The following is a 50877-nucleotide window of genomic DNA, read 5'->3' as shown; positions in this document are numbered from 1 at the left end:
TCCTGCGCAAGGCCGCCGAACGCACCGTCGAAGCCACATGGCGGCGTATCGGACAACTCCTCGACCACTTCACCCCCGCCGAGTGCGCTAACTACCTCACCAACTCCGGATACGCTTCAGTGTGAACGGATCACGCTCTAGCTCGCGCAGAACCTCGCGCACGCGTTCGGGCCGCTCCATCGGCAGGAAGTGGGTCGTCCCGGGCACGGTCTCGTAGCGCGCGCCGACGGCGTCGAGGTCGGCGAGGTTGTCGTCGATCCGCGCGGTCGACGCGAACTCGGCCCGCAGCATCCGGATCGGGCAGCGCACCGCGCGGAAGGCGGCCCAGGCGTCGTAGTTGTGGATGCGGAAGTTCGAGGCTTCCCAGGCGGGCGTGCAGGTCAGGGTCACCTGCCCGTCGGTGGTAGGCGCGAAGCCGGCCTCGACATAGTCGGCCAGTTGCTCGGGCCGCCACGTCCTGAACCCGCCGCGGCCGGTGTAGGCGGCGAGCGCCGCCGCCTTGTCCGGAAATACCGCGCGGCGACGGTCGGCGCCCTCGGCCAGCGGGTTGTCGCCGACCATGTCCTGCGCGGCGCGGGCCGCGTCGAAGATGACAGGGTCGAACAGCGCCAGCGCCTTCACCTTCTCCGGCGCCGCGGCGGCCGCCAGCAGGCTGGTCGTTCCCCCCATCGAGTGCCCGGCCAGCACGACGGGCGCCTCCGCCGCCTCGTCCAGCAGCGCCAGCAGGTCGTCGCGGAACTCCAGCCAGCCCTGCCGATCCTCGATCACCGCCGGAAGCGTCGAGGCGCCGTGACCACGCAGGTCCAGCGCCAGGATCCGGCGCTCCTGCGCCAGGGGCGCGAGGATCGTGCGGTAGGTGCGGCCGTTGAAGCCGTTCGCGTGCGAGAAGATCACGTCGACGGGGCGGTCCTGCGGCCCGAAGTCGAGCGCCGCCATCTCGCCGCCGCGCCCCGGAAGGCTCACCCGCCGCGGCCGCGGCTCGTACTCGACCATCGCATCCATGGCCCGCTCTTAGCCCGGTGACGCGAAGGCAGGAAAGCCGCTCAGGCGGCCGCCGTCCGTCGCGGGGCGTCGCCGGCCCGGCGGATCGCGAGCGCGGCGAAGGCGGCGAGCACGGCCAGCACGCCCGCGATGACGAAGCTCTCCAGGTAGCGGCCCTGCAGCTCGCGCAGCACCCCGGCCCCGAACGCCGCGCTCGCCGCGCCGATCTGGTGCCCGAACGCCACCCATCCGAAGAGGATCGGCCCGTCGCGCTCGCCAAAGGTCTCGGTCGACAGCCGGACGGTCGGCGGCACCGTCGCCAGCCAGTCCAGGCCGTAGAAGACCGCGAAGACCCCCAGGCTGACGGCGTTGAAGTCCAGGAACGGCAGCGCCATCAGCGAGAGGCCGCGCAGGCCGTAGTAGACGAACAGCAGCTTCCTCGGATCGTAGCGGTCGGTGAGCCAGCCCGAGGCCGTCGTCCCGATCATGTCGAAGACGCCCATGGCGGCCAGCAGCATGCCGGCCTGGACCAGAGCCATGCCCCTGTCGCCGCAGAGCGAGATCAGGTGCGTGCCGACGAGGCCGTTGGTGGTGAACCCGCAGACGAAGAAAGTGGCGAACAGCAGCCAGAAGGCCGGCGTGCGCATGCCGCGCGCCAGGACGCCCAGCGCCAGCGCCACGGCATCCCGCGCCCGACCGCGCGGGGGCGCCGGCTCGACCTCCGAGGCGCCGTAGGGCGGCTGGCCGATATCGGCCGGGCGTTCGGGCATCAGGAACAGGACCAGCGGGACCATCGCCGCCGTCACGAGCGCCACGGCCGTCGCGACCGCGCGCCAGCCGCTGCCTTCCGCCAGGGCCGCCATGCCGGGCAGGAAGATCAGCGAGCCGGTGGCCGTCGAGGCGCTGAGCAGGCCCATGACGAGCCCGCGGCGGGCCTGGAACCAGCGGTTCACGACGGTCGCGCCCATCGAGAGCGCCACCGCGCCCGAGCCCAGGCCCGAGAGCACGCCCCAGGTCAGCAGGTAGTGCCAGGGCGCGGTCATGAGGAGGCTGAGGCCCGTCGAGGCGCTCATCAGCACGAGGCCGGTCAGCAGGGTGCGCTTCAAGCCCAGCGTCTGCATCAGCGCCGCCGCGAAGGGGCCCACGAGACCGTAGAGGAAGATGCCGATCGCCGCGCCGGCCGAGAGCCGCCCACGGTCCCAGCCGAAGGCGTCGTGCAACGGCTGCAGCAGCACGCCCGGCGCCGAGCGCAGGCCGGCGGCCGACAGCAGGGCCAGGAAGGTGACCGCCGCCACCACCCAGGCGTAGTTCTGGCCGAACGGGCGTCTTCGGACTATCATGTAACCGATCGGTACGGGAAACTCGGAGCCCGGTCAGGTACGTACCGGTCTGTTACCTTGTCAAGGGCCGCCGCCATGCCGAAATCCGCCACCCGCGACGCGCCTGCCACCGCCGCCGCGCCGAAAGCCGCCGAGCGCATCCTTTCGACAGCGAGCGAGCTCTTCTACCGCGAAGGCGCCCGGGCGGTCGGCGTGGACGAGATCGTCGCCCGCGCCGGCGCGACCAAGCCCAGCCTCTATCGCGCCTTCGAGAGCAAGGATCACCTGATCGCCGCCTACCTGGAAGGCCAGAGCGCCTACGCCTGGTCGTATTTCGAGCAGGCCGCCGCGGCGCATCCGGACGATCCGAAGGCGCAGATCCTGGCATACATCGACGCCCTGTCGGGCCGCGCATCGAAGGCCGGCTATCGCGGCTGCGGCCTCACCAACGCGGCGGTCGAGTATCCCGACGCCGGCCACCCCGGCCACAAGGTCTCGGTGAAGCACAAGCAGAAGGTCCGCGACCACCTGCGCGACCTGACCCGGGGGATGGGCGCGAGGAAGCCCAAGAAGCTCGCCGACGCCCTGCTGCTCCTCATCGAGGGCGTCTTCGTCACCAGCCAGCTCTTCGGCCCCGAGGGACCGGCCGCCGCCGCCCGGGGCGCTGCGGCGGCGCTGATCGACGCCCATATGAAGGGTCATGAGTAGGAAGATCCCGCTGGCCACGATCGGCTACGAGAGCGCCCCGCAGGCCAGGGTCATCGACGAACTGAAGGCGGCTGGCGTCGAGGTGCTGATCGACGTGCGCGCCGTCGCCGCCTCGCGCCGCGCCGGCTTCTCCAAAGGCCTGCTGTCGTCGAGCCTCGAGGACGCGGGCATCGACTACGTCCACCTGCGCGACCTCGGCACGCCGAAGGAAGGCCGCATGGCCGCCCGGCGCGGCAAGACGGCCGAGATGCGCGAGATCTTCGAGGCCCACATGGCAGAGCCCGCCGCCCAGTTGCAGCTCGCCCAGGCCATCGAGATCGCCAAGGGCCGCAAGGCGGCGCTGCTCTGCTACGAGGCCGACCACCGAGGATGCCACCGCTCGATCGTGTGCGAACACATGATGGCGGCGGCCGACTTTGCGGTCGAGAACCTCTACCCGACGACGCTGTAGGAAGGCCGGACCACGAAACAGCCTCGGGGACCGCCCGCCGTTCGTGCGGTTCGGGTCGAACCCGGCGGCGGATCAGATTTCCAGCTCGGCGCCGGAGATGTCGCAGCCGGCGAGACGGGCTCCGTCCATCTCGGCCTCCAGGAACCGCGCACGCGGCGCGGAGGCGCCGCGCAGGTCGGCGCCGCGCAGCGAGGCGCGGGAGAAGTCGGTGCGCACGAAGCGGTTGTCGCCGATCGCCAGCGGTCCCATCTTCGCGCCGCGCAGGTCGGCCCGCGCGAGCTGGGCGTTCGTGAAGCGCGCGCCGCGCAGGTCGGCCTCGCGCAGGTTCGCGCCCCGGAAGTCGCAGCCCGACAGGTCGGCGCCCTGGAGCTGCGCGCCCTCCAGGTCCATGCCGAAGAAGATCGAGTTGGGCGCCGAGAGCCCCGACAGCCGCCGGCGCTTCAGCGACTTCAGCGGGCGGAAGTCGACCTCCGAGAGCTTCATCACCACGCCCTGACCGCCGTTGGTGTCGCAGAAGGCCTCGTGCTCGGCCACTACCTCGGTCAGCGACTTGTCGTCGATGTAGAAGATCGGCGGCGGCGCGCGCAGCACGCCCGCCAGGTCGCAGTCGTCGAGCCGCGCCTGGTTGAGGTTCGCCCCGTTCAGCACCGCGCGCTTCATCGAGGCGCCCGTGAGGTCGGCGCCGCCCAGGTCGGCGCCCGACAGGTCGGCGCCGTCCAGCACCGCGCGCATGAGCTTCGCGCCCACCAGCACCGCGCCCGCCAGGTTCGCGTCGGTGAAGTCGCTGGTCATGGCGACCGCGCCGCTCATCTGCGCGCCGGCCAGGTTGGCGCCCGACAGCACGGCGAAGTTCAGCTCGCCCGGCCGGTGCTCGTGGCGAAGGATCCGGAAGCCGTCCAGCTTGTCCTGCAGGGCGATGCGGCCCTCGCGCAGGTCGCAGCCGGCGAGTTCGGCGCCCGCCAGGTTCGCGCCGCGCATGCACGCGCCGCGCAGGTCGGCCCGCTTCAGGTTGACGTGGCGCATGTCGGCTTCGCGCAGGTCGGCGCCGAAGAGGATCGCGCGGGAGAGGTTGGAGCGCGCCAGGGTCGCGCCGGCGAGCTTCGCGCCCGTCAGGTCCGCGTCGCGCAGGTCGACGCCTTCCAGGCTGCAGTTGGCGAGGTCGGCATAGTGCAGCGCCAGGCGCCGTCCGCCCGACCGTCCCGCCAGGTAGCGCTGGTGGGCCTCGAGCGCCTCGCGGAGGGCGTGGACGTCGAGCGTCGTGTGATGCTGTTGGGGTACGGACGACATGAAGGCCTTCGCGTTCACCATGGCGCGGCCGGCTTTAAGGATGGGTTTCGCGACGTCCTTTATGAAACCTTGAGCACAACTCCCGATCGCTCAGAGCCAGCCGCGTTTCTTGAACCACACGACCGGCAGGACCCCCGCGACGAACATCAGCAGCAGGGCGAAGGGATAGCCCGCCATCCAACGCAGCTCGGGCATGTGGATGAAGTTCATGCCGTAGATCGAGGCGATCAGCGTGGGCGGCATGAAGGCCACCGCGACCACCGAGAAGAACTTGATGATGCCGTTCTGCTCGATGTTGATCAGGCCCAGCGCCGCATCCAGCAGGAAGGCGATGTGGCTCGACTGGTAGCCGGCGTGCTCGGTGAGCGAGCGGGCGTCGTGTTGCAGGGTGTCGAGGTGCGCGCGGCACTCGGGATCCGTCGCGATCTCGCTCGCCAGCCCCGCGTAGCCCAGCGTCCGCGACACGCTCACCAGGCCGTTGCGCGTGAGCGACGTCACCGACTGCGCCTGCGCCAGGCCGGTGAGCAGCGGTCGGAAGTTGCCGCCGGGCGGCCGGCGGAAGATGGCGGTGGAGACGTCCTCCACCTTGTCGGCCATGTCGTCCAGCGTTCGCGCCAGCCGTTCGACGACGGCGTCGAAGAGGTCGAGCAGCGCCACCGTGCCGCTCTGGATGTCGCTCTCCGGGACGCGGTCGGAGAACAGCGTGAACGCCCGCAGCTCCTCATAGCGCAAGGTCACCAGCACCCCCTTGGCGAGGACGAAGGTGACCGGCGTCGCGAAGGGCGAGGCCTCGTGGCTGCGCGCCAGCATCGTGGCCGTCATGAAGGTGGCGCCGTCTTCCTGGTAGAGGCGGCTGGAAGGCTCCAGCGCGGCCATCTCCTCGGCGGTAGGCAGTTCGAGGCCGAGCGCCGCCTCCACGGCCAGCTCCTCCTCGCGGGTCGGCTTCATCAGGTCGATCCAGACCACGTCGGCGCCCGGCGACCAGCCGGCCGCGCACGTTTCCGTCTGCACCCCGCGCGCGCTGCGCCGAAGGACCCTGAGCATGGCGCTGCCTCCGCCCGCCTAAGGACGGTGCGTCGCGCAGAGCGTCAACCGCGGAGGCTACTTGTTGTCGGGGCGCGTGGCCGCCGCGATCAGGGCCGCGATCCGGTCCGTCTGGTCCGCCGCCTGGGTCAGCACGCTCATCGGGCCCTGGCCTGGACGCACGGCGCTGGCCATCTGGCTGGCGGCCGACTGGGCGACGGCGATCGCGCCGTTCTGGAAGCGGGTCACGCCCGAGGCCGCCAGCATGCGCGCCGACGTGTCCTGATAGATGAACCCGTGCGTGGCGTAGGTGGAGCCGCCCAGGTCGCGGTTCGGGTCGTACCAGACCTTCACCTCGCTCCAGTCGCCCTGCGGCGAGACGTCGATGATGGTGACGTCCTTCTCGACCTTGCCGCGCGAGCCCTCGATCGGGCTCCAGTTGGCGTGGGTGATCTGGATGACGCGGTCGGTCAGCACCTGGCTCACCACGGCCACATGGCCGAGACGCATGCGCTGGGTGGGCTTGAAGCAGAGGACGGCGCCCGCCTTGGGCGAGAAGCCGGTCTCGTACTTGCCGGCCGCCTGCTGCCACCAGGTCCAGGCGTCGCCGAAGATCTGGATGCCGGAGATCAGGCGCGCGAAGGGCACGCACTGCCAGTAGGTGTCGGCGGTCGCTCCGCCAGGGGCGAAGGCGACAAACGCCGCAGCGGCCATGGCGCCCAGAAGGGCCCGCGTCCGTTTAAGCATTGATCGGTGACTCCCCGACACTCCCAGGCGAAGGGGTAACCGTATCCGCCTTGAGTGAAAAGAGGGTTTACGCCGCGCGGCGAGCGGTCGCAGGTGAATTATCCACAGGATCGCTCAGGCATGGAGGCGCACGCCGCCGCCTTCGGAAGGCAATATCCATGTCTTCGATCAGTAAAATTTCGCCTCGCAAGAAAACTATTGGCGAACATTGGTGCGGGATCGCGTAATTGAGCTGTAAGAAACTCGATTTCCACCTGTCGTTAACCGATAATTTTCTTTTGATAGCCGCCTTTCACGTTGTCGTAACAAGCCGAAATAAGAGCTCGCCGAAAGGCGGCAAGGCTTGGCTGAAATTCGCGCAAGAGGAGAATTTTCGGCTTCACGAACCGTTGAACGCGGCCGCCGGCGCCCGAAAAAGCGGCGCCGCAGAGTCGCGCGCGCCCCTGGTTCCCGCGAAACGAGCCCCTAGATAGGACGGAAGGGGAAATTCGGAGATCACAATGGATATCGCCGCGCTCGTGAGCGACCCGGCCGCCTGGGCTGCGCTCGTCACCCTCATCGTCATGGAGGTGGTGCTCGGCATCGACAATCTGATCTTCATCTCGATCCTCTCGAACAAGCTGCCAGAACATCAGCGCGCGAAGGCGCGGCGGATCGGCATCGCGCTGGCGCTCGTCATGCGGCTGGGCCTGCTCTCGACCCTGGCCTTCATCGTCGGCCTCGTGCAGCCGGTCTTCACCCTGCCCTTCCCGGCGCCGGGGGGCATGGACTTCTCGTTCTCGTGGCGCGACCTGATCCTGATCGCCGGCGGCCTGTTCCTGGTCTGGAAGGCCACCACAGAGATCCACGAGAAGGTCGAGCCCGGCGACGGCCACGGCGTCATGGACACCTCGGGCAAGGTCGTCACAGGCATGGGCGCGGCGATCTTCCAGATCATCCTGCTGGACCTGGTCTTCTCGATCGACTCGATCCTGACCGCCGTCGGGATGACGGATCACCTGGCGATCATGGTCGTCGCGGTGGTCACCACCGTCGCCATCATGCTGGTCGCGGCCGATCCCCTGGCCAACTTCATCAACAAGAACCCGACCGTGGTGATGCTGGCGCTGGGCTTCCTGCTGATGATCGGCGCGGTGCTGATCGCCGACGGCTTCGGCATGCATGTGCCGAAGGGCTACATCTACGCCGCCATGGCCTTTTCCGCCGGCGTCGAGGCCCTGAACATGCTGGCGCGGCGGCGCAACGCGACGGTCCAGGACAAGACACTGCACTAATCCTCCCCGCTGGGGGCGTCAGAGGAAGCTGTACGGGTCTATGTCGATGGCGACGCGGAGCTGGCCGCGGACCTTCACCCGCGCCCGCCAGGCGGCCATGTAGGCCGAGAGGTCGACGCCGCGGTCGCAGCGGACCAGGAAGCGCTTGCGCCGCCGTCCCCGCACCAGCCCCAGCGGCGCGTCGGCCGGGCCATAGACCTCGACCCCGGGCGTGTTCGGCGCGACCTCGGCCATCTCGCGCACGAAGGCGTCGAGCTGCGCTGCGTCCGGGCCCGAGGCGATCACGGCCGCCAGCCGGCCGAACGGCGGCAGACCCGCCAGCTCCCGCTCGGCCATCTCGGCGGCGACGAAGGCGTCGCGGTCCTGCGCCTTCAGCGCCTGCATCACCGCGTGCTCGGGCGCGTAGGTCTGCAGCAGGGCGCGGCCCGCCCGGTCGGCGCGCCCTGCCCGCCCGGTGGCCTGGGCGAGGAGCTGGTAGGTCCGCTCGGCGGCGCGCAGGTCGCCGCCGCGCAGGCCGAGGTCGGCGTCGACCACGCCGACCAGGGTGAGCTTGGGGAAGTTGTGACCCTTCGCCGCCGCCTGGGTGGCGACGAGGATGTCGATGTCGCCCGCCGCCATGGTCTCGACCAGCCGCCGCGCCTCGCGCGCGTCGAACACCGTGTCGGACGAGAAGACCGCGATCCGCGCGTCCGGGAACAGCGCGCGCGCCTCCTCCTCAACCCGCTCCACGCCCGGTCCGATGGAAACCAGGCTGTCCTTCGCCCCACAGTGCGGGCAGGCCGCCGGCTTGGGCATCGAAAAGCCCGTCAGGTGGCAGACGAGGCGTCCGGTGTAGCGGTGCTCGACCAGCCAGGAGTCCGTATCGGGCGCCGTCATCCGCTCGCCGCAGGCCTTGCAGAGCACCAGCGGCGCGTAGCCCCGGCGGTTCAGGAACAGCAGCGTCTGCTCGCCCCGCGCCCAGGTCTCGCCCATGGCCGCGACCAGAGGCGGCGAGAGCCAGCGTCCGGCCTCGGGCGGCGTCTCGCGCAGGTCGACCAGCTCGATGTCCGGCAGCCGCGCCGTCCCATGGCGCGCGGCCAGCTTGAGCCAGCGATAGCGGCCGGTCTCGGCGTTGCGCAGGCTCTCCAGCGACGGCGTCGCCGAGGCCAGCACCACGGCCGCGTCCTCGATCCGCCCGCGCACGACGGCCAGGTCGCGGGCGTGGTAGATGAAGCCGTCCTCCTGCTTGAACGACCCGTCGTGCTCCTCGTCGACGACGATCAGCTTCAGCCGCCGGAACGGGAGGAACAGCGCCGAACGCGCGCCCACCACGATCCGGCAGGTTCCGGCCGCCACCCCCTCCCAGACCTTGCGGCGCATCGGCGGCGCGACGTCGGAGTGCCACTCGCCGGGCTGGGCGCCGAACCGCGCCGTCACCCGGGCGATCACTGCCTGGGTCAGCGCGATCTCGGGCAGCAGGATCAGCACCTGGGCGTCGGGATCGGCGGCCAAGGCGGCCGCGGCGGCTTCCAGATAGACCTCGGTCTTCCCCGACCCGGTCACGCCGTCCAGCAGCGTGACGCCGAAGCCGCCCAGCCCGGCCGTCATCGCCTCGGCCGCCGCCGCCTGGCTGGCGCTGAGGTCGGGGCCGCGCCGCGTCAGGTCCGGGACGTCGAACCGCGCATCGGGCGTGACGTGGTCCAGCGCCAGCACCCCTTCGTCGATCAGCCCCTTCACGACGCCCGCGCCAACGCCCGCGGCGCGGGCGAGTTCGGCGGGCGCCATTGCCCGCGTCGCGGCGGCCAGCACCTTCGCCCGCGCCGGCGTGGGCCGCGCCGGCTGAACGCCTGTCGCCCGCACGACCCGCGTCGGCCGCGGCTTCGGCGCACGCGCGCCGCGGAGCGCGATCGCCAGCGGCTGGCCCGGCGCGTCGACGGCGTAGCGGGCCGCCCACTGCACGAACTCCACCGTACCCGGCGGCAGACGCGGATCGTCCAGCCGCTCGGCCACGGGCTTCAGCGGGCGATTCCCGCCCGTCGCGTCGCGCAGCCCGGTGACCACGCCGCGGATCAGCCGCGGACCCAGCGGCACCGCGACCTGGTCGCCGGCCTCGAGCCCCATGCCCTCGGGCTCGGCGTAGTCGAACGCCTCGGGCAGCGGCATGGGGATCAGGACAGAAGCGATGCGGCTCATGGGTTTGAGACCGAGCCCTTCGCAGCTACAAGCGGCGCGAACAAGAGACGGATCAAGATGCAGCTCTTCCTCGATACGACCGACACCGCCGTCCTGAAGGACCTGGCCGCCACGGGCCTCGTCGACGGCGTCACCACAAACCCATCCCTGATCGCCAAAAGCGGACGCAACATGCTGGAGGTGATCGCAGAAATCTGCGGTCTGGTGGACGGCCCGGTCTCGGCGGAGGTCGCCGCCATGGATGTGGACGGGATGCTGGCCGAGGGCCGCAAGCTGGCGGGCGTCGCCACCAACGTCGTCGTGAAGGCGCCGCTCACCCGCGAGGGGCTGATCGCGGTCCGCGAGTTCGCCGCGGAAGGCATCCAGACCAACGTCACGCTCTGCTTCTCGGCCGCCCAGGCGCTGCTGGCCGCCAAGGCGGGGGCGACCTACATCAGCCCCTTCATCGGCCGCCTCGACGATCACGGCGCCGACGGCATGGACCTGATCACCGAGATCCGGGCCATCTATGACAACTACGGTTTCGACACCGAGATCCTGGCCGCCTCGATCCGCACGCCGGCCCATGTGACCCAGGCGGCGCTCGCGGGCGCCGACTGCGCGACCATCCCGCCCGACGTCTTCCAGGCGCTTTTCAAGCATCCGTTAACCGAACGGGGGCTCCAACAGTTCATGGCGGACTGGGCCAAGACGGGGCAGTCCATCCTGTAGGGAGCTTGAGGCGGATATGGACGGGTCGCAGGGCGAACTTTTCGGAGCCGCGCCGTTGGATCCTTCCGAGGTCCGCCGCTTCCTGGCCGACAACCCGGACTTCCTGAAGGGCGACGACGGCCTGCTGGCCGAGCTGGGCCTGACGGTCGCCACCTCGAACGTCGTGGAGTTCGCGCCGCTCGCCCGGGTCCACGCCGCCCACCAGGAAGAGACCAAGCAGCGCCAGATGCTGGAGGAGGTGGCGCGCGCCAACTTCGCCGCCCAGGCCCAGACGCACGGCGCCGTCGTCGACCTGCTGGACGCGCGCAACAACTCCGACCTCGCCCGGCGCGTCGACGAGGTGGCCCGCAGCCGCTTCGGTCTGGCCGCAGGCGTCATCGCCCTGGAGTGCGAGGGTCTGCCGCCGGCTGGCTGGCGCGGCCTCGTCGCAGGCCAGGTCGACCTGATCCTCGACGGATCCCACCGTCTGGCGCGCATGGGCTTCGCACCGACCGCCATGGGACTCTTCGGCGAGGGCGCGGACGGGATCGCCTCGATGGCCATGGTGCGCATGGCGATCTGGGAGCCCGCCCGCCAGGGCCTGCTGGCCTTCGGCTCGACCGACCCCGGGGGGTTCACGGCGGAGATGGGCAGCGAACTGGTCGCCTTCCTGGCCCGCGTCGTCGAGCGCACGGCCGAGCGATGGCCGCTGCTCTGAGCGCCCCGCGGACGGCCGAAGCCGCACGGCAGGCCTGGCTCCAGCACCTGGCGCACGAGCGCCGCGCCTCCCCGCGCACGCTGGAGGCCTACGGCTTCGCAGCCCAGCGCTACCTGACCTTCCTCGAGCGGCACCGCGGCGAGAGCCTGAGCGTCGCGGCCATGAGCGGCGTCACGCCCGCCGAGGTCCGCGCCTGGCTGGCCCACCTGCGCGGCGGAGACCGCCCGCTGTCGCCGCGCTCGCTCAGTCAGGCGCTCTCGGCCATCCGCACGTTCCACCGCTTCCTCGACCGCCGCCTGGACGCGCCCAATTCGGCCATCGCCCTGGTCCGGGGTCCGCGCGTGAAGCCGGGCGCGCCGCGGCCGGTCACCGAGGATCAGGCGGCGGGCCTGCTGGCCGAGCCGGCCCTGGACCCCGACCGCGAAGACTGGGAGGCCGCCCGCGACCAGGCGGTGCTGACGCTGCTCTACGGCTGCGGCCTGCGGATCTCGGAGGGTCTGGGCCTGAAGCGCTCGGACGCCCCGCTCGGCGAGCTGATCCGCATCACCGGCAAGGGCGGCAAGACTCGCATGGTCCCGGTGCTGCCGGCCGTGCGCGCCGCGGTCGACGCCTACGTCGCCGAGGTCCCGTTCGCGATCGAGGCCGACGACGCCCTATTCCGCGCCAGACGGGGCGGCGCGCTTTCGCCTCGCCACGTTCAGGCGACCGTCCAGGCGCTGCGGAGCCGCCTGGGCCTGCCCGCCAGCGCCACGCCGCACGCGCTGCGCCACTCGTTCGCCACGCACCTCCTCGGCGCGGGCGCGGACCTGCGGTCGATCCAGGAGCTTCTGGGCCACGCATCGCTCTCGACGACGCAGCGCTACACCGAGGTGGACGCCACGGCGCTGCTCAGCGCCTACAGCGCCGCGCACCCGCACGCCTGAGCGGCGTCAATTGTCGGCGACTCTCGCGATGCTCTGGGCGTGGGTGTCCTGCGACGGCGCGTCCAGGGTGCGCATCAGCAGGCACGGCCGCGGCCGCTTCTCGACGCCACGCAGGGGAATGCGGCTGCCGGTGATCAGGATGCGCTCGGCGCGCGGACGTTCGCCGAGGTCGCTGACGTAGTACGGCGCGGGCCGGCAGCGGATCGGCGTGCGGCCCTCCACCTCCCGGACCGGCGGGTTGACAGCCGACGGCGGCGCGGGCGCGGGCAGCGCCGGAGCCGCCGTGGCGAACAGCAGCAGGGCGGCCAGCGCGCTCATCGGGTCCCCCCCAGCAGGCAGGCCTGCGCCATCGGCATCTCGATCAGCTTCCTGATCCGCTCGTCCGGGTCGGCGCGGTAGAGCAGCGCCGGCTCCGTCTTCACCTGCATCCGGCCGGCGCCCTTGCAGACGGCCATGGGCCGCGCCTCTTCGAGGGCGATCAGGACGGATTTCGCGGCAGGTTGCGGGGCCGGACGCTCGACGGGCGCCAGGGCCAGAACGGCGGCGGCGATCGTGACGAGCATTGCGGCCTCCCGTTACGCAATACCGCCAAGCTGCCACCGGTCGCGGAGATCGCCAAATTACGCTTCGGTCACCTAGCCGTGCGGCCGTGCGGTCAGCCGATGACGAACCGCAGCCAGGCGACGCCGCCGTCCTCGCCGGCTTCGGTGCAGCGGAAGCCTTCGCGCACGTAGAAGGCCTGGGCGCCGAGGTTTGCGGTCTGGCACTTGAGCGACAGCCGCCCGCCCGCCGCGGCGACCACATGGTCCAGGAGCGCCTTGCCGATCCCGCGCCCCCGCTCGGCGACGTAGAGCGAGTGCAGGAACGCCTGGGGCCGGTAGAGGGCCGCCAGCCCCAGAATCCGGCCCGCCTCGACGGCGACGAAGATGTCCTCGTCGCGGGCGGCGCGCAGGAAGTCCTCGGCCCTGTGCCGGTCCTTCGGGATCCAGGTGAAGGTGTCGGAGAGGACACGCACGTAGAGGTCCGCGCAGGCCGAAAGCTCGTCCGGCCGGGCGTGGCGTACGCCGAGGACAGGCGTCAGGCCTGCATCGTCCAACCTTCGACCCCCATCGCGGCCTGCCTGAGCGCCTCCGAGCGGGTCGGGTGCGGGTGGCAGGTGCGGGCCACGTCCTCGGACGCCGCGCGGAACTCCATGGCCACGCAGTACTCGCCGATCATCTCGGAGACGGACGGGCCGATCAGGTGGGCCCCCAGCACTTCATCGGTCGCGGCGTCGGCCAGGACCTTCGCGAAGCCCTCGGTCTCGTGGTTGATCTTGGCGCGGCTGTTGGCGGTGAAGGGGAACTTTCCGGCCTTGTAGGCGCGGCCCTCGGCCTTCAGCTCCTCCTCGGTCTTCCCGACCCAGGCGACCTCCGGATAGGTGTAGACGACGCTCGGGATGATGCCGTAGTTCACGTGGCCGGCCTTGCCCGCGATCGTCTCGATGCAGGCCACCGCCTCCTCCTCGGCCTTGTGCGCCAGCATGGGCCCATGCGTCACGTCGCCGATGGCCCAGACGCCGGGCGCCGAGGTCTTCCAGTGGTCGGTCTCGATGAAACCGCGCTTGTCGGGGGTGATCCCTACGCTCTCCAGGCCCAGGCCGTCGGTGTAGGGCTTCCGCCCGATCGCCAGCAGCACGTAGTCGGCCTCGATGGTCTCGGCCGCGCCGCCGGCCACGGGCTCGCAGGTGAGGCTGACGCCCTTCTTCGACGCCTTCGCGCCGGTCACCTTGGCGCCCAGCTTGAACACCATGCCCTGCTTGGTCAGCGCGCGCTGGAAGGTCTTGGCGACCTCGCCGTCCATGCCGGGGGTGATGCGGTCGAGGAACTCCACCACCGTCACCTTCGCGCCGAGGCGACGCCACACCGAGCCCAGTTCCAGGCCGATGATACCCGCGCCGATCACCACCAGGTGGCCGGGGACGTCCGGCAGCGACAGCGCGCCGGTGGAGTCCAGGATACGCTTGTTGTCCACTTCGACGCCCGGCAGGCCCGACGGCAGCGAGCCGGTGGCGATGACGATGTCCCTGGCGGCGAGGCTGGTGACCGCGCCGTCCGCGCCTGTCACCTCGACCTTGCCCGGGCCGGCGATCCTGCCGGCGCCCTGGTAGCGGTCGACCTTGTTCTTCTTGAACAGGAACTCGATGCCCTTGGTGAGCTGGCCGACGGAGTCGGCCTTCTGCGCCTGCATCTGCTTGAGGTTCAGCTTGGGCGCGACGTCGATGCCGAGGCCGGCGAAATCCTTGGTCGCCAGCTCATAGAGCTCGGACGCGTGCAGCAGCGCCTTCGACGGCATGCAGCCGACGTTGAGACAGGTGCCGCCCAGCGTGCCGCCACCGTCGATCCCCTTGTCGACGCAGGCGACCTTCAGGCCCAGTTGACCCGCGCGGATCGCCGCGTTGTAGCCGCCGGGGCCGCCCCCGATGATGACGACGTCGTAGGTGGATTCAGCCATGGTCCGTCCTGGATTTGGGGGCGCAAACTAGGCTTGGAAAGGCCGAGGTCAACCGCCCGTCGCTGCGAACGGGCCGGAAGCGCTCACAGTGGTCCACGTCAGCGCGGCGGCGGACGGTATTGCAGGCCTCCCGTGACGGTCTTCACCTCGCCGGGATCGGACCAGTCCTGGATCTTCAGGCCCTCCACCTCCCAGAGGTCCCGCACCTTGGCGGTGACGACGGTCCAGCCGCGCGCCAGCGCCTGGCCCGCGATGAGGACATCATAGGCCCCCGCGTCGACCCGCACGTTCGCACTCCGCACGTAGGCGGCCGGTCGCCAGCGCATCTTCCCAGGACCAGGGCTCGACGCGCAGATCTGCGAGGAGACGCCCGAAGGCGTCGAGTTGCACGACGGGCCGCCGGCTCAGGTGCGCGCCCGATTTCAACCGGATCAGACGTCCAGCAGCAGGCGCTGGGGATCCTCGATGGCTTCCTTCACATGCACGAGGAACGTCACCGCGCCCTTCCCGTCGACGATCCGGTGATCGTAGCTGAGGGCCAGATACATCATCGGCCGCGCCACGATCTGGCCGTTCACCACCATCGGCCGCTCCTGGATCTTGTGCATGCCCAGGATGCCGGACTGCGGCGGGTTCAGGATCGGCGTGGACATGAGCGACCCGTAGATGCCGCCGTTCGAGATCGTGAAGGTGCCGCCCTGCAGGTCCTCCATCGACAGTTGGCCGTCGCGGGCCTTCTTGCCGAGGTTGCCGATCTCCTTTTCGATGTCGGCCAGGCTCATGGCGTCGGCGTCGCGGACGACCGGCGTCACCAGGCCCTTCTCGGTGCCCACGGCGACCGAGATGTCGTAGTGGTTCTTGTAGATGACGTCCGTGCCGTCGATCTCGGCGTTGACGTCCGGAACCTGCCTCAGGCCGTGGATCACCGCCTTCACGAAGAAGGACATGAAGCCCAGCTTCACGCCGTGCTTCTTCTCGAACACGTCCTTGTACTGGTTGCGGACCGCCATCACGCCCGACATGTCCACCTCGTTGAAGGTGGTCAGCATGGCGGCCGAGTTCTGCGCCTCCTTCAGCCGGCGCGCGATCGTCTGGCGCAGCCGGGTCATCTTCACGCGCTCTTCGCGCTCATGGATGGCGCGGGGCGCGGCAGGGGCAGGCGCGGCGGCCGGAGCCTTGGCGCGGGCCTCCAGCGCCGCCAGCGCATCGCCCTTGGTCACGCGGCCGTCCTTGCCGGTGCCCGCGATGGACGAGGTGTCGAGGCTGTTCTCGGCGGCGACGCGCTGGGCCGAGGGGGCCAGCACCTTCTCGGTGGCGGCCTTGGCGGCCGGCGCGGGTTGCGGCTTCGGCTCGGGCGTGGCCGCCGCCTTTGGGGCTTCGGTCTTGGCGCCGCCGTCGGCCTTCGGGGCCGGCGCGGCCGCGCCGTCGCTGATCCGGCCCAGCACTGCGCCGGGCTCGACGGTGGCGCCTTCCTCGGCGCTGATCTCGGCGAGCACGCCGTCGGCCGGGGCGGCCACCTCGAGCGAGACCTTGTCGGTCTCCAGCTCGACCAGGATCTCGTCCTTGCGGACAGCGTCCCCCGCCTTCTTGGTCCAGCGGGCGACCGTCGCTTCGGTGACGGATTCGCCCAGCGCCGGGGTCATGATGTCGGCCATCGGGGGGTAGAGCTCCTAAAGGTTCTGGTCTCGCGAACGGATCGGCGAGCGGTCTTCTACGCGAAGGCTTCCGTAAGGAAAGTCTCGAGTTCCTTCATGTGCCGGGCCATGAGGCCGGCGGCGGTCGAGGCCGAGGCCGGACGGCCGACGTAGCGGGCCCGCTTGGCCTTCACGTTCATCCGCTCCAGGGTCAGCTCCAGCCAGGGGTCGACGAACATCCAGCCGCCCATGTTCTTCGGCTCTTCCTGGCACCAGACCAGCTCGGCGTTCCGGAACCGCTTCAGCTCGTTGGTGAGCGACTTCAGCGGCCACGGATAGAACTGTTCGAGGCGCAGGATGTAGACGTCGTCGCGGCCTGTCTTGGCGCGCTGTTCCACGAGGTCGAAGTAGACCTTTCCCGAGCAGACGACGACGCGCTTGATCTTGTCGTCGGCCTGCAGGGCGATCCCGCCCACGTCGCACCCGGCCTCGGCGCCGTCGATCATGACACGGTGGAAGCCGGTGCCGCTGACCATGTCGTCGAGGTTCGAGACCGCCCGCTTGTGGCGCAGCAGCGACTTGGGCGTCATCACCACCAGCGGCTTGCGGTACTCCCGCAGCAACTGCCGGCGCAGGACGTGGAAGTAGTTGGCCGGGGTGGTGCAGTTGACCACCTGCATGTTATCTTCCGCGCAGAGCTGCAGGAAGCGCTCCAGACGCGCCGACGAGTGCTCGGGGCCCTGGCCCTCGTAGCCGTGCGGCAGGAGCATCACCAGGCCGCTCATCCGCAGCCACTTGCGCTCGCCCGAGCTGATGAACTGGTCGATCACCACCTGGGCGCCGTTCACGAAGTCGCCGAACTGGGCTTCCCACATGGTCAGCGTGTCGGGGTCGGTCAGCGAGAAGCCGTACTCGAAACCCAGCACCGCTTCTTCGGACAGCGCCGAGTCCAGCACCTCGAAGTGCGCCTGGCTGGGGCCCAGGTTGCGCAGCGGGAAGTAGACCGCCTCGGTCTGCTGATCGACCCAGCCCGAGTGCCGCTGGCTGAACGTGCCGCGCACGCTGTCCTGGCCCGACAGGCGCACAGGATAGCCCTGGTCCAGCAGGGTCGCGAAGGCGAACTGCTCGCCGGTCGCCCAGTCGATGCCCTGGCCGCTCTCGATCGCCTCGCGGCGGCCGGCGACGACGCGCTCGACGGTCTTGTGGACGGCGATCCGCTCGGGGATCGTGGTCATCTTGCGGCCGAGGTCGAGCAGCTTCTGCTTGGCCACCCCCGTCGCGTAGCGCTCGTCGCCTGTGGCGAGCTTCACGCTCGACCACTTGCCGTCCAGCCAGTCGGCCTTGTTCGCGTGGTAGACCTTGCCGCCGTCGAACTCCTCGTCGAGGAAGCCGTCGAACGCCTTGATCCAGCCGTCGACGTCGCCCTGGCTGCAGACCCCCTCGCCGATCAGGCGCGCTGCGTAGAGGTCGCGCACCGTCGGGTGGTTCTTGATCTTCGCGTACATCAGCGGCTGGGTCATCGTGGGGTCGTCGCCCTCGTTGTGACCGAAGCGCCGGTAGCAGAACATGTCGATGACCACGTCCTTGCCGAAGAGCTGGCGATACTCGGTGCCCACCTTCGCGGCGAAGGTCACGGCCTCGGGGTCGTCGCCGTTGACGTGGAAGATCGGCGTCTCGACCGCCAGCGCCACATCGGTCGGATAGGGCGAGCTGCGGCTGTTCCTCGGGCTGGTGGTGAAGCCGATCTGGTTGTTGACGACGAAGTGCATCGTCCCGCCCACGCCGTAGCCGCGCAGGCCCGACAGTGCGAAGCACTCCGAGACCACGCCCTGGCCCGCGAAGGCCGCGTCGCCGTGCAGCAGCAGGGGCATCACATGGCTGCGCCCCGCGTTCGGCGTTTCGCGAAGGGTGAAGGCCTGCTTGGCCCGCGCCTTGCCGATCACCACCGGGTTCACGATCTCGAGGTGGCTCGGGTTGGCGGTCAGCGACAGGTGGACGCTGTTGCCGTCGAACTCTCGGTCCGAGCTGGCGCCCAGGTGATACTTCACGTCGCCCGAGCCTTCCACGTCGCTGGGCAGCGACGAGCCGCCCTGGAACTCGTGGAAGATCACATGGTACGGCTTGCCCATCACGGCGGCGAGCACGTTCAGGCGCCCGCGGTGCGGCATCCCGATGACGATGTCCTTCACGCCCATCGCGCCGCCGCGCTTGATGATCTGCTCCAGCGCAGGGACCATCGACTCACCGCCGTCGAGGCCGAAGCGCTTGGTGCCGGGGAAGCGGCGGTGCAGGAAGCCTTCGAACCCTTGCGTCTCGATCAGCTTCTTCAGGATGGCAACCTTGCCCTCCCTGGTGAAGACGATCTCCTTGTCGCGGCCCTCGATCCGCTCCTGCAGCCAGGCCTTCTCCTTCGGATCGGAGATGTGCATGTACTGGATGCCGACGTTCCCGCAGTAGGTGCGGCGCACGATCGCGAGGATCTCCCGGATCGAGGCGGTCTCCAGGCCCAGCACGTAGTCGAGGAAGATCGGCCGGTCGAAGTCGGCCTCGGCGAAGCCGTAGGTCGCGGGATCCAGCTCGGAGGCGTCGCCGGGGGTGGTGGCCAGGCCCAGCGGATCGAGGTTGGCCTTGAGGTGGCCGCGCATCCGGTAGGCGCGGATCATCATGATGGCGCGCAGGCTGTCCAGGGTGGCGGCGCGGACTTCGTCGACCGAGGCTTCGGGCTTGCGGGTCTCGATCCCCTTGCCGAGCTTGGCCTCCACCGCCGGCCAGAGGCCGTCGATCGCGCTCATCCAGTCGGGCCGGGCGGCCGGTGCGGCGGGGCTGGTCCAGGCCGGCTGGGCCGCGGCGCGCTTCACCGCGTCGGTCCCGTCCGCCAGCGAGGCGAAGAACGCCGCCCAGGAGGGCTCCACCGACTTCGGGTCGTTCGCCCACTTCGCGTAGAGGTCCTCCACGAAGGCCGCGTTGCCGCCGTAGAGGAAAGAGGTCTCGGCCAGAACGTCGTTGATCAGGCCTGCGTCGTCCGCCATGTCGCTTCGCCTTTCGGCGCCTTCGCTTCCGCGGGCGGGCCACGGACTTCGGAGAGAAGGAGCCGAGCGCGGACCGCCCAATACCGATGTCGCGGCGTCAGCCGCCCTTGAGAACCTCGACCAGCGTGGTGCCAAGCGCCGCCGGAGACGGAGAGACGCGGATGCCCGCGGCTTCCATCGCGGCGATCTTGTCCTCGGCCCCGCCCTTGCCGCCCGAGATGATCGCGCCCGCGTGACCCATGCGCCGCCCGGGCGGCGCGGTGCGTCCCGCGATGAAGCCCACCATGGGCTTCTTGTTTGGTGAATTCTTGATGAACTCGGCCGCGTCTTCCTCGGCCGAACCGCCGATTTCGCCGATCATGATGATCGACTCCGTCTCGGGGTCCTTCAGGAACATGTCGAGCACGTCGATGAACTCGGTGCCCTTCACGGGGTCGCCGCCGATGCCCACGGCCGTCGTCTGGCCGAGCCCTGCCTGGGTGGTCTGGAACACGGCCTCGTAGGTAAGCGTGCCCGAGCGCGAGACAACACCCACGCTGCCCTGCTTGAAGATGTTGCCCGGCATGATGCCGATCTTGCAGGCGTTGGGGGTCAGCACGCCGGGGCAGTTGGGGCCGATCAGCCGCGATTTCGAACCGGCCAGGGCCCGCTTCACGCGGATCATGTCGATCACCGGGATGCCCTCGGTGATGCAGACGATCAGCGGGACCTCGGCGTCGATGGCCTCCAGGATCGAATCCGCGGCGAACGCCGGCGGCACGTAGATCACGCTGGCGTCGGCGCCGGTCGCATCCACCGCCTCGCGGACGCCGTCGAACACGGGCAGGCCGATGTGGGTGGTCCCGCCTTTGCCGGGCGTCACGCCGCCGACCATCTTCGTGCCGTAGGCGATGGCCTGCTCGGAGTGGAACGTCCCCTGAGCGCCGGTGAGGCCCTGGCAGATGACGCGGGTTTCTTTGCCGATGAGGATGGACATGCTTGCTCGTTCTTGTCGCGTCTGTCGGGCGTTCGATGAGGTCGGGGCGCTCAGCCGCCCCGGACCGCCTTCACGATCTTTTCGGCGCCGTCGGCCAGGTCGTTGGCCGCGATGACGTTCAGGCCGCTCTCGTTGATGATCTGCTTGCCGAGTTCGGCGTTGGTGCCTTCCAGGCGCACCACCAGCGGCACCTTCAGACCCACCTGCTTCACCGCGCCGATCACGCCGTTGGCCATCACGTCGCAGCGGGCAATGCCGCCGAAGATGTTGACCAGGATCCCCTTCACGTTGGGGTCGGCCATGATGATCTTGAAGGCCGCCGTCACCTTGGCCTCGTCGGCGCCGCCGCCCACGTCCAGGAAGTTCGCGGGCTCGGCGCCGTAGAGCTTGATGATGTCCATGGTGGCCATCGCCAGGCCCGCGCCGTTGACCATGCAGCCGATCTCGCCGTCGAGGGCGATGTAGCTGAGATCGTACTTGTGGGCCTCGATCTCCTTGGCGTCCTCCTCGGTCTCGTCGCGGAGCGCCTGGATGTCCTTGTGGCGGAAGAGGGCGTTCGAGTCGAAGCTGACCTTGGCGTCCAGAACCCGGAGCTGGTCGTCGGCGGTGACGATCAGCGGGTTCACCTCGAGCAGGCTCATGTCCTTGTCGACGAACGCCGCATAGAGCTGCTCCAGCAGCACGCGCGCCTGCTTGGCCAGGTCGCCCGAAAGCTTCAGCGCGTGCGCCAGTTGCAGGCCGTGGTAGCCGCGCACGCCGGTCAGCGGGTCGATGGAGAAGGTGGTGATCTTTTCGGGCGTCTCGTGCGCGACGTCCTCGATGTTCATGCCGCCCTCGGTGGACGCGACGACCGACACCCGGCTCGTCTCGCGGTCGACCAGCAGCGAGAGGTAGAACTCCTTGGCGATGGCGGCGCCTTCCTCGATGTAGAGGCGGTTCACCTGCTTGCCCTTCGGGCCCGTCTGGTGGGTCACCAGCACCCGGCCCAGCATCTCGGCGGCGTTGGCCTTCACCTCGTCCGCCGACTTCACCACCCGGACGCCGCCCTTGGCGTCGGGCCCGAGCCCTTCGAAGCGGCCCTTGCCGCGTCCGCCGGCGTGGATCTGGCTCTTCACCACGAAGACCGGGCCGCCCAGCTTCCTGGCGGCCTCGACCGCCTCTTCGACCGTGAAGGCGGCGAACCCGCGCGGGACCGCGACGCCGAACTCCGCGAGGACGGCTTTGGCTTGGTGTTCGTGGATGTTCATGAGGCCTTGGGGCGGCTGGCAGGCTCGCCCCTGTGGCGAGTGACGCGGCTTATAGAAACTGCTCCCACCGATGACAACCGCGTGAGGCCGCGAAAAGCCGCCCGCCGCGCATGAAGCTCCCCTGGGGTCAGGTCAGCCGGCGCGCGGCGGGCGCAGGTGGGGGAACGCCGTGCTGTGGGCGGCGCCCCCCGGGCTAGCCGAAGAACGTCGTCCAGAGGGTCCGGCCGGGCAGGAACGCGATCAGCAGGTTGATCGCAAAACCGCCGTAGAAGAGCCCCATCATCCGCGCGCGGTGCGCGGCGACCGCGCGGCGCTTGGCCGCCATCACGCCCAGCGGCAGGATGATCAGCGTCCAGGCCGTGAACAGGTGCAGCCACGACCACGCGCCGTGGTTCAGGCTCGTGATGAAGAGCGTGGCGCCCGCGGTGACGGCGACGAGACCCACCCACAGCCAGCCCGCCACGCGATGGAAGGTGCGGCCCTTGCGCACCGCCATCAGCACGCCGCCCAGCACCAGCGCCGCCAGCGCGGTGGCCAGATGGATCCTGATGGCCGGCGACAGGTCGCCCAGCAGCGCGAAGTTCGGCGCATGCAGCCGCGCCTGGCCCGCGAGGCTCGCCACCGCGCCGCCGGCAGGCCCGATCGCAAGCGCCACGACGCTGGCGACGGCGACCGTGCTGAGCGTCAGGCGGGCGCCGAAGCCCACACCCTTTCGGGCGGGCGCCGTTTGCGAAACCGACGACATATTCTATCTCCGAACCTGTGGACGGCGCCGGGACGCGCCGCTGTCGGGTCAGGGTTTGCGGCGGTGAGGATCGGGGTGCGAGCGCGGATGCGTCGACAGGCAGCGCCGGTTCGCGAACGACCGCCGCCCGCCGTTCACGCTTCGCGAGCGGCGGCATGAGGGACCTGCTGCGGCGTTTCACGCCCTACGACGAGACGGGCGGCTATCTGCGCGGATTCGTGATCGCCCTGGCGGCGGCCGCCTTCCTGACCTTCGCAGGCGCCTTCGGCACCGGGGACGCGCCCTTCGGCGTCCGGGCCGCCTACTGGCTGACGCTGATGGTGGTCGGCTACGTCTTCGGCTCGTTCATCGTCCGCTTCTTCTTCCACGGCGCGCGGCGGAGCTGGCCCACCTGGTTGCGGGTCGTCGCCGCGTCGCTGCTGATGGCGATCCCCTTCACGGCGCTGGTCAGCGTCGGCTCCAGTCTCTTCTTCGGCTCGCGCATGCAGCCGGCGAGCCTGCCGGTGTTGTTCGTCCCCGTGCTTTCCGTCTGCCTGGCGCTGACCGCCATCAACACGATCGTCGAAACGCGTCGCACCGCGATCACCCACGCCTCGCCGCAGCCTCCGAAGTTCCTGGAGCGCCTGCCGCTCAAGCTGCGCGGCGCCGATGTCTGGGCGGTCGAGGCCGAAGACCACTACCTGCGCCTGCACACCTCCAAGGGGCAGGACCTGATCCTGATGCGCCTCGCCGATGCGGTCGCCGAGCTCGAAGGCATCGAGGGCGCCCAGGTCCATCGCTCGTGGTGGGTGGCCCGCGACGCCATCACCGATGCGAAACGCGGCGACGGCCGCGCCACGCTGACGCTGAAGGACGGCGCGGAGGTCCCCGTGAGCCGCACCTACGCCGGCCTCCTGCGCGAGCGCGGCTGGATCTAGATCATTCGGCGCTCCGGCCGGTCCGGAGTCGCGGGGCGGAGCGCGTCGCGAATGAGACGTTCTGTCCCGCTGCGGGGACTTGGCGCCGGGCGCGTTTGACCTCAATCTGGGGTTGGGAGAGAGTTCGGGGTTGGGGCTTTCCGCGCGGTTGCGCGCCTGCCTCCGATCCCATGCGCCGAGGGACCCGGGAGTACGAGGGGTCGTCCATGACGCAGGACCAGCAGAACGACGCGTATCCGGAAGAGGGCCTGCCGCCGCGGCGGCGCGGTTCGGGCGCGCTCGTCTTCGCCGGCATCGCCGTCGCCTGCGCCGCGGGCGCCGGCCTCGGGCTGTGGGCGCGGCCCACGGCCATAGCGCAGGCCGCCCCGAGTCCGGTCGAGACCCGTCCGCCGGCGTTGCAGGTGGTCGTCGAGGAAGCGTTTGCGCCCGCAGGAGACTACCTCGAGGTGCTGCCCGACGACGACACGCCGGCGCGGCCGGCTCCCGACGTGGTCGTTCCGCGCGGCGCGGCCTCGGGGCTGGTGAGGGTGGACGCCCCGATCGCGGCCACCCTGATCGCGCCCGAGGCCGTGGCGCCGGCGGTCGCCCCGGTACAGCCCGTGAAGCCGACCGGCGGCAGGCCGGCCAAGGCCGCACCCGAGGCGGCGGCGGGGTCGCGAAGCGCCGAGGTCAGCGCGGACAGGCCTGCAAGGGACGCCGGGACCGCGGCCCCCGCCAAGGCCAGGATCGCCGACGCGCGCGCCGCGGCGGCGCGGGCGAGGAAGGCGGAACTCGCGGACGCCCGCGAGGCGCAGGCGCAGAAGGCCCGGGCGGAAGAGGCGCGAGCCGGGAAGGCGCGCGCCGGGAAGCTCGCCCGCGCGGAAAAGGCCCGGAAAGTCAAGGCGGAGGGCGCCGAGAAGGCTCGCCTCGCCAAGCTGGACGCGCGCAGGGAGGCCGCAGCCAGGGAGAAGCGCCGCCTGGCGAACCTCGCCAAGGCCGTGAAGTCGGCGCCCGGCAAGCTGAAGGCCGAGGTGAAGCAGCTCGCGAAGAAGAAGCCCGCGACCCAGGTGGCCGAGGCGCGGCCGAAGGCGCCTAAGGTGGCGAGGCCTGCCGCGAAGACCACGCGCCCGACGCGCGTCGAGACCGCCCAGCGCGCGCCGGCGCCCAGGCGGGTCGTGGTCCCGCGCGGCGAGGGCCCGATGCGCGTCGCGCGCGCGAACCCCTGCGCCTCGTACGACCCGGGCGAAGCGGTCGTCTGCGCCGATCCGCGCCTCTCCGCCCGTGAGCGGCAGTTGCAGCAGGCCTACCGCAACGCCGAGGCCGCGGGCGTCCCGGCGTCGGCGCTGCGCGCCCAGCAGGCGCGCTGGGCCCAGGCCCGCGCCGCCGCCGCCCGCGAAGCCCCCTGGGCCGTCGAGGACGTCTACGTCGCGCGCATCTCGGAGCTGAAGGACCAGACGCGGGACGCGCGCGAGAACTGACGCCGCAACGCGTTCGGGGCCCATCGAGGGTTCGAGGGGCCCCGCCGCAGACTCTGGTGTGTATTTCGGTGGGTCGTAGGGCCTCGCCGTCCGGCGAGGCGCGGATCCCCGACGCGTCCTACGCGAGCATGTCCTTCACGGTGTCGCGCTCGCCCAGCAGCTCGTCGTTGGTGATCTTGATCTTCGACTTGGCGAAGTCGTCCATCTCGTAGCTTTCGATCACCTCGAACGACCCCGGCGTCGTGGTCTTCACCGGCATGCCGGCCCACACGTTCGGGTCGAAGCCGTAGCGGCCTTCCGACCTGACCGCCACCGAGTGGATCGCGCCGGGCGTGGAGAGATCGCGCACGTGGTCGATCAGCGCGCCGGCCGCCGAGGCCGCCGAGCTCGCGCCGCGCGCGTCGATGATCGCCGCGCCACGCTTGCCGACCGTCGGCAGGTAGTCGTTTTCCAGCCAGGCGCGGTCGGTGATGACGTCGCTCGCCGCCTTGCCGCCGATCTTCGCGTGGGTGAAGTCGGCGAACATCGTCGGGCTGTGGTTGCCGTAGATGAAGAGCTCGGAGACGTCGGTCACCTGGACGCCGGCCTTCCTGGCGAGCTGGTTGCGGCCGCGGTTCTCGTCGAGGCGCACCATGGCGGTGAAGCGGTCGGCCGTGAGGCGCTTGGCCTGGCTGGCGGCGATCATGCAGTTGGTGTTGCAGGGGTTGCCCACCACGGCGATCCGCGCGTCGTCGGCGGCCACCTTGTCGATCGACTGGCCCTGGGCGATGAAGATCCTGCCGTTGTCCTTCAGCAGGTCGGCGCGCTCCATGCCGGGACCGCGGGGCTTGGAGCCCACCAGCAGGCACCAGTTGGCGTCCTTGAAGGCGACGTCGGCGTCGCCCGTCAGCACCATGTCCTGCAACAGCGGGAAGGCGCAGTCCTCCAGCTCCATCGCCACGCCCTTCAGCGCCTTCTGCGGGCCTTCGACCGGGATTTCGAGCAGTTGCAGGATGACCGGCTGGTCCGGCCCCAGCATCGCGCCGGACGCGATCCGGAACAGCAGGGCGTAGCCGATGTTGCCGGCCGCGCCGGTGACCGCCACGCGAATAGGCTTCTTCGCCATCTGCCACTCCTTGGGTTTCGATGTGCGCGGGCTCGTTAGCCCGTTGACGTGACCGCTGCAATGCCGCACGCGCCGGGGCGATGTTCGAGCTGCATCCCGCCTTCCCGCCGACCTCCGAAGCCGTGGGCGACCTCGCGCTTTGCCACGTTCGCCTGCAGGCCGATGCGCGGTTTCCCTGGCTGGTGCTGATCCCGCGGATCGCCGGCGCGCGCGAGGTGGAGGACCTTCCCGCCAACGACCGCGCCGCGCTGATGGAGGAAATCGTCCGCGGCGGCGGCGCCGTCCGCGCCATCGGCGAGGCCCTCGGCCGCCCCGTCGCAAAGCTGAATGTCGGCGCGCTGGGCAACGTCACCCCGCAACTCCACGTCCACATCGTCGGCCGCCGCAGCGACGACGCGGCCTGGCCGGGTCCGGTGTGGGGCGCGGGGACAGTAGAGGCCTATGGGCCGGACGATGTCGGAACAGCGATCGCGGCGGCGCGCAGGGCGCTCGACCTCTGACCTGCCCTCCCGCGCGCCGCGGTCAGGGCACGCGCTTCGCCAGCGTCGCCGCCTCGGTGCGTCCGCCCTCGGTGAGGTCGCCCGTCCAGCGCTCGCCCGCGGCGTGCAGCACGGCCACCGCGCCGCCGGCGAAGCGGAATGTCACGTCGACGCCGGCCCGCTCCACTGCGTCGATGAAACCCGAGCCTTCCAGCGCACCGGCGCGGCGCAGGTCGCGCCAGGCGCCCTCGACGACGCCGTTCCGGTCGATCAGTTGCAGCGCGTAGCGGTCGCGACCGCCCACCGACAGCGTCCAGCCGCCGTCCATCGGGCCCTGGAAGCCCCGCGCAGAGGCCGCAGAGGCCTTCAGGCGGCTGTCATAGGCGACGTCCGCCGGCGAGGGCGGCGCGTCGGGGTTCCGGCCGGTCTCGTCGACGTAGACCGGCCGGGTCAGCACCGGCGCCGGCGGGCGAACGTAGCTGCGGACGCCCGGGACCGGATCGGGATCGACCCGGCTGTTCCCCGCCGCGGCGGTGTCCGGTTCCTCGGGGTCGATCGCGCGCTGGCGCAGCAGGTCGCCGATCGGGTCCGCGACGGGCGCAGCCGTCTGGGCCGGCGCGGGCGTCGCCGCCAGCACCGCCGCAAACCCAGCGATCAGCCCCCCCGTCAGCCTCATGCCGCTTCCCGCGCCGCGATGGCTTCGGCCACCCCGATGAGACGCCGAGCCTGATCGAAATGCAGCCGTTCGACCATCCGCCCGTCGACCTTCAGCACGCCCTTGCCCGCGGCCTCGGGCGCCTCGAAGGCCGCCACCACCGTCCGCGCCCAGGCCACGGCCTCGGGATCGGGCGAGAAGGCGGCGTTGGCGGCCTCCACCTGGCTCGGATGGATCAGCGTCTTGCCGTCGAAGCCGAGGTCGGCAGCCTGCGCACATTGCCTGGCCAGCCCGTCCGCGTCGGCGATCTCGTTGAACACGCCGTCCAGCACCGCGATCCCATGCGCACGGGCGGCCATCACCGACAGCGACAGGGCCGCCATCAGCGGCGCACGTTCCACCGTCAGCCGGCAGCGCATCTCCTTGGCGAGGTCGTTCGTGCCCATCACCCAGGCCTCGACGCCCTCGCTCACCGACCCGGAGCCCAGCGCATCCAGCCGGAACATCGCCGCGCAGGTCTCGATCATCGCCCAGAGCGCCACGCCGCCGGGCAGCCGCGTGCGCGCCGCGGCGAGGTCCGCCGGCGCGGCGACCTTCGGGATCAGCACCGCGCGGGGTTGCGCAGCGCCGACCGCGGCGAGGTCGTCGGCGCCCCACGGCGTATCGAGTCCGTTGACCCGCACCACCAGCTCGCGCCCGCCGAAGCCGCCGGCCCGGACCGCCGCGACGGCGCCCGCCCGGGCCTCGGCCTTGGCGTCGGGCGCGACCGCGTCCTCCAGGTCCAGGATCACCACGTCGCACGGCAGCGTCCGGGCCTTCTCGATCGCCCGGGCGTTGGACGCGGGCAGGTAGAGGGCGCTGCGTCGGGGCTGGGCGGCGATCATGTGTGGACTTCGGCTCCTCGCGCCTTGGCGACGGGGAAGTCTTAGCGTTTAGGATGGGCTCATGGCCACACGTCCGATCCGCTACGACGCCGACGCCAGGAACGTGCTGGGGCAGGAGCTGGTCCCCTGCTCTCTCGACCCGGTCACCGGCTTCTTCCGCAACGGCTGCTGCGAGACCGGCCCGCACGACGTGGGCATGCACACCGTCTGCGCGGTGATGACCGCCGAGTTCCTGGCCTTCTCGCGGAGCATGGGCAACGACCTTTCGACGCCGCGGCCGGACCTCGGCTTCCCGGGCCTGAACCCCGGCGACCGCTGGTGCCTCTGCGCGCCCCGCTGGAAGGAGGCCCTCGACGCCGGCGCCGCGCCGAAGGTGGTGCTGGAGAGCACCCACGAGGAGACCCTGGCCATCGTCGCGCTGGGCGTCCTGAAGGACTATGCCGTCGAGGCGTAGGACGCCTCTCCCTCCATCGCTACCCCAGTCCGTACTCCGCCTCGAGGCGGTAGTAGGAGCCGTCCTTGGCCTGGTGACTGGAATAGAGGCCGAAGCGGTCAATCTCGATCGGCGGGCTCTTCAGCAGGTTGTTCGCCTGAATCCAGGCCGCCACCTCGGCCGGGTCGGCACGGCGCAGGTAAGCCAGCGTCACGTGGGGCTTGTAGTTGCGCTTCTCGGGCTTCAGGCCGGCGCGGCGCGCGGCCGTCTCGCACGCCTCGGCCAGCCGGCGCAGCTCGGCGTTCTCGGCGACGCCGGCCCAGACGGCGTCGATGCCGTCGCCGTTGTCGAACGCGCCGGCGCCGCTGAGTTCGATCTCCAGGGCATGGCCGCGGACCTGCACCAGCTCGGCGTCCAGGTCACGCGCCACGTCCTCGCGGATGTCGCCGTAGAACCGCAGCGTCACATGCAGGGCTTCCAGCGGCCGCCAGCGCGCGCCGTCGATGCCGGTCTGGCGCGGTTGCAGGGCCCGGCCGACGTCCGGGGGGATGGAAAGAGCGGCGAACAGGCGGATCATTTCACGGGTGTCATAGCAGGGGCCTTGCTTACGACACGCGGCAAAACGATATTTGGCGGGCGTCCGATTTGGGACGTGCAACGAAGGGCCTAGCTCAGATGAGCGACTTCAACCGCGACTACGCGCGCACGGTCCCCGCGGATCGCGCCGACATGTCGGTGGACGCGGGCCTCCGCAGTTTCATGCTCGGCGTCTACAACAAGGTGGCGCTTGGCCTCGTGGTCTCGGCCCTGCTGGCCTACATCACAGGTCAGGTCGAGCCCGTGCAGCGGCTGCTCTACCAGGTGACGGCCGACGGCCGGCTGGCGGGCTACACCCTCGCGGGCTACGTCGTGGCCTTTGGCCCGCTCGTGCTGATGTTCTTCGGCATGTTCGGCATGCGCAACGCCACGCCGCGCACCTCCGGCATCTACTACTGGGCCTTCGTGGCCATGATCGGCGCCAGCCTGGGCGCCATCACGCTCGTCTACACGGGCGCCTCGATCTTTCAGACCTTCCTGATCACGGCCACGGCCTTCGGCGGCCTCAGCCTCGTGGGCTACACGACCAAGAAGGACCTCTCGCCGATGGGCAGCTTCCTGATCCTCGGCGCCTTCGGCCTGATGATCGCGATGGTGGTCAACATCTTCGTGGCCAGCTCGATGCTGTACTTCATCATCAACGTGGTGGGCGTGCTGATCTTCGCGGGCCTGATCGCCTACGACACCCAGCGCCTGAAGATGACCTACTACGAGCTGGGCGGGGACCAGGCGGCCATGGGCGTGGCGACCAACTACGGCGCGCTCAGCCTCTACCTCGACTTCATCAACCTGTTCATGTTCCTGCTCCGCCTCTTCGGTGACCGCCGCTAGGACGACCGACCAGGACCAGCATGCGAAGCCCCGGCGGGTCACCGCCGGGGTTTTTCGTTGCACGACCATCGTCTAGCTTGGCGGCCGATGTTCGACAGCTATATCGCCTACCACGCCAGGACACGGCCGCGCGCTCTCGCCCTGGTGACACCCCGCCACCGCGCGACCTACGCGGACCTGGACGCCGACATCAACCGCTTTGCGGCCGGCCTGCAGGCGCTGGGGATCGGGCCCGAACGCGGCATCGTCGCGGTCGATGCGACCAGCACCCATCACCATCACCTGCTGATCCTGGCGCTCGCCCGCCTGGGCGTCGCCTCGACGCCGAAGGAGGACCTGGCCGCCGACCTCGTCCTCTCCCAGCGCGCGCCGTCCGACGAACGCCGGCCAGTCGTGCATCTCGACGCCGCCTGGACCGCGCGGACCGAAGGCGCGCCGCCGACGCCGGTGCTCACCGTCCGGCGCGACCCTGACTCCATCGCCCGCGTCATGCTCTCGTCGGGCACGACCAGCACGCCCAAGCGCATCCCGCTCACCTGGCGGCGCGTCGCCGCCAACGGTTTGAACGGCCTGTCGGTCTACGGCGCCGACCGGCTGGGGCCGTGGATCGTCCGCACCGGCATCGACTCCGGCATCGGCTACATGATGGCGAGCCTGGCCTGGACGGCAGGCGCGGGCGTGGCCGCCGACTTCGCCGCCGCCGACATCGCGGGCCTGATGGAGCGCAACCAGCCCGGCGTCGTCGGCCTGACGCCCATCCAGCTCCGCGACCTCCTGGGCAACCTGCCGCGCGGCTTCGAGCTGAAACCGGGGTGGCGGATCGCCGTCGGCGGCGGCGTCCTGCCGGCCTCGGTCGCCCGCGAGGCGCGGATGCGGCTGAGCCCCGACGTGGTCATCGTCTACGGCTCCACCGAGTCCGGCCGCGCCACCGCGGGCCCCGCCACCAGGCTCGACCGCGACCCGGGCTTCGCCGGCTGGGCGCTCCCGGGCGTCGAGATCGAAATCGTCGGGCCCGAGGGCGAGATCCTGCCCGATGGCGAGGCCGGGGAACTGCGCATCCGCAGCGACCGTCTGGCCGAGGGCTACCTGGGCGACGACGAGGCCGGCGCGCAGGCCTTCCGCGACGGCTGGTATTATACCGGCGACCTCGCGCGGCGGCTGCCCGACGGCGCCTATGTCATCGACGGCCGCATCGACGAGCGGATGAACATCGGCGGCGTGAAGGTGATGCCGAACCTGCTGGAGGACGCAGCGCTCGCCTGCCCCGACGTGCAGGACGCCGCGGCGTTTGCGCTCCCCGACGCGCGCGGCCAGGACGAGCTCTGGATCGCCGTCGTCGCGGGGCAGGAGATCACCCGCGAGACGCTGATGACCTACCTGGCTCAGTGCCCCCAGCGCCTGCCGGCGGTGCGCATCGCCTGGAGCGAGGAGATCCCGCGCAACGCCATGGGCAAGATCGAGCGCGGGGTCCTGCGCGACCAGGTCGCCGCCGCGCTGCAACCCGGCGGGGCCTGAGGCGGTGTCGACCGCCTACCTGAGCTACCACGCCCGCGTCCGGCCGCGGGCTCTGGCCCTGATCATTCCGGGGCGGCGGGTCACCTACGCCGAGCTCGACGCCGACGTGAACCGCTACGCCCGCGGCCTGCGCGACCTCGGCGTCGGCCCCGCCAGCGGTTGCGTGGCGGTCGAGGCCTCCAACCGCTATCGCCAGCGCGTGATCACCCTGGCGCTGGACCGCCTCGGCGCCACGGTGACGCCCTGGACCGACCGCCGCGCGGATCTGCGCGTCAGCCCCCGCCCGCGCGAAGGCGCCGCCAACCGGGTCCTGATCTCCGGCCGCTGGACGGCGGCCGTGGAGGCGGCCGCGCCCGATCCGGTGGCCCCGGCGCCGCGGGATCCCGACGCCATCGGGCGTGTCCAGCTCACCTCCGGCAGCACCGGCCAGCCGCGCCGCGTGGGCCGGAGCTGGCGCGTGCTGGAGGGCCGCGCGGCCGAGGCCGTGGCGCTGTTCGGGCTGGACCGGCCCGGGCCCTGGATCGTCCGCACCGGGCTCGAGAGCGGCCTGGGCCAGGCGCTCGCCGCCGGCGCCTGGAGCATCGGCGCGCCGGTCGCGTCGGACCTCGGGTCGCGCGAGATCGCCGAGCTCATGGAAACCGAGGCCGACGGGATCCTGGGGCTGACCCCGCTGCACCTGCGCGAGCTGCTCGCAGCCTTGCCGCGGGACTACCCCGGCGCGCCCGGTTACCGGGTGCTGGCCACGGGCGGGCTGCTCGCCCCGGCCACCGCCCGCCAGGCCCGCCTGCGCCTCTCCGCCGACCTGCACATCGTCTACGGAGCCTCCGAGAGCGGTCGCGTCGCCCTGGGCCCGGCGAGCCGTCTGGAGACCGATCCCGGCTTCGTCGGCTGGCCCGCGCCCGGGGTGACCGTGGATGTCGTCGACGAGGCGGGCGCGCCCGTATCGCCGGGCGCGGTGGGCGAGGTGCGCGTCTCGGGGCCCGCGAGCGCCGCGCGCTACCTCGACGAGGATCCCGCGGCGGCCGGGCGCTTTCGCGACGCGGCGGTCTACACCGGCGACCTGGGCCGCTTTCTGCCGGACGGCGCCCTGGTGCTGGAGGGCCGCGCCGACGACCAGCTCAACATCGGCGGCGTCAAGGTCTGGCCCGCGCCGATCGAGGCTGCCGCCCTGGAGCACCCCGCCGTGCGCGATGCCGCCTGCTTCGCCGTCCCCGGCGCGAAGGGCGCCGACGAGGTCTGGCTGGCGCTCGTCGCGGACGAGGAGATCGGCCGCGACGACATGGCCGAGCACCTGCGCGGGCGGGGGGTGAAGCTGCCGGTGATGCGCTTCGCCTGGAGCCAGACCCTGCCCCGCGGCGAGACCGGCAAGGTCGACCGCGCGGCGCTCCGCGAGCGGACGATGGCGGCGCTGAAGCGCGGCGGCGCCTAATCCACCACCGAGAAGCGGCCCTTGTCGAAGAAGCGAAGCACCTGATCCAGGTCGTGGCCGCGGCGCAGGATGTGGCCGCCGTGGCCCAAGATCGCCCAGGCGCCCTGTCGCTTGGCGAGGGCCGGACGCTTCTCGATGCGGTAGAGCGGCGCCTCGGCGGTGCGGCGAAACACCGAGAAGACCGCGCTGTCGTGCAGCGCGTCCATGCCGTAGTCGCGCCATTCGCCGGCGGCGACCATGCGTCCGTAGAGGCGGAGAAGGCGCTCCAGCTCGCGCCGTTCGAAGAAGATTCCGGCCCCTCGTGGGGCCGCGTGACTCGGATCGAGTGACATCGACGTCGAGCTTGGATGAAGTTTTTGAGTCCTTCCACCCCAAAACGCCACCATCCCTGGTGGTCCGGGCGCCGCGAAATGACCTTATTTCGGTCCAGCACCCGCCCGATAGCCTGCCGATATTGCTATCGTCGGTTGGCCCCGAAGACGGCCGGCCTCGGATCCTGAACAGCCCCCCCAGCCCCCCTGGACTGGCAGTCTGGCCAACCGACACTCTAGAAACCCGACGAGCCCGCCCGGTCACTCTCCAGCCGGGCGGGCTTTCGTCTTTCCGGACCGCCCCGTCAGGACCTGGGTTCGGCGACGCCGAGGACGCGGCCGCCGCGGGGCTGCTGCACGACGATCGCCGTCTTGAGCCCCTCTTCGGCCATCGGGGGGATCCGATAGGCCTGAGGCCGGCCGCGCCAGGCGCCCAGGCGCTCCATCTGCCGCACCACGTTCTTCTGAACGACGGTTTCGCCGCGGTTGTCGCCGGCGCGCACCTGCACCTCCGCCCGCGGGTCGTAGCGGATCAACCAGACATCGGCGCCGCCCTTGCCCGCGCGCCCCGAGCCGACGTCGACCCGGCGCGCGCCCACGAAGCGGATGTCGGGCGGATTCTTCGGCGCGGCCGCGGCGGCGCGCACCAGGCGGTCCACTTCGGCGGTCTTCAGGCCCTGGGCCTGTTCGCGGCCCTCGATGACGATCTGCGGCGTGTAGGGCTCGCGCAGCTTCAGCCGCGTCACATAGGCCTTCTGCCGCTCGGTGAACTCGGGCCGGGCGAAAGTGTCGGTCCAGCCGAGGTAGTCCCAGTAGTCCACCGAGAACGTGAGCGCGAGCACGCCCGGCCGGTCGGCGAGCTTGGCGAAGTAGGGATTGGCGTCCGCGCACGAGGCGCAGCCCTGCGCCGTGAACAGCTCCACCAGGACGGGAGGCTTGGCCGCCGCCGCGCCGACCGGCCAGGCGAGCAGGATCAGGCTGAAAAGCGCGGCCTTCGGCATCGCTTTCGACTTAAGGAAGGTTCCGCGGGCTGGCAATCTCAAGAAGGCGTGAGCGGCAGCCGCGCGGCGGCCAGGATCGGCCCCGCGCCCTTGGCCTGGACGATGACCACCTCGTTGAGCCCCGGCTCAGACCTCGGCCGTCCGAAGCTCGCCGCGCCGCCCGACCAGTCGCCCAGGCGCTTCAGGCTGCGCACGACGTTGCGCTGCGGCAGGGTCTTGCCCGTATTCTCGCCCGCCTTCACGGGCGTCTGCAGGGTGCGCGGATCGTAGCGCACCAGCCAGACCTCGGCGCCGCGCCGGGGCGCCACGCCGGCGCCGACAACGATCCTGTCGCCGGAGGCGCTGACCGTGGTCGTCGCAGCGGTGCGGCCGCGGGCGATGAGCTGATCGACAGCCCTCGCCGTGTTGCCCACCCCGCCCACGCGGCCGCCGGCGACCACCTCTGGCGTATAGGGCGCGCCCTGGCCCAGCGCCTTCGCATACGCCACCTGGCGGTCGGTGAACTCAGGCCGCGAGAACGTGTCCTTCCAGCCCAGGTGGTTCCAGTAGGTGACGTTGAAGCTGAGCGCGATCACATCGGGCCGGTCCGCGGCCTTGGCCACCGCCAGATCCGCCGGCGGGCACGACGAGCAGCCCTGGCTGGTGAACAGCTCCAGCACGACGGGCTGGCTGGGCGCGGGCGCGACGCCCAGCAGCGGCAGGGCGGCCCCGAGCAGCGAAAGGGCGAGGAGAGCTTGGCGCATGCTCCATTGTACGTGGTGAAGCGCCGCAAGGCGCGCACGCGACCGGATGGCGAAATCGAGCGCCGCCGTGGCTAAGGTGGGGGGATGTTCTTCCAGGTCCCGCCGACGCCGACGCCGACGCAACCGCCCGAGGTCGTCCGCACCGAGTCGGCCTACCTGCGGGTGGCGCGCAAGGATGTGCCGATCCTGATCAGCCGCGAGAAGGCGGCGCCGAAGGATCCGGGCGAAAAGGCCCTGATCCGCTACCAGCTCTTCGTGCGAACCGACATCGAGGCGCGACAGGACCCCGCCCGGCCCGACGGGCCGCCGCCGCCCGTCCACTGCCAGTGGGTCGTCACGAGCTATCTGGAGCGCGAGCCCTGTTTCGAGAGCATCACGGGCAAGCTGGCCTGCGCCGAGAGCTACACCGTTCGCCTCGACGACACCGAGCGCGGACACGAGGTCCTGCCCCTCACCGAGGAAGCCACCGCCTGCGCGCTGACCCGCCCCGGCATCGCCGCCGCCCAGGCCGGCCTCGGCGCCATCGTCGAAGCCACCGCCGACCAGCGCTTCGCCGACGACCTCGAACGCCGCCTGCGGCCGACCTATACCCGCATGGGCCTCAAGGCCGCGATGCGCCCGCTGAGATAGCCGCCCGCCGCAGGCGCCATCATTCGATGAGCCGGGGTTTCAAATGAAGGAGCCCCCGCTTGCGCGAGGGCTCCCAACATCATCGTCCGTCGGAACTGAGGACTACTCCGCCGCCGCCGGCGCGCGGGCGAGGCTGCGGAGGACGTAGTTCAGGACGCCGCCCTGCTTGAAGTACTCGAGCTCGGTCGGCGTATCGATCCGGCAACGGACCGGGAAGCGGGCGATGCGGCCGTCGCTCGGACGGTACATCTCCACGATCAGTTGCTTGCGGGGGGCGAGCTCGGTCAGGCCGCGGATCGTGACGATCTCCTCGCCGGTCAGGCCGAGCTTGTGCCAGCCTTCCTGGAGGAACTGCAGCGGCAGCACGCCCATGCCCACCAGGTTCGACCGGTGGATCCGCTCGAAGCTCTCGGCCACCACGGCGCGGACGCCCAGCAGCTTCGTGCCCTTGGCCGCCCAGTCGCGCGACGAACCGGTGCCGTATTCCTTGCCCGCGAACACCACCAGCGGACGGCCTTCCCCCTGGTAGCGCATGGCCGCGTCGTAGATCGACATCTCGTCGCCGGACGGGAAGTGCTTGGTCACCCCGCCTTCGATGTCGGGCGTGATGCGGTTGCGGATGCGGATGTTGGCGAAGGTGCCGCGCATCATGACTTCGTGGTTGCCCCGCCGCGCGCCGTAGCCGTTGAAGTCGCTGGGCGGAACCTGGCGCTCGATCAGGTACTGGCCGGCGGGCGAGGTGGTCTTGATCGAGCCGGCCGGCGAGATGTGGTCGGTGGTGATCGAGTCGCCGAACACGCCCAGCACGCGGGCCTCGACGATGTCGGTGACCGGGGCCGGCTCCATCGTCATGCCCTCGAAGTAGGGCGGGTTCTTCACGTAGGTGGAGCCGGGGGTCCAGTCGTAGGTCTGGCCGCCCTTCACCTTGATGCCCTGCCAGTTCTTGTCGCCCTTGAAGACGTCGGCATAGCGGGTGGCGAACATCTTGTTCGTCACGTGCTTGCGCTGGAGCGCGGTGATCTCGGCGGTCGTCGGCCAGATGTCGCGCAAGTACACGGGCTTGCCGTCCTTGCCCTCGCCCAGCGGCTCGTTGACGATGTCGATCTGCATCGAACCGGCCAGCGCGTAGGCCACCACCAGCGGCGGGCTGGCCAGGTAGTTGGCGCGCACGTCGGGATTCACGCGGCCCTCGAAGTTCCGGTTGCCCGAGAGCACCGAGACCGCCACGAGGTCGTTCTTCTGGATCGATTCCGACACCGGCTCAGGCAGCGGACCCGAGTTGCCGATGCAGGTGGTGCAGCCGTAGCCGACCAGGTTGAAGCCCAGCGAATCCAGCGATTTCGTGAGGCCGGCGGCCTTGAGGTAGTCGGTGACCACCTGGCTGCCGGGCGCCAGCGAGGTCTTCACCCAGGGCTTCACCTGCAGGCCCTTCTCGACGGCTTTCTTGGCCACCAGGCCGGCGGCGATCAGCACGCCCGGGTTCGAGGTGTTGGTGCAGGAGGTGATCGAGGCGATCACCACGTCGCCGTTGCCCAGGTCGAAGTTCTCGCCCTCGACCTTGTAGCGCTCGCCCATGGTGTCGGCCTTGCCGAAGTCGTTGGCCAGCGCGGCCTTGAACTCCGACGCCGCGTCGGTCAGCACGACGCGGTCCTGGGGACGCTTGGGGCCCGCCATCGAGGGGACGACCGTGCCCAGGTCCAGTTCCAGCGTGTCGGTGAACACGGCCTCCGGATCGGTCGGCTCGCGCCACATGCCCTGCGCCTTGGCGTAGGCCTCCACCAGCGCCACGCGCTGCGGGTCGCGGCCGGTGGCGGCCAGGAAGTCGATGGTGGCGCGCGTCACCGGGAAGAAGCCGCAGGTGGCGCCGTACTCCGGGGCCATGTTGGCGATGGTCGCCTGGTCTTCAAGGGTGAGGTTCGCCAGCGCCGAGCCGTAGAACTCCACGAACTTCCCGACGACGCCGCGCTTGCGCAGCATCTGGGTGACCGTGAGCACGAGGTCCGTGGCCGTGGCGCCCTCGGGCAGCGCGCCGTCCAGCCGGAAGCCGATGACCTCGGGGATCAGCATCGGGATCGGCTGGCCCAGCATGGCCGCCTCGGCCTCGATGCCGCCGACGCCCCAGCCCAGAACGGCGAGGCCGTTGATCATGGTGGTGTGGCTGTCGGTGCCGACGACGGTGTCGGGATAGGCGACTTCCGGGCCCTCGTCCGCGTTCGTCCACACGGTCTGGGCCAGGTACTCCAGGTTCACCTGGTGACAGATGCCGGTGCCGGGCGGCACGACGCGGAAGTTGTTGAAGGCCGACGAGCCCCAGCGCAGGAAGTTGTAGCGCTCGATGTTGCGCTCGTACTCGCGCTCCACGTTCTGGCCGAACGCCTTGGCGGTGCCGAAGTAGTCGATCATCACCGAGTGGTCGATCACGAGGTCGACCGGGTTCAACGGGTTGATCTTGTCGGGGTTGCCGCCGAGCGCCGTCATGGCGTCGCGCATGGCGGCGAGGTCGACGACCGCCGGCACGCCGGTGAAGTCCTGCATCAGGACGCGGGCAGGGCGGAAGCTGATCTCGTGCTCGACGGCGCCCTTGTTGTCGGCCCAGGCGGCGATCGCCTTCAGGTCGGCCTCGGTGACGGTGTCGCCGTCCTCGTTGCGCAGCAGGTTCTCGAGCAGCACCTTCATCGAGATGGGCAGGCGCGAAATGCCGGAAAGCCCCGCTTCCTCGGCCGCCGGAAGGCTGTAGTAAGCGTAGGTCTTGTCACCGACCGTCAGTTGACGGCGGGTCTTCAGGGTGTCCACGGACGCCATAGGGGAGATCCTTTCTCTGTTCCGGCCAACCAGGACCATCCGGGGGATCGCGCGCTATCGAAGAGGCGGACTCACAGGGTCCGTCTCCGCGCGGCGTTGGCTCCCCCCAGGGGCGGCGGCCCCGCCGTTCATAAACCCGCCCTCCAAAGTCGTCCATGCGCCGCAGGACGCGGGTCGGGAAAAGCTGGGGTGACGGCGTGATCACGCAACTGGTTCTCGAAGACACCGCAATCCGTCGGGGTGGCCGGCTTCTGTTCGAGGGGGTGTCGCTGGAGCTGCGGGCCGGGCAAGCGTGCGCGCTGACGGGGCCGAACGGGTCGGGGAAGACGAGCCTGCTGCGCGCGGTGGCCGGGTTCGTGAGGCTGGAGGCGGGCGCGATCCGGTTCGGCGCGGTGGAAGCCGAGGAGGCGCGCGGCGGCGGACTGCACATCGTGGGCCATGCCGACGGGCTGAAACCCGCGCGCACGGCCGCCGAGGAACTGGCGTTCTGGACCGGCTGGTGCGGCGGGACCGAGGCCTCCGCCCGCGCGGCGGCGGAAACGCTGGAGCTGCAGACCCTGCTGCCGCTGGAGGTGCGCCGCCTCTCCGCCGGCCAGCGGCGTCGCCTCGCCATGGCCCGCCTGCTGGCGGCGCCCCGCGCCCTGTGGCTGCTGGACGAGCCGCTCAGCCCCCTCGATGCCCGCTGGCGCGAAGCCTTCGGCGGCCTGATGCGCCGCCACCTCGACGGCGGCGGCCTGATCCTGGCGGCCGTACACGACCCTCTGCCGATCCCGACGGTCGGCCTGGACCTGCCGGCATGAGTCGGCTCCTCGCGCTGCTCGGCCGCGAGACCGCCCTGGCCTGGGGCCGCGGCGGCGGCCCGCTGGTGGCCGTGGGCTTCTATGCCGGGGTCACGACCTTCCTGCCGCTCGCCATCGGATCGGAGCCCGCGCGCTTGGCGGCGATCGCGCCCGGCGCGGCCTGGGTGGCCCTGGCGCTGGCCTCGCTCCTCTCGCTCGAGCGCCTGTTCGAGCGCGACTACGAGGACGGGGCGCTGGACCAGCTCTTCCTGTCGCCGGTCCCCCTGGAGCTCACCTGCCTGGTCAAGTGCCTGGGCCAGTGGCTGGCCAACGGCGCGCCGCTGGCGCTCGCCGCCCCGGTCGCGGCGATCTCGCTGGGCGCGAAGCCCGAGCTGGGCCCCCTGGCCTTCGCCTGTGCGCTGCTGGGCGGGCTGGCCTTCGCCTTCGTGGGCGGCATCGGCGCGGCGCTCAGCCTGGGCGCGCGGCGCGGGGGGCTCCTGACCGCGGTGATCGTCCTGCCGCTGTTCGTGCCGCCGGTGATCTTCGGCGGCGGCGCCCTCGACGCCTTCGCCGGCGGGCTGCCGTGGACGGGCGGCTTCGCGCTGCTCGGCGCCTACGCGCTGGGCGCGATCGCGGTAGGGCCCATCGCCATGGCCGCCGCCTGCCGGAACGCCCTGTCCTAGCCTTCGGCTTCCCGGCTTCGGGGCGTCCCGAGCATGACCAAAGCTTAACTGGCCTCCCGCGTCCCGCGCCGCATGCTGGCCGGCGGAGGGAACTCGCCTCTTGCAGGAGACGCCGACATGACCCGCACGAAGACCTGGCTCCTGGCCGGAGCCGCGCTCGCCCTTTGCGCTGGGGCCGCGGTCGCCGCCATCGACCCCGAGGACGCGGCCCGCCAGGCCGAAGCCGACGCGCGCGCCGCCGCTGCAGACGCCCACGGTGCGATCCGCGACAGCCGCGATGCCGCCCGAGAGGCGCGCGACCGGGCCCGCGAGGCGCGCGAGGACGCCCAGGACCGCGCCCGCGATGCCGCCGACCGCGCTCGGGAAGCGGGCGAACGCGCTCGCGAAGCCGCAGAGCGCGCCCGCGACGCCGCCCGTGAAGCGACCCTCGCCGTCCGCCGCGACGGGGACTTCGTGTCCGTCTCGCGCGGCATGGATCGGGAGGACTACCTGGCCGACGTGCTGCGGCTGAGGCCCGACCAGAAGCCGGCGCTGGCCGCCTTCCTGGACGCCACGAAGACGACCGGCCGCCACGACGCCATGGTGCGCTTCGACCACGACCGCGACGCCGCAAGGTCCACGCTCCAGCGGCTCGACGACATGCAGTCGCGCATGGCCGCCCAGCAGGCCGACGCCAACCGCAGGATCGCCGCGATCAGGGCCTTCTACGGCCAGCTCGACGCCGGGCAGAAGAAGGCCTTCGACGGCATGCCGATGCTGATGATGGTCGGCCCCTCGGTCGGGCCGATGCTCATCCCGGCGCGGATCCCGATCGCTCACGTCCCTCCGGCGCCGCCGCTTCCCCCGGTCCCGCCGATGCCCCGGCTGTAGGCCGCTTGCGACGCGGACGCGCCGGCCCTATGCGAAGGACATGAGCTGGGCGCCCGCCTTCCTGTCGAATCCCGAGCGCTTCATGGCGTTCTCGCGTTGGGCGGCTCCGCTGCTCGGAGCCGTCGCGCTGGGCCTGGCGATCTGGGGGCTCAGCCTCGGCTTCAACGTCCCGGACGACTACCAGCAGGGCCAGACGGTCCGGATCATGTTCATCCACGTCCCCGCGGCGTGGCTCTGCATGTTCATCTACGTCTGCCTGGCGGCGGCGAGCTTCCTGTCGCTGATCTTCCGCCATGTGCTGGCCGACGCCGCCGCCCAGGCTGCGGCCCCGCTGGGCGCGGCCTTCACCTTCCTGGCGCTGGTCACCGGCTCGCTCTGGGGCCGCCCGATGTGGGGCGCCTACTGGGTCTGGGATGCGCGGCTGACATCGGTGCTGGTGCTGTTCCTGCTCTACCTCGCCTACATGGCGCTCCGGGCCTCGCTCGACGACGAGGCGAAGGCGGCCCGCGCGGCGGCCATCCTGGCGCTCGTGGGCGCGATCAACCTGCCCATCGTCCACTTCAGCGTCGACTGGTGGAATACGCTGCACCAGGGCGCCTCGGTCTTCCGCGCCGAGGGACCCACGCTGGCGCCGGTGTTCCTCGAGCCGCTGCTGATCATGGCGCTGGCCTACATGGCGACGTTCGGCGCGCTCTGGCTGGTGCGTATCCGCGGCGAGGTGTGGCGCCGTCGCGCGGAGGCCGCGGCGCTCAGGGCCGCCCGAGCCTGAGAAGAGGGCCTGATGTTCGACTTCAGATACGCAGAGTTCATCGTCCCGGCCTTCGTCGTCACCGCCCTGGTCTTCGCCGCCATGGTCTGGAGCGCGCTCGCCCACGCCGCGCGCTGGAAGAAGCGCTTCGAGGAGTTGGACAGGACGTGACCCTCCACCGGAGCGAAGCAGGATGAACCGCTGGCTCGCGGTCCTGCCGCTTGTCGCCCTCGCGGCGCTGGGCGGGCTCTTCTACTTCTTCGCGCTGAAGCGCGACCCGCAGGTGCAGCCCAAGGCCCTCGTCGGGCGGCAGGTTCCGGACCTGACGTTGCCGACGCTCGCCGAAGGGCAGCCGGTGCGGATCCCCGCCGCCGCGGCCTCCGAGGGGCCGATCCTGGTCAACTTCTTCGCCTCGTGGTGCGCGCCCTGCGAGATCGAGCACCCGGTGCTGATGGGCCTGAAGGGCCGCGGCGTCCGCGTCGTCGGCGTCGCCTACAAGGACGCCCCCACCAACACGAGCGCCTTCCTCACCCGCCTCGGCGATCCGTTCGCGCAGATCCTCGTCGACCGCGACGGCCGCGCCGGCGTCGAGTTCGGCGTCACCGGCGTGCCCGAAACCTACCTGATCGGTCGCGACGGCAAGGTGCTGGACAAGCACACTGGCCCGCTGGACGAGGCCGCCGCCCAGAAACTGGCGAACCGCGCGCGTTAACCATGCGTTGAGAGCGACGCGCGAGTCTGGGGCGCGACCCGTTAACCATGTTGGCGACCTGTGACGACGATCCGCCCGAACCTCTCGCCGCCGCCCGGCGGCCACGGCCCCCAGGCCCAGCCCCAGGACCCGGCCAAGGCCGCCGCGGCGCGGGCCTTCTTCGACGCGGCGCTGCGCCAGGCCGGCGGCGCGGCTCAGGCGGCCGCCCCGATGGCGACGACGATCACACCGGGGCCCCAGCCGGCCGGCCGCGCGACCGGCTCCCAGTCCGTCGAGGCGCCCCAGAAGATCCTGCGGCCAGGGTCGCTGCTCGACATCCGCGTCTGAACCCGAAGATAGGGTTCCACGGCTAAGCCTCACAATTAACTACAATTTATCAAGGAACGTCGGTCCACGCCGGGGGTTCTCCAGGGCAAGTATTTTGTATCTGCCAGGGTCAGCCATGGGACGGGACGAACGCATCTACGAGGAGGCCGCCGCGCTCTGGCGCCAACTCTATGGCGAACCGCCGCCGGCGGGCGACGCCGCAGCCATCCTCGACGGGATCCTGGGCGATCTGCCCCGGGAGGCCTACAGCCGGCTGGCCACCGACCATCTGCGGCCGTCGAACATCGCCTTCCCGAAGGGCTGAGCCCTATTCGGTCGGGGGCGGCGGCATATCCTCGGCCTTCACGTACTTCATCAGCAGCGGAACCTGCGTCAGCGTGAAGATCAGGGTCAGGATCATCAGGCCCGGGAAGCGGAACAGCACCCAGGTCGCGTCGGACTGCGTGCGCCAGACCACCTCGTTCAGCGCCGCCAGCGCGAAGAACATCAGGCCGTAGCGCACCGTCAGCGTCCGCCAGACCTCGTTGGGCATTTCGAAGGCGTCGGCCAGCACCAGCTTCAGCGGGTTCTTGCCCATGAGCAGGCCGCCGAACAGGGCCGCGCCGAAGAGGCCGTTCATGACCGTCGGCTTGATCTTCAGCACCCGCGGGTCGTGGAAGATCAGCGAGAGGCCGCCGAAGAGGAGCGCCGCGCCGCCGGCGATCGCCGGGAACGGCGCGATCCGCCGCTCCACCGCCAGGCCCACCACCAGCGCCATCGCCGAGCCGGCCACCAGGGCCCACGTCGCCTTCTGCAGGTCGCGGCCGGTCGCGAAAAAGGCCACGAGGAAGACCGCCAGGGCCGAATAGTCGACGAACCAGCGCACCCAGTGCCGCTTGGAGGCGTCGCTCATCGCACCGGCTCCGAAAGGCCCACCAGGCCGCGCGCGAACGCCCGCGCATCGAAGGGCTGCAGGTCGTCCACGCCCTCGCCGACTCCGATCAGCTTGATCGGCGAATCCGAGGCCTGGGCCACCGGCACCAGCACCCCGCCGCGCGCGGTGCCGTCCAGCTTGGTCATGACGATGCCCGAGACGCCGATCTGGTTGCCGAAGATGTTCTCCTGGGCCAAGGCGTTGCGGCCCACCGTTGCATCGAGCACCAGCAGCGTCTCGTGCGGCGCGTCGGGGTCGACCTTCTTCACCACCCGGATGATCTTCAGCAGCTCGTCCATCAGGCCCTGCTTGTTCTGCAGCCGGCCGGCGGTGTCGACGAGCACCACATCGTAGCCCTTGTCCCTCGCCGTCTGCACCGCGTCGAACGCCAGGCCCGCCGCATCCGATCCCGTCGGGCGGCCCATGAAGTCGGCCCCGGCCCGCTCGGCCCAGACCTTCAGTTGCTCGACCGCGGCCGCGCGGAAGGTGTCGCCCGCCACCACGAGCACCTTGGCGCCGCGGCGCACGAGGTCGGTGGCGATCTTGCCCAGCGTGGTGGTCTTGCCCGAGCCGTTCACGCCGATGAAGAGCACCACGTAGGGCCTGGGGCCGGAGAGGGGGTCGAACACGCCTTCCCGGCTCGAGAGTTCCTCGCCGATCGCCTTGCCCAGCGCGTCGCGGATCTCGGCCTCGTCGACGTCCTTGCCGAACTTCTCGGAGGCGAAGCGCTCGGTGATGCGCGCGGCCGACTGCGGACCGAGGTCGGCCTCGATCAGCATCTCCTCCAGCTCGTCGAGCTTGGCCTGGGTGAGCGGCTCCTTGGCGACGAACACCTGGGCGATCTGATCGCCCATCTGCTTCGACGACTTGGTCAGCCCCTCGGTAAGTCGCGCGAACCAGCCGCGTTTGGGTTCAGACATGGGCGCGCCTTCTAGCCTCAGGCTTGCTCCGCGTCACGCGCCACCGCATCAAGGGCCGCGATGGACCCGCTCGCCACGACCCTGATGGTGCTGGACTACGCCGCCGTCGCCGTGTTCGGGGCGACGGGCGCGCTGGCGGCCGCGCGGCGCAAGCACGACATCATCACCTTCGGCTTCTTCGCCGCCGTCACCGGCGTCGGGGGCGGCACGCTGCGCGACCTCCTGATCGGGGCGCCGGTGTTCTGGGTGCCCAAGCCGCAATACGTCGCGGTCTGCGTCGCGGCCGCCGCCGCGGTGTGGGTGTTCGGCTGGGGACGCCGCGGGGAGCGGATGCTGAACTGGCTCGATGCGCTGGGCATGGCCGCCTACTGCGTCGTGGGCGCGCTGAAGGCGTTGTCGCTGGGCGTGCCGCCGCTTTCGGCCATCGTCATGGGCGTGCTGACGGCCGCCTTCGGCGGCATCATCCGCGACGTGCTCGCCGAGGAGCCTTCGATCCTGCTGAAGCGCGAACTCTACATCACCCCGGCCCTGCTGGGCGCGGGCGCCTTCGTGGGCCTTGACGCGATGGGCGTGGCCGCGACCCTCGCGGGTGTCTTGGGCTTCCTCACCGCCTTCGCGGTGCGCGCCGGCGCGATGCTGTTCGGCTGGCGGATGCCCGGCTTCCCGGGACGAGCCCCGCCGGGACCCCCTCCGTCTTGAACATCCCTGAGCGTCAGGCTTGCCCGGCCCTCCCGCCCCGAAGCTAGGAAGAGGTGTCCTGGTTCGACTTCACCGCCGCGAAGGTCTCGGACGGGCCCTGGCCGGTCTTCGGGTTCGTCCAGTGCGGCAGGCCGCCCAGGCGGTCGACATACGAGAGCTTCGCGGGCCAGACGAGCTGGCGGGCGGGCGGCGCGAGTTCGGGATCATCGAGGGCGCCGATGGACACGCCGACGCTCTCGCCCATCTCGAAGCTGAGCGGCGTGCCGCAGGCCCCGCAGAAGCCGCGCTTCACCGCCTCCGAGCTCGCAAAGTACCGCGGCGGCCCGCGGGTCCAGGTGAAGTCGAAGACGTCGACATAGGGGCCGAAGAGCCCGCCCGTCGCCTTCTGGCACATGCGGCAATGGCAGATGCTGGAGCGGCCCAGCCGCCCCGCTTCGAACCGCACCGCGCCGCACTGGCAGCCGCCGGTGAACGCCATGTCGCCTCCGTCAGGTGTCGTGGTCGGGGTGCTGCCGGCTGACGATGCTGGCGAGGTGCGCGGCAGCCTGCGGCTCGGTCGGCTCGTGGACCGGCAGGCGCGGAAGGTCGTCGACCCACGGGACCTTGGCCGCACTGCCGAGTTGTTCGGAGACGCGCACGCGCGCCGGATCGTCCAGCGCCCCGATCGTCACCGACATGAGGCCGCCTGCGTGCTCCCAGGTCAGAGGCGTGCCGCACGCCTCGCAGAACCCGCGCCAGACCTTGTTGGAACTCTGGAAGCGCCTGCGCTCGCCCCGCGTCCAGACGAGGCCGTCCAGCGCCACATAGGGACCGAAGAGGCCGCCTGTGGCCTTCTGGCACATGCGGCAGTGGCAGATGCTGGCCTCGCCCAGGCCGTCGGCGCGGAAGCGGACGGCGCCGCATTGGCAGCCGCCGGTGATGCTCATGCGACCGCCGTGGCCAGCGTCTCGGCCAGCACGCGCTTGCCGTCGTGGCCGGTCACCCGCAGCGAGATGACCTCGCCCACCGGCGCCTCGCCCGTGAAGGCGATCTCAGTAAAGTCCTCCGCGCGCGCCACACCGGGGCGTTCGACCAGGCCCGAGAGCACGCGGCCCTGCTGCCGGCCCAGGTGCCGCGCCAGCGCCGCCTCGCCGAACGCACGCAGCTCGGCCGCCCGGGCCTTCACGACGTCGCGCTTCACGGGCGGGATCCGTGCGGCGGGCGTGCCGGGCCGCGGGCTGAAGGGGAAGACGTGCAGGAAGGCCAGGTCGGCCTCGTCCACCAGCCGCAGCGTGTTGGCGAACATCTCGTCCGTCTCGGTCGGGAAGCCGGCGATGAGGTCGGCGCCGAACGCCACGTCGGGCCGCACGGCGCGGACCTCGCGCACCAGCCTGAGCGCGTCGGCCCGCAGGTGCCGCCGCTTCATCCGCTTCAGGATCATGTCGTCGCCGGCCTGGAGGCTGAGGTGCAGATACGGCATCAGCCGTGATTCCTCGGCCAGGCAGCGCATCAGGTCGGGGTCGATTTCGGCCGCATCGATCGACGACAGGCGCAGCCGCGGCAGGCCGGGGACCAGCTTCAGGATCCGCGCCACGAGCTGGCCCAGCGTCGGCCGGCCCGGCAGGTCGGCGCCCCAGCTCGTCACGTCGACCCCGGTCAGCACCACCTCGCGGTAGCCCTGTGCGGCGAGCTTGCGCACCTGCTCGACCACCTCGCCCGCCGGCGCCGAGCGCGAGTTCCCGCGGCCGTAGGGGATGATGCAGAAGGTGCAGCGATGGTCGCAGCCGTTCTGGACCTCGACATAGGCCCGCGCCCGGTCCTTCAGCCCGTCGATCAGGTGGCCGGCCGTCTCGCGCACGCTCATGATGTCGTTGACGCGGACCTTCATCGGTTCAGGCTGCGGCTTGTAGGCGCCGGCCGCGCTCTTCTCGGCGTTGCCCAGGACCAGGTCGACCTCGGGCATGGCGCCGAAGGCGGCGGGGTCGATCTGCGCCGCGCAGCCGGTGACGATCAGCTTCGCGGCCGGGCGTTCGCGCCGCGCCTTCCGGATCGCCTGCCGCGCCTGGCGCACGGCTTCGTTGGTCACCGCGCAGGTGTTGAAGACGACCGCGTCGGTCAGTCCGTCCTCGGCGGCGCGCTTCCTGATGACCTCGCTCTCGTAGGCGTTCAGGCGGCAGCCGAACGTGACGATGCGCACGTCGGCGTCGGCGGCATCGTCCACGACGTCCGCGGCGCCCGGCTCGAGGCCCGGCTGGCCCAGGTCAGGGTCGTTGGCCGACACGGCTCTCGTCCTTGCTCGACAGCACCTTCAGGCCCACCGCGCAGATGTCGCGCGCGGCGACGAGGCCGTTCGTGCGGGAATCGGCGGCGTTGTCGCGGTTGTCGCCCAGGACGTACCACGCGCCGGCCGGGACCGTGACCTCGTGCAGGGTGTCGAGGGCGCCCTCCGGGCCGAAATCCAGGGTGCGGTAGCGCGCGCCGTTCGCCAGCGTCTCCTCGACGATCTCGACCGGCAGCGGCGTCTCCATGACCCGCGTCGCGCCCGCCGACGTCCGCTCGACCGGCTTGCCGTCGATGAAGAGCTGGCCCGAGGCCATCATCACCCGCTGGCCGGGGCCCGCCACGACGCGCATCAGGGCCTGGCTGGCCGGGCCGGTGCGGTAGAGCACCACGTCGCCGGGTTTGGGCTGCGCCGCGCAGGCGTTGCGCGCGCCTTCGACCGCCAGCACATCGCCAGGCTCCAGCGTGGGCTGCATGGCGCGCGCCGTGATCGCGTAGGCCGGGTTCGGCCAGTAGGCGTTGAACGCGAGATTCACCGCGAACGCCACCGCCCACGGCGCCATGTAGAGCAGGCCATGCGGCAGTTGCGACCCCGTCCGCGACGGCGCGCGGCGCGCCAGCAGCGCAGCGTGCAGGCCCAGGACCGCAAGGACGGCGAGGCTGGCCCAGATCGCCGGCCCCATGCCGGCCGCGTAGAGCCCGGGCGGATACTCCAGCGTCGCCACCATCACCAGGATCGGCACCGTGACGATGATCAGCAGGGTGATCGCCACGGCCATCCAGGCGCCGACGTAGGCGTAGCCCGCAGGCGGGAACAGCACGTTCAGGATCATCGCCGCCCACCAGTGGCGCGGGCGCGCGTCCGTCGTGGGCGCCGTCACGGCAGTTCGCCGGCGAAGTCGACGGCCGCGGGCCCGGTCATGATCACGTGGCCGTCGTCGCGCCACTCGATGAAGAGTTCGCCGCCGTCGAGCTCGATCGTCGCGTGGCGGCCGGTCAGGCCGCGCCGCGCCGCCGCGACCAGCGCCGCGCAGGCGCCGGTGCCGCACGCCTTCGTCAGCCCCGCGCCGCGCTCCCAGACCCGCAGGCGGATCCGGTCGGACGCCCCGATCTGGGCGAAGCCGACATTGACGTGCTCCGGGAACAGGGGGTGCTTTTCGACCACGGGACCCGCCTCGGCGACCGGCGCCTGGGCCACGTCCGGCACGAAGAACACGACGTGCGGGTTGCCCATCGAGACGCAACCCGGCGGGGCCATCAGATCGGCGTGCGGGTAGAGCGCCACGGGCAGGGTCGCGGTGTCGTGTTCGGTGGCGAGCGGAATCTCGCGCCAGTCGAGCCGCGGCTCGCCCATGTCGACGCTGACCAGCCGCTCGCCGGCGCGGGTGGCGACGAGCCGGCCGGCCGCCGTCTCCATCACCGCCTCGTCCTTGCCGGACGACTGCATGAGCAGCCAGCCGACGCAGCGCGTCCCGTTTCCGCAGGCGCCCACCGCCTCGCCGTCTGCGTTCCAGAAGCGAACGCGCGCGTCGGCGCCCTCGGCCCTGTCGATGGCGATGAGCTGGTCACAGCCGACGCCCGTCTCGCGGTCGGCGATCGCGCGCACTTCGTCGGCCGTCGGTTCGAACGGGGCGCTGCGGGTCTCGACGACGACGAAGTCGTTGCCGAGCCCGTTCATCTTCAGGAACGGACGGCTCATGGCGGCGGGCTATATAGGCGAAAGCTCGCGCCGTCGCACCATCGTGCGGCGCCGCCGGGTCAGCCCGGCGGCTTGTAACGCCTGCCCAGCGGCTCGAACGTCGCCTTCGCGCGGTCGAAGCGGCCCTTCATCTCCGCCATGACGGCCGGATGCAGGGAGGCCAGGTTGTAGACCTCCGCGGGGTCCGCGCGGACGTCGAACAGCAGCGGCTGGTAGCGGGCCGACAGCGGCAGGTCGATCGTGCGGTAGTAGCTGCGGTCGACGTACTTCCAGCGGTCGGTGCGGATGGCCGCCACCTGCTCGTTGTTGAACAGCACCAGCTCGTCGTGCGGACTCGCCGCGTCGCGGGTCAGGAGCGCCGTGAGGTCGCGGCCGTCCAGTTCGACGGCGGGGGCGGGACGGCCGCAGAGCGAAAGCACGGTCGGCAGCACGTCGGTGTTCATGGCGATGCCGCGGCGCAGCTTGCCGGCCGGCAGGCGGCCGGGCGCCCAGGCGATGAAGGGCGCGCGGTAGCCGCCGTCCCACGACGCGCCGCCCTTGCGGTCGCGCATCGGTCCGGCCGACCCCTCGAACCACGGCCCGTTGTCCGAGGTGAAGATGACGATGGTGTCGCGGTCGAGCGACAGGCGCTTCAGGTGCTCGCGCAGCCGGCCCACCTCGACGTCGATCTCCTCCACCACGTCGCCGTAGGCGGCGGCGCGCGAGCGGCCGGCGAACGCGGGGTTCGGGAACAGCTCCAGGTGCGGCGCCGTCAGGGTCAGCATCAGCAGGAACGGGCGGTCGCGGTTGTCCTCGATGAAGCGCCGGCCGCGCTTGAAGAACCGCTGCGTGAGCCGCGGGAAATCCACGTCCTCGCGCGTGAGGTCGCCGCCGGCGCGGCTCTCGTAAAGCGCGAGCGGCTTCATGTCGTGGCTGTACGGCAGGCCGAAGAAGAGGTCGAAGCCCTGCACCGTCGGCGGCCAGTAGGGCGCGACGTGCCCCAGGTGCCACTTGCCGACCAGGGCGGTGGCGTAGTCGGGCTTCAGCGCCTCGGCGAGCGTCACTTCCGACAGCGGCAGGCCGTTGGTGTCGGGCGCCTGGATGACCTGGTTCGCAAGGCCGGTGCGGATCGGATAGCGGCCGGTGAGCAGCCCGGCCCGTGACGGCGTGCAGACGTTGGCCGAAGCGTAGAAGTCGGTGAGCCGCACGCCCTCGCGCGCCAGGCGGTCGAGGTTCGGTGTGGCGATCAGCTTCGAGCCGTAGCTGCCGAGGTCGCCCCAGCCCAGGTCGTCGGCCAGGATCACCACTACGTTGGGTGGTCGCCGCGCGGGCGCCGCCGCCGTCGCGCCCAGCCCCGCCAGAGCCGTCAGAACCTCGCGCCGCCGCATGCTTTCCCCCCGCCCGACTCGGACGCAGGAAAGCATGGATCGGGCAGGAAGAGAGCCTCCGCTTCGCAGCGGAGGCCCAGTTTCGCAGCCGATCGGGGAGGATCTGATCAGGAGCGTTCGATCGCCGCGGCGGTGTCGTCGATCATGCTGACGATCCGGTCGAGCTCGTCTTCAGAGCAGCCGCGCGCCATGCGGTTCTTCAGCGCCATGCCGAGGTTCATCATTGCGCGTCCCACGCGCGGCCGGCCGGGGCCCGACGCGCGGCCGGCCTCGTCCATGCGGGCGAAGAGCGCCTCGACGGTGGACTTGTGCCGCTCCAGTTCGGCGCGGCCGGCCTCCGTGATCTCGAACTGCTTGCGACCGCCGTCGCCCGCCGTCTGGCGGATCATGGCCTCGTCCTCGAGCATGGCCAGCGTGGGATAGACCACGCCCGGCGAGGGCCGGTAGGCGCCGCCCGTGCGGTCTTCCAGTTCCTTGATCAGTTCGTAGCCGTGGCGCGACTGTTCGGCGAGCAGGGCCAGGACCACGTAGCGCAGGTCGCCGTGCTCGAAGAAGCGGCCGGACCGGCGGCCGCGGCGCTCGCCACGCTCATGACGGTCGTGCCGGCCGCCGGCGGAGCCCATGTGGCCGCCCCAGCCATGGCGGCTGCGGTGGAAACGGTGTTCGTGAAAGTGTCTGTGCATTTGATTTAGACC

At 71.0% G+C, this 50877-nt stretch carries 56 protein-coding genes; 23 read left to right on the top strand and 33 right to left on the bottom strand.

All coding sequences use genetic code 11. The features are described 5' to 3' along the window. Positions 1 to 96: 96 nt before the first annotated feature. Positions 97 to 1002, bottom strand: a complete 906-nt coding sequence (locus tag JNL41_RS09320; protein WP_293474265.1) for an alpha/beta hydrolase — start codon at positions 1000 to 1002, stop codon at positions 97 to 99. Between the two features lie 41 nt (positions 1003 to 1043). After that, entirely contained in the window at positions 1044 to 2321 is a 1278-nt protein-coding gene (locus tag JNL41_RS09315; RefSeq protein ID WP_293474263.1) for an MFS transporter, read from the bottom strand. Between the two features lie 75 nt (positions 2322 to 2396). Between JNL41_RS09315 and JNL41_RS09310 the strand changes: the two genes are divergently transcribed. Further along, positions 2397 to 3008, top strand: coding sequence for a TetR family transcriptional regulator (locus JNL41_RS09310; RefSeq protein ID WP_293474261.1), 612 nt, complete (start codon positions 2397 to 2399; stop codon positions 3006 to 3008). Then, positions 3001 to 3459 (top strand): DUF488 domain-containing protein, encoded by a 459-nt coding sequence (locus JNL41_RS09305; protein WP_293474260.1) that lies wholly within the window; start codon positions 3001 to 3003, stop codon positions 3457 to 3459. The genes JNL41_RS09310 and JNL41_RS09305 overlap by 8 nt, the downstream gene beginning before the upstream one ends. A 72-nt stretch (positions 3460 to 3531) precedes the next feature. Here the strand turns inward: JNL41_RS09305 and JNL41_RS09300 are convergent, their stop codons facing one another. The 3 genes from JNL41_RS09300 to JNL41_RS09290 form a co-directional block, all read right to left on the bottom strand. Next, entirely contained in the window at positions 3532 to 4746 is a 1215-nt protein-coding gene (locus JNL41_RS09300; protein ID WP_293474258.1) for a pentapeptide repeat-containing protein, read from the bottom strand. Between the two features lie 90 nt (positions 4747 to 4836). After that, complete coding sequence (locus JNL41_RS09295; protein ID WP_293474256.1) at positions 4837 to 5790, bottom strand: magnesium transporter CorA family protein; 954 nt, start codon at positions 5788 to 5790, stop codon at positions 4837 to 4839. Positions 5791 to 5847: 57 nt separating this feature from the next. Further along, positions 5848 to 6516 carry a CHAP domain-containing protein gene (locus JNL41_RS09290; protein ID WP_293474254.1) on the bottom strand — a complete coding sequence of 223 codons (669 nt, stop codon included), beginning with the start codon at positions 6514 to 6516 and terminating at the stop codon, positions 5848 to 5850. A 500-nt stretch (positions 6517 to 7016) separates the two neighbouring features. On the opposite strand from JNL41_RS09290, the gene JNL41_RS09285 reads away from it, so the two are divergent. Next, positions 7017 to 7790, top strand: coding sequence for a TerC family protein (locus tag JNL41_RS09285; protein ID WP_293474252.1), 774 nt, complete (start codon positions 7017 to 7019; stop codon positions 7788 to 7790). Between the two features lie 18 nt (positions 7791 to 7808). Here the strand turns inward: JNL41_RS09285 and JNL41_RS09280 are convergent, their stop codons facing one another. Further along, positions 7809 to 9962, bottom strand: coding sequence for a primosomal protein N' (locus JNL41_RS09280; protein ID WP_293474250.1), 2154 nt, complete (start codon positions 9960 to 9962; stop codon positions 7809 to 7811). 57 nt (positions 9963 to 10019) lie between these two features. On the opposite strand from JNL41_RS09280, the gene fsa reads away from it, so the two are divergent. Genes fsa through JNL41_RS09265 form a run of 3 tightly spaced genes read left to right on the top strand, consistent with a single transcriptional unit; the run spans position 10020 to position 12293 of the window. Next, on the top strand, positions 10020 to 10673 hold the full coding sequence (gene fsa, locus JNL41_RS09275; protein ID WP_293474248.1) for a fructose-6-phosphate aldolase: 654 nt from the start codon (positions 10020 to 10022) through the stop codon (positions 10671 to 10673). A 16-nt stretch (positions 10674 to 10689) separates the two neighbouring features. Continuing rightward, on the top strand, positions 10690 to 11370 hold the full coding sequence (locus JNL41_RS09270) for a DUF484 family protein (protein ID WP_293474246.1): 681 nt from the start codon (positions 10690 to 10692) through the stop codon (positions 11368 to 11370). Then, a complete protein-coding gene (locus JNL41_RS09265) occupies positions 11355 to 12293 on the top strand; it encodes a tyrosine recombinase XerC (RefSeq protein WP_293474244.1) in 939 nt (312 codons plus the stop codon). The genes JNL41_RS09270 and JNL41_RS09265 overlap by 16 nt, the downstream gene beginning before the upstream one ends. A 6-nt stretch (positions 12294 to 12299) precedes the next feature. On the opposite strand, the gene JNL41_RS09260 is transcribed toward JNL41_RS09265, so the two are convergent. The 10 genes from JNL41_RS09260 to JNL41_RS09215 form a co-directional block, all read right to left on the bottom strand. Beyond that, positions 12300 to 12611 (bottom strand): hypothetical protein, encoded by a 312-nt coding sequence (locus JNL41_RS09260; protein ID WP_293474242.1) that lies wholly within the window; start codon positions 12609 to 12611, stop codon positions 12300 to 12302. After that, the gene (locus JNL41_RS09255) at positions 12608 to 12856 is read right to left on the bottom strand and encodes a hypothetical protein (protein ID WP_293474241.1); all 249 of its coding nucleotides are present in this window, start codon (positions 12854 to 12856) and stop codon (positions 12608 to 12610) included. Before JNL41_RS09255 ends, JNL41_RS09260 begins: the two co-directional genes overlap by 4 nt. Positions 12857 to 12948: 92 nt before the next feature. Beyond that, positions 12949 to 13389, bottom strand: coding sequence for a GNAT family N-acetyltransferase (locus JNL41_RS09250; RefSeq protein WP_293474240.1), 441 nt, complete (start codon positions 13387 to 13389; stop codon positions 12949 to 12951). Beyond that, entirely contained in the window at positions 13371 to 14786 is a 1416-nt protein-coding gene (lpdA, locus tag JNL41_RS09245; RefSeq protein ID WP_293474239.1) for a dihydrolipoyl dehydrogenase, read from the bottom strand. Before lpdA ends, JNL41_RS09250 begins: the two co-directional genes overlap by 19 nt. Before the next feature lie 98 nt (positions 14787 to 14884). After that, a complete protein-coding gene (locus JNL41_RS09240; protein WP_293474238.1) occupies positions 14885 to 15073 on the bottom strand; it encodes a hypothetical protein in 189 nt (62 codons plus the stop codon). Positions 15074 to 15217: 144 nt separating this feature from the next. Continuing rightward, on the bottom strand, positions 15218 to 16441 hold the full coding sequence (odhB, locus tag JNL41_RS09235) for a 2-oxoglutarate dehydrogenase complex dihydrolipoyllysine-residue succinyltransferase (protein WP_293474237.1): 1224 nt from the start codon (positions 16439 to 16441) through the stop codon (positions 15218 to 15220). Positions 16442 to 16497: 56 nt separating this feature from the next. Beyond that, positions 16498 to 19449, bottom strand: a complete 2952-nt coding sequence (locus tag JNL41_RS09230) for a 2-oxoglutarate dehydrogenase E1 component (RefSeq protein WP_293474236.1) — start codon at positions 19447 to 19449, stop codon at positions 16498 to 16500. A 97-nt stretch (positions 19450 to 19546) separates the two neighbouring features. After that, complete coding sequence (gene sucD / locus JNL41_RS09225) at positions 19547 to 20425, bottom strand: succinate--CoA ligase subunit alpha (RefSeq protein ID WP_293474235.1); 879 nt, start codon at positions 20423 to 20425, stop codon at positions 19547 to 19549. A gap of 50 nt (positions 20426 to 20475) precedes the next feature. Beyond that, positions 20476 to 21672, bottom strand: a complete 1197-nt coding sequence (sucC, locus tag JNL41_RS09220; RefSeq protein ID WP_293474234.1) for an ADP-forming succinate--CoA ligase subunit beta — start codon at positions 21670 to 21672, stop codon at positions 20476 to 20478. Between the two features lie 193 nt (positions 21673 to 21865). Then, positions 21866 to 22417 (bottom strand): hypothetical protein, encoded by a 552-nt coding sequence (locus JNL41_RS09215; RefSeq protein ID WP_293474233.1) that lies wholly within the window; start codon positions 22415 to 22417, stop codon positions 21866 to 21868. Positions 22418 to 22572: 155 nt separating this feature from the next. Here JNL41_RS09215 and JNL41_RS09210 point away from each other — a divergent pair, with 155 nt between their 5' ends. Both JNL41_RS09210 and JNL41_RS09205 read left to right on the top strand, forming a co-directional pair. Further along, the gene (locus JNL41_RS09210) at positions 22573 to 23334 is read left to right on the top strand and encodes a LytTR family DNA-binding domain-containing protein (protein ID WP_293474232.1); all 762 of its coding nucleotides are present in this window, start codon (positions 22573 to 22575) and stop codon (positions 23332 to 23334) included. Positions 23335 to 23540: 206 nt separating this feature from the next. Then, the gene (locus tag JNL41_RS09205) at positions 23541 to 24791 is read left to right on the top strand and encodes a hypothetical protein (RefSeq protein WP_293474231.1); all 1251 of its coding nucleotides are present in this window, start codon (positions 23541 to 23543) and stop codon (positions 24789 to 24791) included. 118 nt (positions 24792 to 24909) lie between these two features. Here JNL41_RS09205 and JNL41_RS09200 read toward each other — a convergent pair whose 3' ends face one another. Then, positions 24910 to 25896 carry a malate dehydrogenase gene (locus JNL41_RS09200; RefSeq protein WP_293474230.1) on the bottom strand — a complete coding sequence of 329 codons (987 nt, stop codon included), beginning with the start codon at positions 25894 to 25896 and terminating at the stop codon, positions 24910 to 24912. 80 nt (positions 25897 to 25976) lie between these two features. Between JNL41_RS09200 and JNL41_RS09195 the strand changes: the two genes are divergently transcribed. Next, complete coding sequence (locus JNL41_RS09195; protein WP_293474229.1) at positions 25977 to 26396, top strand: HIT domain-containing protein; 420 nt, start codon at positions 25977 to 25979, stop codon at positions 26394 to 26396. A 22-nt stretch (positions 26397 to 26418) separates the two neighbouring features. Here JNL41_RS09195 and JNL41_RS09190 read toward each other — a convergent pair whose 3' ends face one another. Both JNL41_RS09190 and JNL41_RS09185 read right to left on the bottom strand, forming a co-directional pair. After that, complete coding sequence (locus tag JNL41_RS09190) at positions 26419 to 27051, bottom strand: hypothetical protein (protein WP_293474228.1); 633 nt, start codon at positions 27049 to 27051, stop codon at positions 26419 to 26421. After that, entirely contained in the window at positions 27048 to 27914 is an 867-nt protein-coding gene (locus JNL41_RS09185) for a CoA ester lyase (RefSeq protein WP_293474227.1), read from the bottom strand. The genes JNL41_RS09190 and JNL41_RS09185 overlap by 4 nt, the downstream gene beginning before the upstream one ends. 61 nt (positions 27915 to 27975) lie before the next feature. On the opposite strand from JNL41_RS09185, the gene JNL41_RS09180 reads away from it, so the two are divergent. Next, positions 27976 to 28368, top strand: a complete 393-nt coding sequence (locus JNL41_RS09180; RefSeq protein WP_293474226.1) for a DUF2237 domain-containing protein — start codon at positions 27976 to 27978, stop codon at positions 28366 to 28368. Positions 28369 to 28387: 19 nt separating this feature from the next. Here the strand turns inward: JNL41_RS09180 and thpR are convergent, their stop codons facing one another. Further along, positions 28388 to 28924: an RNA 2',3'-cyclic phosphodiesterase gene (gene thpR / locus JNL41_RS09175; RefSeq protein ID WP_293474225.1), complete on the bottom strand. Its 537-nt coding sequence runs from the start codon at positions 28922 to 28924 to the stop codon at positions 28388 to 28390. Positions 28925 to 29022: 98 nt separating this feature from the next. Between thpR and JNL41_RS09170 the strand changes: the two genes are divergently transcribed. The 3 genes from JNL41_RS09170 to JNL41_RS09160 all read left to right on the top strand — a co-directional run bounded on the left by JNL41_RS09170 (position 29023) and on the right by JNL41_RS09160 (position 32719). Further along, positions 29023 to 29775, top strand: a complete 753-nt coding sequence (locus tag JNL41_RS09170; protein WP_293474224.1) for a Bax inhibitor-1/YccA family protein — start codon at positions 29023 to 29025, stop codon at positions 29773 to 29775. Positions 29776 to 29862: 87 nt separating this feature from the next. Then, entirely contained in the window at positions 29863 to 31290 is a 1428-nt protein-coding gene (locus tag JNL41_RS09165; protein ID WP_293474223.1) for a class I adenylate-forming enzyme family protein, read from the top strand. A 4-nt stretch (positions 31291 to 31294) separates the two neighbouring features. Continuing rightward, positions 31295 to 32719, top strand: coding sequence for a class I adenylate-forming enzyme family protein (locus JNL41_RS09160; protein WP_293474222.1), 1425 nt, complete (start codon positions 31295 to 31297; stop codon positions 32717 to 32719). Here JNL41_RS09160 and JNL41_RS09155 read toward each other — a convergent pair. From JNL41_RS09155 to JNL41_RS09145, 3 genes are all read right to left on the bottom strand, one after another. Beyond that, a complete protein-coding gene (locus JNL41_RS09155) occupies positions 32716 to 33051 on the bottom strand; it encodes a DUF2794 domain-containing protein (protein WP_293474221.1) in 336 nt (111 codons plus the stop codon). The two genes, JNL41_RS09160 and JNL41_RS09155, sit on opposite strands and share 4 nt — an antisense overlap. Positions 33052 to 33335: 284 nt before the next feature. Then, positions 33336 to 34031 carry a DUF1223 domain-containing protein gene (locus JNL41_RS09150; RefSeq protein ID WP_293474220.1) on the bottom strand — a complete coding sequence of 232 codons (696 nt, stop codon included), beginning with the start codon at positions 34029 to 34031 and terminating at the stop codon, positions 33336 to 33338. 38 nt (positions 34032 to 34069) lie between these two features. Next, entirely contained in the window at positions 34070 to 34774 is a 705-nt protein-coding gene (locus tag JNL41_RS09145; protein ID WP_293474219.1) for a DUF1223 domain-containing protein, read from the bottom strand. Between the two features lie 84 nt (positions 34775 to 34858). On the opposite strand from JNL41_RS09145, the gene JNL41_RS09140 reads away from it, so the two are divergent. Further along, positions 34859 to 35404 (top strand): hypothetical protein, encoded by a 546-nt coding sequence (locus tag JNL41_RS09140; RefSeq protein ID WP_293474218.1) that lies wholly within the window; start codon positions 34859 to 34861, stop codon positions 35402 to 35404. Positions 35405 to 35506: 102 nt separating this feature from the next. Here JNL41_RS09140 and acnA read toward each other — a convergent pair whose 3' ends face one another. Continuing rightward, complete coding sequence (gene acnA / locus JNL41_RS09135; RefSeq protein WP_293474217.1) at positions 35507 to 38206, bottom strand: aconitate hydratase AcnA; 2700 nt, start codon at positions 38204 to 38206, stop codon at positions 35507 to 35509. 197 nt (positions 38207 to 38403) lie between these two features. On the opposite strand from acnA, the gene ccmA reads away from it, so the two are divergent. The 8 genes from ccmA to JNL41_RS09095 all read left to right on the top strand — a co-directional run bounded on the left by ccmA (position 38404) and on the right by JNL41_RS09095 (position 42629). Then, positions 38404 to 39006: a heme ABC exporter ATP-binding protein CcmA gene (gene ccmA / locus JNL41_RS09130; protein ID WP_293474216.1), complete on the top strand. Its 603-nt coding sequence runs from the start codon at positions 38404 to 38406 to the stop codon at positions 39004 to 39006. Next, the gene (ccmB, locus tag JNL41_RS09125) at positions 39003 to 39668 is read left to right on the top strand and encodes a heme exporter protein CcmB (RefSeq protein ID WP_293474214.1); all 666 of its coding nucleotides are present in this window, start codon (positions 39003 to 39005) and stop codon (positions 39666 to 39668) included. The genes ccmA and ccmB overlap by 4 nt, the downstream gene beginning before the upstream one ends. 117 nt (positions 39669 to 39785) lie before the next feature. Next, positions 39786 to 40538 carry a Spy/CpxP family protein refolding chaperone gene (locus JNL41_RS09120; protein ID WP_293474212.1) on the top strand — a complete coding sequence of 251 codons (753 nt, stop codon included), beginning with the start codon at positions 39786 to 39788 and terminating at the stop codon, positions 40536 to 40538. Between the two features lie 40 nt (positions 40539 to 40578). After that, the gene (gene ccmC, locus JNL41_RS09115) at positions 40579 to 41307 is read left to right on the top strand and encodes a heme ABC transporter permease CcmC (RefSeq protein ID WP_293474210.1); all 729 of its coding nucleotides are present in this window, start codon (positions 40579 to 40581) and stop codon (positions 41305 to 41307) included. Positions 41308 to 41319: 12 nt separating this feature from the next. Beyond that, a complete protein-coding gene (ccmD, locus tag JNL41_RS09110; protein WP_293474208.1) occupies positions 41320 to 41457 on the top strand; it encodes a heme exporter protein CcmD in 138 nt (45 codons plus the stop codon). Between the two features lie 22 nt (positions 41458 to 41479). Then, on the top strand, positions 41480 to 41998 hold the full coding sequence (locus JNL41_RS09105) for a DsbE family thiol:disulfide interchange protein (protein ID WP_293474207.1): 519 nt from the start codon (positions 41480 to 41482) through the stop codon (positions 41996 to 41998). A gap of 60 nt (positions 41999 to 42058) precedes the next feature. Next, positions 42059 to 42325: a hypothetical protein gene (locus JNL41_RS09100; RefSeq protein ID WP_293474206.1), complete on the top strand. Its 267-nt coding sequence runs from the start codon at positions 42059 to 42061 to the stop codon at positions 42323 to 42325. A gap of 115 nt (positions 42326 to 42440) precedes the next feature. Beyond that, positions 42441 to 42629, top strand: a complete 189-nt coding sequence (locus JNL41_RS09095; RefSeq protein ID WP_293474204.1) for a hypothetical protein — start codon at positions 42441 to 42443, stop codon at positions 42627 to 42629. A gap of 3 nt (positions 42630 to 42632) precedes the next feature. Here the strand turns inward: JNL41_RS09095 and JNL41_RS09090 are convergent, their stop codons facing one another. Both JNL41_RS09090 and ftsY read right to left on the bottom strand, forming a co-directional pair. Further along, on the bottom strand, positions 42633 to 43217 hold the full coding sequence (locus JNL41_RS09090) for an inner membrane-spanning protein YciB (protein WP_293474202.1): 585 nt from the start codon (positions 43215 to 43217) through the stop codon (positions 42633 to 42635). Beyond that, positions 43214 to 44158, bottom strand: a complete 945-nt coding sequence (gene ftsY, locus JNL41_RS09085) for a signal recognition particle-docking protein FtsY (protein WP_293474200.1) — start codon at positions 44156 to 44158, stop codon at positions 43214 to 43216. The genes JNL41_RS09090 and ftsY overlap by 4 nt, the downstream gene beginning before the upstream one ends. Before the next feature lie 60 nt (positions 44159 to 44218). Here ftsY and JNL41_RS09080 point away from each other — a divergent pair, with 60 nt between their 5' ends. Then, positions 44219 to 44857 carry a trimeric intracellular cation channel family protein gene (locus JNL41_RS09080; protein WP_293474198.1) on the top strand — a complete coding sequence of 213 codons (639 nt, stop codon included), beginning with the start codon at positions 44219 to 44221 and terminating at the stop codon, positions 44855 to 44857. A 43-nt stretch (positions 44858 to 44900) separates the two neighbouring features. Here the strand turns inward: JNL41_RS09080 and JNL41_RS09075 are convergent, their stop codons facing one another. The 7 genes from JNL41_RS09075 to JNL41_RS09045 all read right to left on the bottom strand — a co-directional run bounded on the left by JNL41_RS09075 (position 44901) and on the right by JNL41_RS09045 (position 50805). After that, entirely contained in the window at positions 44901 to 45335 is a 435-nt protein-coding gene (locus tag JNL41_RS09075; protein WP_293474196.1) for a GFA family protein, read from the bottom strand. A gap of 10 nt (positions 45336 to 45345) precedes the next feature. Further along, positions 45346 to 45783: a GFA family protein gene (locus tag JNL41_RS09070; RefSeq protein ID WP_293474194.1), complete on the bottom strand. Its 438-nt coding sequence runs from the start codon at positions 45781 to 45783 to the stop codon at positions 45346 to 45348. Then, positions 45780 to 47096 (bottom strand): tRNA (N(6)-L-threonylcarbamoyladenosine(37)-C(2))-methylthiotransferase MtaB, encoded by a 1317-nt coding sequence (gene mtaB / locus JNL41_RS09065; protein ID WP_365698032.1) that lies wholly within the window; start codon positions 47094 to 47096, stop codon positions 45780 to 45782. Before mtaB ends, JNL41_RS09070 begins: the two co-directional genes overlap by 4 nt. A 1-nt stretch (position 47097) precedes the next feature. After that, complete coding sequence (gene lepB / locus JNL41_RS09060) at positions 47098 to 47997, bottom strand: signal peptidase I (protein WP_293474192.1); 900 nt, start codon at positions 47995 to 47997, stop codon at positions 47098 to 47100. After that, complete coding sequence (gene dapF / locus JNL41_RS09055) at positions 47994 to 48815, bottom strand: diaminopimelate epimerase (RefSeq protein ID WP_293474190.1); 822 nt, start codon at positions 48813 to 48815, stop codon at positions 47994 to 47996. Before dapF ends, lepB begins: the two co-directional genes overlap by 4 nt. A gap of 59 nt (positions 48816 to 48874) precedes the next feature. Then, complete coding sequence (locus JNL41_RS09050; RefSeq protein ID WP_293474188.1) at positions 48875 to 50182, bottom strand: sulfatase; 1308 nt, start codon at positions 50180 to 50182, stop codon at positions 48875 to 48877. 107 nt (positions 50183 to 50289) lie between these two features. Then, positions 50290 to 50805 carry a PadR family transcriptional regulator gene (locus JNL41_RS09045; protein WP_293474186.1) on the bottom strand — a complete coding sequence of 172 codons (516 nt, stop codon included), beginning with the start codon at positions 50803 to 50805 and terminating at the stop codon, positions 50290 to 50292. Positions 50806 to 50877 lie beyond the last annotated feature (72 nt).

It is taken from the genome of Phenylobacterium sp. (assembly GCF_016793285.1).
Lineage (GTDB): Bacteria > Pseudomonadota > Alphaproteobacteria > Caulobacterales > Caulobacteraceae > Phenylobacterium.
Note: the sequence above shows the minus strand (reverse complement) of the source record. Positions and strands in the feature narration are given on the sequence as shown.

Excerpts from the sequence above, each read along its gene's own strand:
- JNL41_RS09320 (WP_293474265.1), bottom strand. The coding sequence starts at position 1,002 with ATGGATGCGATGGTCGAGTACGAGCCGCGGCCGCGGCGGGTGAGCCTT.
- JNL41_RS09315 (WP_293474263.1), bottom strand. The coding sequence starts at position 2,321 with ATGATAGTCCGAAGACGCCCGTTCGGCCAGAACTACGCCTGGGTGGTG.
- JNL41_RS09310 (WP_293474261.1), top strand. The coding sequence starts at position 2,397 with ATGCCGAAATCCGCCACCCGCGACGCGCCTGCCACCGCCGCCGCGCCG.
- JNL41_RS09305 (WP_293474260.1), top strand. The coding sequence starts at position 3,001 with ATGAGTAGGAAGATCCCGCTGGCCACGATCGGCTACGAGAGCGCCCCG.
- JNL41_RS09300 (WP_293474258.1), bottom strand. The coding sequence starts at position 4,746 with ATGTCGTCCGTACCCCAACAGCATCACACGACGCTCGACGTCCACGCC.
- JNL41_RS09295 (WP_293474256.1), bottom strand. The coding sequence starts at position 5,790 with ATGCTCAGGGTCCTTCGGCGCAGCGCGCGCGGGGTGCAGACGGAAACG.
- JNL41_RS09290 (WP_293474254.1), bottom strand. The coding sequence starts at position 6,516 with ATGCTTAAACGGACGCGGGCCCTTCTGGGCGCCATGGCCGCTGCGGCG.
- JNL41_RS09285 (WP_293474252.1), top strand. The coding sequence starts at position 7,017 with ATGGATATCGCCGCGCTCGTGAGCGACCCGGCCGCCTGGGCTGCGCTC.
- JNL41_RS09280 (WP_293474250.1), bottom strand. The coding sequence starts at position 9,962 with ATGAGCCGCATCGCTTCTGTCCTGATCCCCATGCCGCTGCCCGAGGCG.
- fsa (WP_293474248.1), top strand. The coding sequence starts at position 10,020 with ATGCAGCTCTTCCTCGATACGACCGACACCGCCGTCCTGAAGGACCTG.
- JNL41_RS09270 (WP_293474246.1), top strand. The coding sequence starts at position 10,690 with ATGGACGGGTCGCAGGGCGAACTTTTCGGAGCCGCGCCGTTGGATCCT.
- JNL41_RS09265 (WP_293474244.1), top strand. The coding sequence starts at position 11,355 with ATGGCCGCTGCTCTGAGCGCCCCGCGGACGGCCGAAGCCGCACGGCAG.
- JNL41_RS09260 (WP_293474242.1), bottom strand. The coding sequence starts at position 12,611 with ATGAGCGCGCTGGCCGCCCTGCTGCTGTTCGCCACGGCGGCTCCGGCG.
- JNL41_RS09255 (WP_293474241.1), bottom strand. The coding sequence starts at position 12,856 with ATGCTCGTCACGATCGCCGCCGCCGTTCTGGCCCTGGCGCCCGTCGAG.
- lpdA (WP_293474239.1), bottom strand. The coding sequence starts at position 14,786 with ATGGCTGAATCCACCTACGACGTCGTCATCATCGGGGGCGGCCCCGGC.
- odhB (WP_293474237.1), bottom strand. The coding sequence starts at position 16,441 with ATGGCCGACATCATGACCCCGGCGCTGGGCGAATCCGTCACCGAAGCG.
- JNL41_RS09230 (WP_293474236.1), bottom strand. The coding sequence starts at position 19,449 with ATGGCGGACGACGCAGGCCTGATCAACGACGTTCTGGCCGAGACCTCT.
- sucD (WP_293474235.1), bottom strand. The coding sequence starts at position 20,425 with ATGTCCATCCTCATCGGCAAAGAAACCCGCGTCATCTGCCAGGGCCTC.
- sucC (WP_293474234.1), bottom strand. The coding sequence starts at position 21,672 with ATGAACATCCACGAACACCAAGCCAAAGCCGTCCTCGCGGAGTTCGGC.
- JNL41_RS09215 (WP_293474233.1), bottom strand. The coding sequence starts at position 22,417 with ATGTCGTCGGTTTCGCAAACGGCGCCCGCCCGAAAGGGTGTGGGCTTC.
- JNL41_RS09210 (WP_293474232.1), top strand. The coding sequence starts at position 22,573 with ATGAGGGACCTGCTGCGGCGTTTCACGCCCTACGACGAGACGGGCGGC.
- JNL41_RS09205 (WP_293474231.1), top strand. The coding sequence starts at position 23,541 with ATGACGCAGGACCAGCAGAACGACGCGTATCCGGAAGAGGGCCTGCCG.
- JNL41_RS09200 (WP_293474230.1), bottom strand. The coding sequence starts at position 25,896 with ATGGCGAAGAAGCCTATTCGCGTGGCGGTCACCGGCGCGGCCGGCAAC.
- JNL41_RS09195 (WP_293474229.1), top strand. The coding sequence starts at position 25,977 with ATGTTCGAGCTGCATCCCGCCTTCCCGCCGACCTCCGAAGCCGTGGGC.
- JNL41_RS09190 (WP_293474228.1), bottom strand. The coding sequence starts at position 27,051 with ATGAGGCTGACGGGGGGGCTGATCGCTGGGTTTGCGGCGGTGCTGGCG.
- JNL41_RS09185 (WP_293474227.1), bottom strand. The coding sequence starts at position 27,914 with ATGATCGCCGCCCAGCCCCGACGCAGCGCCCTCTACCTGCCCGCGTCC.
- JNL41_RS09180 (WP_293474226.1), top strand. The coding sequence starts at position 27,976 with ATGGCCACACGTCCGATCCGCTACGACGCCGACGCCAGGAACGTGCTG.
- thpR (WP_293474225.1), bottom strand. The coding sequence starts at position 28,924 with ATGATCCGCCTGTTCGCCGCTCTTTCCATCCCCCCGGACGTCGGCCGG.
- JNL41_RS09170 (WP_293474224.1), top strand. The coding sequence starts at position 29,023 with ATGAGCGACTTCAACCGCGACTACGCGCGCACGGTCCCCGCGGATCGC.
- JNL41_RS09165 (WP_293474223.1), top strand. The coding sequence starts at position 29,863 with ATGTTCGACAGCTATATCGCCTACCACGCCAGGACACGGCCGCGCGCT.
- JNL41_RS09155 (WP_293474221.1), bottom strand. The coding sequence starts at position 33,051 with ATGTCACTCGATCCGAGTCACGCGGCCCCACGAGGGGCCGGAATCTTC.
- JNL41_RS09150 (WP_293474220.1), bottom strand. The coding sequence starts at position 34,031 with ATGCCGAAGGCCGCGCTTTTCAGCCTGATCCTGCTCGCCTGGCCGGTC.
- JNL41_RS09145 (WP_293474219.1), bottom strand. The coding sequence starts at position 34,774 with ATGCGCCAAGCTCTCCTCGCCCTTTCGCTGCTCGGGGCCGCCCTGCCG.
- JNL41_RS09140 (WP_293474218.1), top strand. The coding sequence starts at position 34,859 with ATGTTCTTCCAGGTCCCGCCGACGCCGACGCCGACGCAACCGCCCGAG.
- acnA (WP_293474217.1), bottom strand. The coding sequence starts at position 38,206 with ATGGCGTCCGTGGACACCCTGAAGACCCGCCGTCAACTGACGGTCGGT.
- ccmB (WP_293474214.1), top strand. The coding sequence starts at position 39,003 with ATGAGTCGGCTCCTCGCGCTGCTCGGCCGCGAGACCGCCCTGGCCTGG.
- JNL41_RS09120 (WP_293474212.1), top strand. The coding sequence starts at position 39,786 with ATGACCCGCACGAAGACCTGGCTCCTGGCCGGAGCCGCGCTCGCCCTT.
- ccmC (WP_293474210.1), top strand. The coding sequence starts at position 40,579 with ATGAGCTGGGCGCCCGCCTTCCTGTCGAATCCCGAGCGCTTCATGGCG.
- ccmD (WP_293474208.1), top strand. The coding sequence starts at position 41,320 with ATGTTCGACTTCAGATACGCAGAGTTCATCGTCCCGGCCTTCGTCGTC.
- JNL41_RS09105 (WP_293474207.1), top strand. The coding sequence starts at position 41,480 with ATGAACCGCTGGCTCGCGGTCCTGCCGCTTGTCGCCCTCGCGGCGCTG.
- JNL41_RS09095 (WP_293474204.1), top strand. The coding sequence starts at position 42,441 with ATGGGACGGGACGAACGCATCTACGAGGAGGCCGCCGCGCTCTGGCGC.
- JNL41_RS09090 (WP_293474202.1), bottom strand. The coding sequence starts at position 43,217 with ATGAGCGACGCCTCCAAGCGGCACTGGGTGCGCTGGTTCGTCGACTAT.
- ftsY (WP_293474200.1), bottom strand. The coding sequence starts at position 44,158 with ATGTCTGAACCCAAACGCGGCTGGTTCGCGCGACTTACCGAGGGGCTG.
- JNL41_RS09080 (WP_293474198.1), top strand. The coding sequence starts at position 44,219 with ATGGACCCGCTCGCCACGACCCTGATGGTGCTGGACTACGCCGCCGTC.
- JNL41_RS09075 (WP_293474196.1), bottom strand. The coding sequence starts at position 45,335 with ATGGCGTTCACCGGCGGCTGCCAGTGCGGCGCGGTGCGGTTCGAAGCG.
- JNL41_RS09070 (WP_293474194.1), bottom strand. The coding sequence starts at position 45,783 with ATGAGCATCACCGGCGGCTGCCAATGCGGCGCCGTCCGCTTCCGCGCC.
- dapF (WP_293474190.1), bottom strand. The coding sequence starts at position 48,815 with ATGAGCCGTCCGTTCCTGAAGATGAACGGGCTCGGCAACGACTTCGTC.
- JNL41_RS09050 (WP_293474188.1), bottom strand. The coding sequence starts at position 50,182 with ATGCGGCGGCGCGAGGTTCTGACGGCTCTGGCGGGGCTGGGCGCGACG.
- JNL41_RS09045 (WP_293474186.1), bottom strand. The coding sequence starts at position 50,805 with ATGGGCTCCGCCGGCGGCCGGCACGACCGTCATGAGCGTGGCGAGCGC.